Consider the following 57,671-nt stretch of genomic DNA (forward strand, 5'->3'; position numbering starts at 1 on the left):
CAAGATGCTTGAAGTTCCTTTTTACGGATTAATGGCAATTCTTCGCGTGTGGTAAATGGAGGATTGCCGAGGTTGCGTCCCATTTCTCCAAGAGTTAGGCAAGCATATGTGATAGGTGTGCCAGCTTTCGCATATTGCGCCAATGTGCCGGAAACTCCGAATGCTTCGTCATCAGGATGTGGGAACACAACAAGTATTTGACGTTCAGGTTGTAACATATTCAAAACTCCTTTTAATTTGGAAATTAATATGCGAATGGTGTTTCGCTGATTTCAAGCGCAATAGCTAATTTACCATCATAGCCATGGCCGCCCATAAGCAAACGATTTTGATCATCGAGCTCAAAATGCGTAATTCCTTGGGCATACACCCAGCCGCCATTCGATAGTTTTAAACCCACACGATGGGGTACATCAGGCGTCACTTTACCAAGTTCATAACGAATTAGTACATTGCGGATAAATGTGCCCGCATTGAATACTTTTTCATCGAAGTGAGAGGCATAAGCCCCATTCGTTGTTTCTAAGTGTATATAGACATCTTTATTCGCAAAGGAATTCAGAAGGTCCTGAAGTTTTTGTAGATTGACTGTTTCCATCTGATTATATGCTCCTCTCAAAAAGAGGCCTCATCGCTACATATAGCGATAAACTGCCACTGATTTAAGTACTACTATAGTATAGAGAAAAAAAGGATGAAATGCGATTCACACGCACTGTCTACTCTTTCAGTAAATGTTTATAAATGAACAAAATGTGGGAATACTATAGGGTAGGGGGTGAGTTTATGCACTTTACAACACCAGTTTTAGAGGAAGAAACAAAAATAACAAATGCTTGGATGACAGCTATGCTGCCATTTTCTTTTATGACCAAAAAGGAGATAGCGCTATCTGAGGAATTGCTCGGCAATGGCTACAGCTTCTTTAATCTCAATGATAAGAAGCAGCAATCCGAATTTTACGGTGACATCGAGTTATCAAGTATTGCCCTTAAGCAAAATTTTTTATCCTACATAGAGCGGAGGCTGTTTCCGAAAAATATACGAGATGATGGTTTTCAGCGTTTCTCTAAGGAAATTTCAAAGACAGGTAGCCTCCAAATTCACGACAGACACTATCTTTTTACTATACTTAGCATTGATATTACCCTATGTCCATTTGGAATTGGCTTTGTATCGATTCGTGTGAAGTTAGAGGATGTTAATTTATTTTCAGATGCACTTGATTTCATGCATCACTTTCGCATTCTAGAGCCTAAAACAAATAACCAATTAGGGATGGAAGTCCAATATGATGGGGAACCATTTACTTGTATACACGATTTTATCATGAAGCATCTTTGCCCTGAAATTCAAAAATATACGGTTCATGATGACCGTCGGGACGGTTACTTTGGTAGTCTTCCTTACTTTGAAGATGAGCGAATGCTTGTCACGAATTATATTGAGTTGGATGAAGACCACTTGCCAATTGAACAACTCTATAGAGCCAGTCAATTGGATGGGTACACGGAAGAATCTGTTCCCTTTATCTCTGCAGCCAATACAGAGCATATGGAGGAGTACCTAAAAACGCGTGTGAACACGCGCTATATGCCTAAGTTATGTGACATAACAACAGAGCATGTCCAAACAACGATTGTCTATCGTGATACGACAGAGGCTTTTAGAGAAAAAGCAAGAGTTCGATTTATGGGCGTTCACTATTACACCATCTTACTTCACTACTTTTACAAATTAACACTACTCGAACTCTCCTTCCGATATTGTGAGCTCGCTTGGAAAAAGGATGAAATTTATGTAGAGAAATTAATGCAGTTGATTACCATGTTTTCTTCTAAATATTACTTCCAAGAGGTCAGCAGCCGTTCATCAAGTCGTGAAATGTCGAAGCGCTTGAGAGAGATTTTTAAAATCGATGAGCTTTTCAGTGAGGTCTCTAAAACGCTTGATGCCCTTTATGTGAACCAGCAAAAAGCGGCAGACAAAAGGCAAAACTACTTGTTATTCGTATTGACGATGTTTACGGTTGTCTCAGGTATATACGGGATGAACCTGATTATTGAAGAATGGGACGGAAATTATAACTGGTCGGAAATATTCCATTACAATATTTATGAATGGATTTGTCTGATAACAGCTGTTGGTGGGATTTTAATGACTTTCTTTTTATTAGTAAGTACTTTCTACAACTATATAAGAAAAAGATTGCAGTTTTGGCTGAAATATTAAGCATAAAGACATTTTGTCCCAACATAGAGTAAATTAAAAAGCTTCCACCCATTTTGGAGTGGAAGCTTATTTATTGAAGAATACTACAGTTCTGTCACCGTAATTTCGGGTGCGCCATATACATTCTTCGCACCATGCATCACAGGGCCGACATATTGATTTAATTTCCAGCCATGTGTAATTGCTGCAGCAACGAATTCTTTTGATTTAATAACCGCTTCTTTGACATCAAGACCATTTGCAAGATTAGCAGTAATGGCAGCAGCGAAAGTGCATCCAGCACCATGATTGTATGTTGTCTCAATTTTAGGCGTTTCTAATAAAAAGTGTTTTTCGCCGTCATAATACAAATCAAATGCTTTGTTTGGATCAATAGAGCGGCCGCCTTTAATGACGACATGCTTAGCGCCAATAGCATGGATTTTCTCAGCAGCTGCTTTCATTTCGTCAATACTTTTTGGTGTTTTCATGCCAGCTAATTGACCAGCTTCGAATAGATTAGGTGTGGTAACTAAAGCAATCGGCAGCAAATGTGAAATCATCGCATCTACATTTCCTGGATTTAATACTTCATCTTCCCCTTTACATACCATTACAGGATCAATAACCACATTTTTAAGCTGAGCCTCTTTAATCGCATCGCCGGCAGTAAGAATGACTTCTTCGGTTGATAACATGCCGGTTTTAACTGCATCTATTCCAGTAGAAAAGGCAGTTTTTAACTGAGCTTTTAGAACATCAATAGGTAATGTATAAACACCATGTGACCAATTTTCATCAGGATCCATAGTAGCAATGACTGTTACAGCAGCCATACCGTAAGTGCCATATTCTTGGAAAGTCTTCAAGTCAGCTTCCAAACCAGCTCCGCCAGAAGCATCAGATCCGGCAATCGTTAATGTTTTCTTTAGTGACATGTTAAACACTCCTTCATAACATGATAGGACATAGTGTAGGTTGTCCAATAATAAATGCCTCATAAATAATTTCTTTTCCTATCTATTATAGCTGTTAAACTGGCCAGTAAAAATAGCCAGAATGTAGAGGAATGAAAGGGTCAGAAACGCTGCTAAAAGGAGCCATTTAAAAATGATTTTCAGGAACCCTTAAATTTCGACAAAACGTCTACTAACCGCTAAAATAACAATAGTAGTATGCTAGATGGTAGAAAAAGAGTATAAAAGGAGGAAGTTTATGCCAAGAAACAACAAAAAGTTAACTCAATTGTTTAATAAGTATTATCGAGATAATGAACAGGCTGCGACTGTGGTGGAGGGAACCTCGATGCGACGACGCAGCTTTAGAAATATAGTAGTACTGGCTCTATTAAAAAATAAATATATGTGGGCCAGCCTTTTAGTTTTATTAGTTATTTTGCTTGTACCTTTTGCTGCTTGGAAAATGATTCAGGGAAGTACTTACCAAGAGCAGAAGGGCTCTTTAGTCGAGCGCATCCAAAATTTGAATGAATTAACAACAGCAGAGGCATTTACAAAAGTTATCATTGAAAAAGAGAACAATGAGTTATTCGGGAAAGAAATCGGTATTGATTTGCCAGGTACAAAGAGAGAGTTATTAGTAGTTGTTCCAGGTGGGGTTAAAGCTGGTGTCGATTTCGAGGATGTTTCAGAAAAAAATGTGAAGCTTGACCAAAAGAACAAGGAAGCAACGATTACCTTGCCTGCCCCAAAGATTCTTGGTGAACCAGAAGTAGATTTTGATAATGTGCAAGTATTCTCCAGCGAAGGTCTTTTTCGTAACAAACCAGATATGAAAGAAGCCTTTGGTTTAACGGCTGAAGCGAAAAGGGAAATGATCAAAGAAGCCAAAACACAGGGATTGTTGAGTAGAGCAAAAAGTAATGCCAAAAACTCTGTTGCAGATATGTTTGCTTTAGTTGGCTATGATGTGACCGTAAAATTTAAGGAGTGATACGATGCCAAAAAGAATCTTTGACAACGATTGGCAAGAAATCGTCGGCGCAGAGTTTGATAAGCCTTACTATCAAAAGCTGCGCGATTTCTTAAAAGAAGAATATGCCACACATACCGTATACCCACCAATGGAGGATATATGGAATGCGTTCCGTTATACACCCTATCATAAAGTGAAGGTAGTTATGCTGGGGCAGGATCCTTATCACGGTCCGAATCAAGCACAAGGTTTAAGCTTTTCAGTAAAAGATGGTGTGCGAAAGCCGCCAAGCCTGCAAAATATGCTGAAAGAATTACACGAGGATCTTGGATTTGGTATACCAAAGGATGGGTCACTGATTAAATGGGCAAAGCAAGGTGTGCTCTTGTTGAACACTGTACTGACTGTACGAGCGCATGAAGCCCATTCGCATAAAAATCAAGGATGGGAACAGTTTACAGACACCGTCATAGAAAAACTGTCAGAACGGCAAGAGCCGATTGTGTTTGTCCTTTGGGGAAAACCGGCACAGCAAAAGGAAAGATTAATTGATACTTCTCGCCATGCCATTATTAAATCACCCCATCCAAGTCCTTTAAGCGCTCACCGAGGTTTTTTTGGCAGCCGCCCGTATTCTAAAATCAATAATCAGCTTTTATCGTGGGGCGAAGAGCCGATTGACTTTAATCTGACAGATAGTGAGTAGAGACACCCTTCATCTCCACTTCGAAACATGGTAAAGTAATAGTAAAAGAAGTAGCAGTGGATAAGAGAGGGGTACACAATGATTTCTTATGATGCGGTCATCCGCGAACTAGAAAAACATATTCATCAAGCGGGCCAAAGAAGTAGTGAAGCTAAGATGCGTGAAGAATTGTCCGCTATTCGAGCTTTATGCGACCTAGCGCTGCAAAGTGACAAATCACCGACACCTCATACCGTTATGCCAAAGATGATAGGGGAGACTGTACAAGACTTGTCCCATTCATCCGTTTCTTCCATGCCTAAATCGCTCACAGCCAATAAGCTGGAAGAAGATGATGCGAACGGTGATTCACTATTTGATTTTTAGAAGGGATTGTCATATAAAATGAGTTTTTATATTTTAATTGGTGCTATACTCGCATTCTTAGCAGTAGCATTCGGAGCATTTGGCGCTCATGCGTTAAAAGATGTTTTGACAGACCATTATGCGACAGTGTATGAAACAGCCGTACAATACCAAATGTTTCATGCAGTAGGTCTTATTTTGATAGGGATTTTAATGAGTAAAAGTTTATTTGGTCCCATTCCCTTGCTATCACGTGCAGGCATGATTATGCTGATCGGTACGATTGTATTCTCTGGTAGCCTGTATGTACTGGCAATTACTCAAATTAAAGTGCTTGGTGCAATTACACCAATTGGAGGCGTCTTATTTTTAATTGCTTGGGTATTGGTTATGATTGCTGCAGTAAAGTTCGGTAAATAGTAATAGTCAATAATAAAAATGCCAAGTTTGTTTAATACTTGGCATTTTTGTGTGTGTTCAATCAGTTCGTTTTTTAAGGAGTTTGGTCAAAATACTGTAACGGTTCATCGAATTCCGCATAATCAAAGTAAATCATCGGCATGAGATAACGATGATTTGTTTTGATATCGCGTAAAATAACATGATCTCGTCCGGCCGCTTCAATTACCCCTCTGATAATGACCACATTTTGTCCTTGAGCTGTTGCATGCTCAAATGAAAAGTGGAAAGTTCCCGGCTTACTTCTGTTTAAACGCATAATATTTTCGATGTATGACTGCTCTCTGCCCAAGTGCAGACCCCCAGTTGCTGGTCCCTGGCTAGGAGTTGTTTGTACGGTGCCTGTTGGAATAGTCACACCGCCTGCTGGGTAAGTCTGTTGTTGATAGTTCGGTGTCCAATAATATTGAACCATTTCATCTTCCCTTCTTCTATTTATACTTGCGGGCAGTCAGCTTCTGTAGGCGCATAGAAACAATGCGATTTATATCGCCCGGTGTTCCATTGTCCATACCATTGCGCAGGGCAGTCGCCAGTTGGCTTAAAGAACCATAGTCCTCGGGTTGCTGGGTGAAAACGTTCTCCGTTAATGGTTCTTTGGGCTAAACGACGATCTTGCTCTCTTGCACGTTGATAAAAGTAGCTCTTCGTTGTAGCTTCAAAGCCACCCGGACTCTGAAAAACCATTTGTTGAAGATTTCTCACATCGCGGAAATCTAAACAATCTGCAAGGACTCGATTGACGCCCACGTTTCCGACCATTAACATTCCTAGTTCCCCTTCGCCTTCAGCTTCTGCCCGCATAAGTCGTGCTAAAAGGTCAAGTTCTTTTGATGTACTTTTGATGACAGGCATAACATAACCTCCTCTTCTTTATATATGCGAAGAAGATAAAATAAGAACCACCATAAACGTATAATTTGAATAGAAGAGGGGAAATAATGTAAAACGGGAGATTAGGTGTGTGGATCCTGCTTTAGTCTTTTTTTTTCTTTATTCATTATTATCCTGCGCCTCTCTGTTAATTTCCAAGCCTGTTGGGAGACGGCTTTCCTGCTACTGATAGGTAAAAATGCTCCAGAGAATGTTATATAGAAAGAGAAGTGTTGAGCCATGCAATTTGTCTTTGATTTAGAGGGAACAATCTGTTTTGAAGATCAGCCTGTGCCAGATTCAATTACGTACAGTTTAGAATGCTTGGTCCAAAAAGGACATGAGGTTATTTTTTCTTCGAGCCGTCCTATTCGCGATATGTTACCATTGTTGGCCAAAAGATTTCACGGCAACAAAATGATAGGACGAAATGGGGCCATTCTCTGCCATAATGGAAACGTAAAGCCGAATGTTGTATTTGATGAAGAAACATTAGAGAGTATACGGTTATTGATGAAAGAATATAAAGTAACTTATTTCATAGAAGGCGAGTGGGATTATTCATATACCGGTCCAGCTGACCATCCGATTGCTGAAACAATCGATCCTAATGGCCTTGGGGTTAATAAACCCTTAGATAAGCTTGAACATGTTGTAAAGATTACGATTGTCACGTCATTTAATATGGCGATTCTGCGTAAAAAACTAGATGAATTAAATGTGATTATCCATACACATTACCAACTAGGTATGCTTGATATCACACCATGTGGCATTCAAAAGTGGAAAGCATTAAAAAAGCTGGGCATTGAGAAAGGGGCATACATTACCTTTGGAGATGATGAATATGATATTCCAGTTTTTGAGCATGCGAAGCACAGTGTCATGGTAGGTGATCATCCGCTGTTAGCGCTATATGCGGATGAATGCATATCAAAGAATCAGCTAATTGAGGAGCAAATTGTAGAAAAGCTTGAAGAATTGGATCAGCGATTTGCCTACTAAAAAAGACCAGCCATCTCATAATATGAGAGCTGGTCTTTTCGTATTAATCTTTAATCGCTAAAAATTTCTCTAATTTTTCGTTGTCCATAATATTGCCGACGAAGAATTCACCGAAATCAGCGTAGCGTGCTGATACTTCATCAAAACGCATTTCATAAATCAATTTTTTGAATTCCAATACATCATGCGCAAATAATGTAACGCCCCATTCGTGGTCATCGAAACCAATAGAACCAGAAATGATTTGTTTTACTTTTCCTGCATAGCTGCGGCCGATTAGTCCGTGGGAGTGCATTAATTTACGACGTTCATCCATTTCTAACATATACCAGTTAGCGCCTTTTTGGCGGCGTTTGTCCATTGGGTAGAAACAGATATGTTCCCAGCGAGGCAATTCAGGATATAGGCGTGCACGCACATGCGGGTTTTGATATGGATCTTCTGCAGGACCATCATCTTTAGGCTTGCCTGCTAAATAGTTGGAAAGCTCCACTACTGAAACATAGGAATAAGTAGGGATTGTGAAATCAGCAATCGCAAGTTTATTGAATTCATTTTCAAGTTCTTGCAATTCTTCCATTGTTTCACGCAATGTCATAATCACGAAATCAGCTTTTTGTCCTACGATTGAGTAGAATGCATGGCTGCCTGTTTTGTTTACGTCCGCTTCGTTCAGCTTATCAAGATATTGAATAAATTCATCAACAGCTGCTTTGCGTTCTTCTTTCGAAACTAATTTCCATGATGTCCAGTCCATTGCACGAAAATCATGCAATACGTACCAGCCGTCAAGTGTTTGTGCTGCTTCAATCATTGTAAGAAACACTCCTTTAAACTCTAAAATCAATACTCCCTCATTTTAACAGAAATAAAGCGAAACTTCACTTAGTGAAAGCTCTTCAAGCTACAGATATACTCTTTTATGAACGTTTTGAGGCGAGAGTCAGGAGAGAGTTTCTTTCACCTTTGATTCATGTATTATTCGTGAGATAATGAAACAATAATACTAACCATGCAGGAGAAGAGAACATGAAAGATTATTTACATCAAAAAGTTTGGCGTTTTATAGATCAATCCATGAGTGGTGTTGACCGTTCTCCATTAGAATCTTTTGCTGCTGATGATACATTATGCCAGTTAGTAGGGCAGGGACAATCTCCTGCTAGTGTGCGAACATGGGTGCATAACGATTCGGTAGTGCTCGGGATTCAAGACCATCGTCTACCTAATATAAAAGAGGGCATAGACTTATTAAGTAGTCGAGGCTACGCGCCAATCGTACGGAATTCAGGTGGCTTGGCTGTTGTGTTAGATCCTGGAGTCCTAAACATTTCGTTAATTTTATCAGAGCAGGAAGAACGGATTGATATTAATACAGGCTATGAAATTATGGTAGAACTCATCAAAAGTCTCTTTCCACAAGTAGCTGACCAAATAGAAGCGTATGAAATCGTCGGCTCTTATTGTCCAGGCTCTTATGATTTAAGCATTAATGGAAAGAAATTTGCAGGCATCTCGCAACGAAGAATGCGCCAAGGAATCGCGGTGCAAATCTATCTGTGCGTAGAAGGAAGCGGTGTAGAGAGAGCTGCATTGATCAAAGATTTTTATCAAGTCAGCTTGCGGGGGGAACAAACAAAATTCCATTACCCTGACATCAAGCCAGAGGTCATGGCTTCACTAAGTGAATTATTAGGCGAAGAGATTACAGTACAGCAAACGGTCATTGAATTGCAAAATTTATTAGCATTACTAAGTGATCAATTAGTCATCGGTCAATTTCAGGAAGAGGAAATTGAATTATATTCATTTTATCTAAAGAGAGTTTTCGAACGAAATCAATCAATGCTACCGATAGATGAGTAGAATACTGTCGATTTCCCGGGAAATAGGTTAAAAACTAGATATCATAAAGAGGCTTGGTCAGAACAAATTTAATAAAATATTTAAATAGCGTGAAGTGGGGGACGGCGCCTCCTACAAAATGCGCCGTCTGAAACGGAGCAAAAAGAATAACCGAACAAATGTGACAGTGAAAGTCACATCATTGTTCGGTTTTTTCTTTAAACTATTTCTTGATATTATTCTTCAATTCCAACGGTTGGTACATCTTCTTTTTTCACAAGATTACCGTTGCGTTCCATCGTAAAGACAGGTGCGATATGTTCATCCTCTGTCCCAAGTGTCATAAGGCGTCTTGCACGATTCATTACTTGCATGAATTGCTCATAGTCTTTTTTCATGTTGCGGTGTTCTTTTTCTAAACGTAAGACTTCTTTCTCTAATTGTGACGCTTTATCATTTGCAATATTTGCTAGGTGGCGCCATCTTGTCACCTCTTCATCATGAAAATCGCTCTGTTGCAAACGCATTAGATACGCAATGACTAAATCAATTGACATGGCAGATAGAGGGATGGACCTTGTTGTTTCACTATGTTTATCGTTAGGCAATAAGTAGAGACCAGCTGTTCTTCTTCGTACGGTAGTACCGTAGACTCGCATTCTTTCCTTGCGTTCTTTCTTTGCTGAAGATAGTTCTTTCTCATAGTTTTTGCGTACTACTGCATTCCAGCGGAAGCCACAAGCTGCAGCCGTACGGTTAAGTGCATCACCAGCTTCTTCAAAGGCCGTCAGCTGTGTGCTCCCTTCTTTTACGTGGCGTAAAACGGCTTCTGCCAATAGTTCGTCGTTTTCTGGTAACCAAGCATCTTGTCTCGTTTTCATTGTTTAAAACCTCCTATTTGTTTCATAGGATTAGCGTAGACAGTTTTACTATTTTTTATTCAATAACTTCTAATAGGTTTAAAAGAAAATGTCTTGAATGAGAGATAGAAAATACGATACACTATAATTAATATGAACTAAAAGAGCGTTATGACTTGAAAGCGGGAGAGTCCACCTGTAGCGGAAATGCAGTATAGTAAGTATAAAAATTAGTTCATTTTTAGAATGATACTAACTTGAAATTGAGATATAGAAAGGGTTGGAGACAAAATGGCAAACGAATTTCGTGTTTGCGATGAGTGTCAAGCCGTTAATTTAAAAACATTAATACCTAAGTTAAAGACGGTAGATCCAGATGCAGTGATTGATATCAAATGTCAATCTTATTGTGGGCCGGGTCTTCGAAAAACATTCACAATCGTAAATAATCGTCCATGTGCAGCACATACAGAAGAAGAATTGATTCCCAAAGTAGTAGCTAAATTAAAGTCTCAAAAGAAGCTGCCAGAAAGTTATCAAGAATAAATATGTACAATTACTATTCCACCTTTCAATAAGGTGGTTTTTTCGTATATAATGGTGAAATATAGTGCATAATAGGACACTTTGGAGAAAAAGGGAGGTTCCGAATTGGATTATGCGACAAAAAAATTAGCGGAAGAAAAGGTGTTTAAAGATCCGGTACATCGCTATATCCATGTGCGAGATCAAGTGATTTGGGATTTGATCGGCACGAGGGAATTTCAGCGTTTACGACGGATTAAACAGCTCGGTACGACGTATTTAGTGTTTCATGGTGCAGAACATAGTCGTTTTAGCCATTCTTTGGGGGTATACGAAATTGTCCGCCGAATGGTAGACGATATCTTCATAGACATGCCAGAGTGGGATGAAAGCGAACGTCTCGTGGTTCTTTGTGCTGCATTATTGCATGATCTTGGCCACGGCCCTTTTTCACATTCCTTTGAACATGTTTTTGATTTAGACCATGAGGAATTCACACGAGCTATTATTTTAGGAGATACAGAGGTAAACCATGTATTGACACGCGTTTCACCTGAATTTCCGCAAAAAGTTTCAGACGTCATTGCCAAAACATATGAGAATAAACAAGTTGTCAGTATGATTTCCAGCCAAATTGATGCGGATCGCATGGATTATCTGCAGCGAGATGCTTACTTTACAGGTGTCAGCTATGGTCACTTTGATATGGAACGAATCCTGCGTGTCATGAGACCAAAAGAAGAGCAGGTCGTCATCAAATCAAGTGGGATGCATGCGGTAGAAGACTATATTATGAGTCGCTATCAAATGTATTGGCAGGTTTATTTCCACCCAGTTTCCCGCAGCGCAGAAGTAATCTTAACGAAGATTCTTCATCGTGCAAAAGACTTGAGCCAGGGAAACTATCAATTCAAGCAAGAACCTACACATTTTATGGCGTTTTTCCAAAACAATATCGAACTAGAAGATTATATTGCACTTGATGAAAATATTTTGCTTACTTATTTTCAAATGTGGATGCAAGAAAGCGATCCGATATTAAGCGATTTAAGCCGCCGTTTTATTAATAGAAAGTTATTTAAATATATAGAATTTGATCCTGCAAATGAATATGAAAAATTAAGTGATCTAAAAGAGTTATTTTATCAAGCGGGCATTGACCCTAAATATTATTTAGTTCACGATTCTATCTCAGATTTACCATACGATTTTTACCGGCCAGGAGAAGAAGAAGAGCGTGTACCCATCCAGTTGTTAATGCCGAATGGTAAAACGCGTGAACTATCAAGATGCTCTGAAATTGTTGAAGCTATTTCAGGAAAACGAAGATCTGATCATAAGTTATATTTTCCGGAAGAAGTACTGCTGCAGGATGGTACTCAAAAAACGCTAAAAAAACAAATATTAAAAGTACTGAGAGGTTAAGCTTCTCGAAAGGAGAAAAACGTGCTAGAAGAACATGCAAAAGTCGTACAATTTGTATCTTTAGCTGGAAGTGTTACGGGGCGAAAAAAGCTGCAGAAGATGGTTTATATCGCAAAAAAAATGAAGTTTCCTTTCAATGAGAAATACCAATTTCATATTTATGGCCCCTATTCGGAGGAGCTTACATTGCGCGTAGAAGAGCTATGCACGATGGGTTTTTTAACGGAAGAAATGGAAGATAAGGGGTCCTATGTGCAGTACACATATCAAGTGACTGATAAAGGAACAAACTTTTCGAAGCATATGTGCGAGGAACAGCAGCATTTAAATGAAGTCGTAGAGGTACTAAACAGTAAAAGTGCCCGCTTTTTAGAGCTTGTTTCTACGCTATTGTTTTTTGATGAACTTCCGAAAGAAGAACGGATTCAAAAAGTGCATGTGGTAAAAGGAAAATTGAAATTTACAGAGACAGAAATGAATGAAGCATTTTCACTTATTGAGGCATTAGAGGAAATCAAATTGAATGCAAATTAATTATGGAATGTGGACAAGGAATCTTGTTCACGTTTTTTTATAGCAAAGAAAAAAGACAAGGGGAAACTTTTAGTCTTAGAAATAGTATAAGTAGAATGGTTCCGTTCCAACCGGGTCTTTCCGCTTAAGCTTATGCCGCAGGAGTCAACGGCTTCCGCTGCATAAATGTTATAAATTTTTTGATGCAATATTTTAATGAAGTGGGCATTCGACTCGCAGATTCGATACACCCACTTCAATTAGCACATTCAATGAAATCTCATTCAATGTCTGTCTGTTTTAAATGCTTATTAGACTTCGCTTTTACGGACGCCGCCTACTGCGTAGTGTTCTTTTTTCATCTCTTCAATAATAATGGAGATATTTTCTTTAGGCGCATTCACACTTTCAGATACTGCGTCTGTGACTGATTTGACAAGCTGGTGTTTTTGTTCGTCTGTACGTCCTTCAAGCATTTTAATCGTTACGATAGGCATAAGAAGTCTCCTTGTGTAAAATGTAGTGTATAGTGGTAATCATAACGTATACGGAGGAATTATGAAATGGCAAATGAACAGCAACCGAAAAAAATGGAATTTACCATAATTAAAAACAATCCTACCGATGGCCACAAAGGGTTTGGAATTGGTTCCATCACACTTGAGAATGTCTCTCCAGTCATCATCGATGTGAATGAAAAAACAGCTGAAGTAGATATTGGTGCAATGCATGCAAGAAGTGCAGTCGAAAAGGGTATCAAATTTACAACAGACCGTAAAGATTCTGAAGGTGGCAAACCGTACTGGCTTGTATGGGTAACGATTGAACAAAAAGAGAACGGGCCATATTATGCTGGTGTGACTGCATGCGAAATGGTAGTCAATCGCGAAAAACGCAGAGGCTACAAAATACTGGCAGAGCATGTCAACAAAATGGATAAATCCATGAAAAGAAATATTATGATTGATGAAATGGATACGACGTCAAAACAGGTCCTTGGTGAGTTTTTGAAAAACTTTAATGAAGAGATGTGGAAAAATAGCAGTCCTTCATTACATGCTGATTTAGGCTTTGAATGATCCAATTTTTGTCGAACATGCGCTTTTTTCTGGCACTTTCTAATTACGTGGTTGAAAGTGTTCTGGAAAGGAAGTACACTAGAATTAAAGCTTGCAAATGTAAGCTAGGACATATGCTGTGCGAGAAGTTGTATGGTTCTCATTAGCCATCCCAAGGGCGAAAGGATAAATGCAGTCATCTTGAAGCAGAAAACTTCCACCCCAAAGGTTAACGGACACCTTTGGAATGGAAGTTTTTTTTAGTTTGTTATTCAAATAAAGAGAATGGGAACAGACTCCATGTTTCATCCGTTTCTTTTGTCAATTCATTAACGATAGAAGGATCTGTGCATTTTTTCTTGGGCATATCTTTTTTCTTGAGATATACTAATCGCTGTCTGCCACATGCTTTTGTAGCAATGCCCCCAGTTTCAACATCTATGATAGCGGATTGAACACCTTTTGGTGCGATAAAAGGTTCGCTGGGAGTATCTTTCAGTGCCCCTTCCATAAAGTCAATCCAGATATGCTTTGTAGCTCTTGCATCTTCTTCACTTGAGAGCTGTTTTCCCTGGTCGTATCCGTTCCATACACCGGCTGTTAATGATGGCGTAAAGCCGATCATCATTTGGTCTGTCAGGGTTGTACCCGATTTTGCAGCATAAGGTCTTGTTTGTCTGTTGCGCAGACTTACACCTGTAGCAGGGGTATAGTCGTTAAACACAGGGTCAAACATGCCTGTCATCAACTGAGTTAAAATGAAATTCTCATCTTTTTTTAGCACTCTTTTTTCTTCACGTTTTTCTTCAACTTCATAAATTAATTTGCCTTCGCCATCCTTGATAGAGAGCACGGTAATTGGTGATCTCTTAACTCCGCCTGCAGCGAGTGTATTATATGCGGATGTAATATCCTTCAGCGTCACTTCTGTTGTACCAAGTGCCACAGAAGGTGTATTTTGTAGGGTTTCACCAATGCCAAAGCGATTGAGCATTTGCTTAAATTTACGATGACCTACTTCCTCATAGGTTTTTACGGCAAAAATATTGTCAGAGATGGCCAATGCTTGTGCAAGCGAAATAGGGTGATTGGCAAATTTGCCATTTACATTTTTAGGTTCATACTCTGAACGTCCACCGTCATAGGTGAAAATGGTTTTTTCTGCATCCATAAATGTGATTGGCGAAAAATCATTTTCTAATGCAGTCGCATATAAAAACGGTTTAATAGCAGAACCAGGTTGCCTTTTTGCTTGGGTCACACGATTATATGAACTCTCTGTATAATGAGTGCCTCCTACTAATGAAGTCACATATCCTGTTTTAGGATCCATGCTGACAAATCCAACTTGAAGACCAGAACTTGGCATATTTTTCTCTACAGCTTCCTCTGCAGCTTTTTGGTGGAGCGGATTTAAAGTCGTTTGGATAGTCCAACCGCCTTCTGCAATGTTTCGACCATTTTTCTCCAAAATCTTTTTAGCCTCCGCCCAAACTGTATCGACAAAGTAAGGAGCATTCATTTTATCGCTATCCCACTCGTCATATTTAAATGTTAGGTTTTCATTTTGTGCGCGTTCTTTTGCTTCTTCTGTAATCATCTCTTTATTTCTCATCAACGACAAGATCAGCTGCTGTCTATTATGATTATTTTCTTCACTTGCCAGAGGCGAGTAAATGCTCGGCCCTTTCGGTATTGCTACCAGGGATGCAGCCTCAGGAAGTGTAAGCTCTTTTGCTGGTTTGGCGAAATAATAGCGGCTGGCAGCTTCAATTCCATACATACCATGACCAAAATAAACTGTATTTAAATATCCTTCTAGAATCTGATCTTTATCATAGAAAGTTTCTAATCGATACGTATAGAGGGCCTCATTCATTTTACGAAGCCATGTTTTATCGTGTGAAAGATATAAATTGCGGGCATACTGTTGAGTAATCGTACTAGCACCTTGCACTTTTTTCATTGCTTTCACATCTTGTACTATGGCGCCTGCAATCCGTGTATAGTCAAAACCATTGTGCTTATAAAAATTTTGGTCTTCAGTAGCAATCAAGGCTTTTGTTACAAAAGGCGAAATATCATCTAACCCTACCCAGTAACGACGTTGTCCGGCAAATTTATCTCCAATTTGTTCCCCGCTAGTATCTAAAAAAACGGTTGCCTTAGGAACAGTTAAAGATGGAGCCCCTGTAATTTGAGCGTAAACACGGAGTGAGACCAGAGCAGTAATGACGCTTGAGGCACACACGACCATCAATATGACTAACTGCCGTAGTCGCAGCTTCTTTTTTCGTTGCTTATGATATTCAGCTCGGTTCATCCTATCGCTTCCTTTCCTATCGTTGAAACTAGTATGTGAAGAGATTGCACAAACTAAACGGAAAGAATAGCGCTAAATTTGATGAAAAACGAATAAAAAGCAGGACAGATCTTACAAATCTGAATACAAAAAAAGTGCCAATGGCTATTTGTCCATTGGCACAGGAGTTTTAGGGATTTGATTATAGTGAACGATTTGATTGTTCCCTTTCGTTGTTGCAAGTCGAAAGGCATCGTGTGTGGATTGGGCAATTTCGTAAATCGTCTTGCCGTTCTCAGGATAGTTAGCAATACCGACACTAACAGAGATAGAAGCACTGCTTCCGTCTTCTAAATCTACTGACATCTTGGAGATGGATTTACTTATATCATAGGCATATTGCAAACTGGATGCGGGCGGCAGATCTTTGCAAATTAAATAAAATTCTTCTCCACTAATCCGAATAGAGGTAGAACCAGGATGTTCTCTATTAAATTCTTTTAGCAATTCGCCAATTTTCCTTAAAAATTGGTCGCCCACCATAACGCCATGTTTCATATTAATCTTGCTAAATTGGTCTATGTCAATCAATAGCAGGGCAAACGGAATTTCGCTTTGAATGTAACGATCTATAATGCACTTACATTTTCGGATATTTGGCAAGCCTGTTAAAAAATCAGTTTCTACCATTTTTTCGATTGTATGGATTTTATTAAACTGATTATTTAAGAGACGAATTACAAACGCAGTTATATAAAGTGCTGGAATCGAGATAATGAATAATAGCACAGCGCTTATTAACCAATTTTCTGCATTGAGCGCAATGCTAGAGGCGTAAAAAAGAATGGAAAGCAATAGATAATAATGCAGATTGCGAAATTTAATCGGTTTCCACCAAGCTAGTAAGGCGAGAATAAGTCCTACTATGATGGTCAAAATTCCAGAATGGATGGAAATTTCCGAGAGACCGGAAATATATATGCGCGTTATGCCAATTAATGTTGCCGCAATACCCATAGAAATAGGGCCGCCAAGCCATCCGGATAACAACAAAAGCACATTGCGCAAATCGCCGTTTATTAGATATTCGCTCTTAAAATGGGTGGATGCTTTCATTAAAAGCAAACCTGTAATAGAAGCGGCAAAACCAACAATCCATGGATGGAATTCCTTATAGATGCCAGTAGATTGCTCAAGTAACTGATAGGCAAGGTAAAAGGAAATGACAAAAGTAAATAATAGCGAAAAATAAACTGCGTATTCAAGAAACACGTAATATCACCGCCTAAAGTCTTCTATCTATTATACCATTTACCTAGATAGCGAGAAGAAAAATTTTTTCAATCTGCATAAAGAAATGTTAAAATGTATTTTTATTCTGAAATAGATTTGCTTTGGGCACATTGAGGATAGGATGGTTAAACTGACAGAAAGGGGTTCAATCGCAAGTTGTACCTTGAAATGAACTCCTCTCCTATCCTATAATAAAAAGGTTATATTAAGTAGAAAATGGAGGCATCACTTATGCCAGATGCTCTTTCAATACCGGTACAATTAAAAATAACTTCAACAATCACACAACAAGGTGAAAAGCCTGAGCAGATTGAGTTTTGGTCTGAGGGTACCCTTATGGAAAAACGCGGACAAATCTATTTGCAATACACCGAAGTGCAAGAGGACTCACATATACGGACAACATTGCGGTTTGGTGATAAGGATGCAATGATTATTCGCAATGGTGATGTTAAGATGCGCATGCCATTTGTCGTGGGAGAATCACAAAGGGGCCATTATCAAAGCCAATTTGGACAACTACCGTTATTTACTCAGGTGAAGGAAATGAAATACCATCCATCGGAAACTACGCACAGCGGCCGGTTTTATCTACAGTACGAATTAATTATCGGTTCCGAACATGCGGGCAATTTTATATTAGAACTACAGTACACGGAGGGAAATAAATGAACGCAGTAGAACAAGTGCAACAAGCCATTAAAGATGCGCTAAAAGCAGCTATTCAAAAAGCAGGCATCATTGAAGATACGAGTTCTTTGAATATTCACCTTGAAACACCGAAAAGCAAAGAGAATGGTGACTATGCTACGAATGTGGCGATGCAGCTAACTAAGCTGGCTAAAAAGCCACCTCGTGCGATAGCAGAAGCGATTCTTGAAAACCTTGAAACAGAACAAACAAATATTGAAAACATCGAGATTGCTGGCCCTGGTTTTATGAACATCACATTGCGCAAAGATTACTTAGCAGATGTTGTGAAGATGGTCTTAGATCAAGGCGTTAATTATGGCCGTACAAACACAGGCAAAGGTGAAAAGGTCCAAGTTGAATTTGTTTCTGCAAACCCAACTGGCGATCTTCACCTAGGACATGCGCGTGGTGCTTCAGTCGGCGATTCTTTATGCAATGTTTTAGACTTTGCTGGTTATGATGTTTCTCGTGAATACTATATTAATGATGCCGGTAACCAAATCAATAAATTAGCGAACTCCCTTGAGGCAAGATATCGCGAATCGCTTGGTTTGCCATTCAATATGCCTGAAGATGGATATCATGGGAAAGACATCATTGAAATCGCTAAAGAGCTTTCAGCAGAATATGGCCCTGAAATCCTTGATAAGTCAGATGAAGAACGTTTTGAGTTTTTCCGTGAGCATGGATTAAAACATGAATTCGGCAAGCTACAAAAAGATTTGCACGATTTCCGTGTGGATTTCGATGTTTGGTTCTCTGAAACATCACTCTACAAAGACGGAAAAGTGGAAACAGCTCTTCAAAAACTAAGAGATAATGGACATGTTTTCGAACAAGACGGTGCCATTTGGTTCCGCTCTACTACATTTGGCGATGATAAAGATCGTGTATTAGTAAAATCAGATGGTTCTTACACTTATCTAACACCAGATATTTCTTATCACGAAGATAAATTGCGTCGTGGCTTTGACCAATTGATCAATATCTGGGGTGCAGACCATCATGGTTATATTCCACGTATGAAAGCTGCGATTGAAGCACTTGGCTATGACCGCGACCGATTAGAAGTGGAAGTCATTCAAATGGTTAACCTAATGCGTAACGGCGAGAAAGTGAAAATGTCTAAACGTACGGGGAATGCAGTTACACTTCGTGAGTTGGTAGAAGAAGTTGGCCTAGATGCAGTACGCTATAACTTTGCTATGCGTGCAGGTGACTCTCATTTAGATTTTGATTTGGATTTGGCTGTTAAACAATCAAACGAAAACCCTGTATATTACGCACAATATGCTCATGCGCGTATTAGCTCAATCTTGCGCCAAAGCGCAGAAAAAGGGTTTGTACCATCAATCGAACACCTTGACGCTTTGTCTACAGAAAAAGATATTGAGCTGTTGAAAAAAGTAGGCGATTTCCCGCAAATTGTAGCTGACGCTGCTCGTGTACGTGCACCGCACCGTATCGCCAACTATATTCAAGAACTTGCCGCAACTTTCCATCGCTTCTACAATGCTGAAAAAGTGTTAGATGAAGAAAATAAAGACCGTTCAGAAGCACGCCTTGCACTTATCACAGCAGTTCGCACAACGATCGCGAACGCGCTAAAATTGATTGGCGTTTCTGCACCGGAAAAAATGTAATAATTATAACTCTTAAAAAGCGGAGCCAACAACACCATATTGTTGCTCTGCTTTTTTGTTGATAAACAACTTCACCTAGCTTGGAAATTACCTGACTAGAATAATCTATTAAATATCTCTTCCTAATTTACAAAATATTAGATATAATAAAAAGAAATAAAATACATAGTTTAATCGGTCCCGAATAGAGAGCTATTTGGGTTAAAAGGGAAATCGGTAAAAGCCGATGCGGTCCCGCCACTGTAAGTGTGAGCAATTCGAGAATGCCACTGAAGGAAACTTTGGGAAGGTGCGATGCGCGATGATCACGAGCCAGGATACCTGCCGATTATAGAACACCGTTTATATCGACGAGGATTGATAGGTGCCATTATGATCTTTTTTATAATGCTGCAATCACCAAACCTCTCGTTGTGAACGAGAGTTTTTTATTTTGGAGAAAAGGTTAAAGACCTTTTTCTCCAACCAACAGTAATCTTACACACCAGGGGGAGTAAAAAATGAAGAAACTATGGCAGCTTGGTTTTATGCTTGTGATGGCATTTACATTGCTTGTAGGCTGTGGCCAATCCGACTCTAAAAAGCCAGAAGCAGAAAACAAAACCACGCAATCAGAAAACAAAACAGCTACATATCCAATGACAGTAACAGATGATACAGACAATAAAGTCGAATTTAAGCAGGAACCAACGAAGATTGTGTCTTTAATGCCGAGTAATACTGAGATTCTTTTTGCTTTAGGATTAGATGATCACGTAATCGGCGTGACAGATAATGATACGTATCCAGAAGCTGCTACTAAAAAAGATAAAGTAGGCGGCATGGAGCTTAATATTGAAAAAATTATCAGCTTAAAACCGGATGCCGTTTTTGCGCATGGCATGATTGCCGAATCTGCAAAGAGCGGTATACAGCAACTTCGAGATGCAGATATTCCTGTATTTGTCGTTAAAAATGCCAGCAACTTTGAGGAAACATATGACTCGATTAAAACAATCGGCAAAATTACAAATAGAAGTGCAAAAGCAGATCAAATTGTAGAAGATATGAAAGCGAAAGTAAAAGATGTACAGGCTAAAGTAGCAGATGTAAAAAAACGCAATGTATTCGTTGAAAACTCTGATGAGCCTGAGATTTATACAGCTGGTAAAGATACATTCATGCAAGAAATCTTAAACCTAGCGAATGTTAAAAATGTGGCAGATGATCAATCAGGTTGGTTTAAAATCGACCCTGAGGAAATTATTAAGCGTGACCCAGATGTATACTTAATCACATATAATTATGTACCGAATATCGTAGAGAAAGTAAAAAAACGCCAAGGGTTTAAAGATTTAAAGGCTATTAAAAACGACCGAGTAGTACAAGTTGATCCGGACAAGACTAGCCGTCCAGGACCTCGCCTTGCTGAAGGGCTTGAGGAAGTGGCGAAAGCTGTTTATCCAGAGGTATTTAAATAAGTGAAAAAAATAGTAGTTGGATATCTCGTAACTCTTGCTATTCTTCTTTTGAGCATGGCTTTGGGGATATCAGCCGGCGCTGTTAAAGTGCCAATCAGTACGTTATGGGACAATAATGCAGATGAAGTAGCATCGAATATATTATGGTCTATTCGAATGCCTCGTGTGATTTTAGCAGGACTCGTTGGAGCATCATTAGCTATTTCAGGTGCCGCTTTCCAAGGGTTGCTTAAGAATCCGCTTGCTGATCCATATACGTTAGGAGTGTCATCAGGTGCCTCAGTGGGCGCCGTGATGACGCTCTTTTTCAGTCTTTCAGCACCTGTATTGGGCATGTTTACGTTGCCCGCATTCAGCATGATAGGTGCATTATTGACAATGTTTTTGGTTTTAGGATTTGCGAAGCTTGTAGACAAAGCGATGAAAATGGAAACGCTGATATTAACAGGCATAATCATTAGTTCATTTCTCAGCTCTATCATCTCTTTGATGATCGCGCTCACTGGTGAGGAGCTTCGACAAATCATTAGCTGGCTAATGGGCAGTGTGTCGATGCGCGGCTGGCCATATGTTAAGATGATTTTACCGTTCGTCATAGTGGGCACAATTCTATTATGGCTGAACCGACGAGAATTGAATGCCATGCTATTTGGCGAAGAACGAGCGAAATATTTAGGCGTCAATGTTAGAAGAAGTAAATTAACGCTACTGATTGGTGGATCGATGTTAACGGGAGCAGCTGTTTCTGTATCAGGCACCATCGGATTTGTGGGGCTAGTAGTACCGCATATGACACGCTTGCTTTTTGGCGCGAATCATCAGCATCTTTTGCCACTTTCACTGATGAACGGGGCATCACTGCTCATACTTTGTGATTTAGTTGCAAGAACAATTATTGCGCCGACAGAACTGCCTATCGGTGTGATTACGGCATTGCTTGGTGCGCCGGTATTCGCCTATATCTTCTTTAGGCAACGAAAAGGATAGGGGGGTACAGAATGCTAAACGTAAAAGATCTTACAGGAGGATATGATGAGAAACATCCAATTGTAAAAGGTATAAATTTTAGTGTGGAAAAAGGCCAATTCTTAGGGGTACTTGGCCCAAATGGCAGTGGCAAATCTACGCTACTTAAAGCTATTAGCGGTACGCTCCCATTCAATCAGGGAAATGTTCAGATTGAAGGGAAGAGTCGAGAGGAGTATACGGCAAAAGAGCTTGCCCGCAAAATGGCTGTGCTGCCACAACTACATACACAGGCTTTTTCGCATTCTGTTCGAGAGACAGTTTCGATTGGTCGTTACCCTTATCAGCATAGGTGGCTTTCCACATGGACGGATGAGGATGAATCAGCGATTAAAAAGGCGATGGAGTCCACAGGCATTCTCTCATACGAAAAACAGTTGCTTGAAAATCTTTCAGGTGGTGAGCAACAGCGTACATATGTGGCACAAGCACTGGCACAGAGTGCTGATTTATTGTTGCTGGATGAGCCAACTAACCATTTGGATATCGAACACCAGCGAAAACTACTTGATATGATTCGCCTTGAAGTGGTCCAAAATGGATTAACAGTTCTGTCCATCTTCCATGATATCAATCTGGCAGCGCTCTACTGTGATCGCCTGCTCTTGCTAAATAAAGGAAAAATTTATGCGTTGGGTGAGCCGCATGAGGTGCTAAAAGAACACTTTATAAAAGACGTCTATCACACGACTATATCGACCTATCCACATCCTATTTTGCCCAAACCCCAAATGACATTAATGCCTGAAATAGGGGAGAGGGAGGAAAGTATTCCGATAAAAGCAGAAGATATAAAAATACGTGATGAGTATGTCGAGTTAAATACATCTTCACCCTTGAAGGCTTTCTCCTCTGCCGTCCATAATGCAGGCGTCGGCTGGTATCAGTATTTCGTTAACCGGACGGTTGATGCAGAGTATATGTGCGATGATGCGCATGATGAATTAAAAGAATACTTAATGGAGAAAGGATTTTCTCCTACAAATACAGTCGCCATGATGACTGCAGTGCCAGCTAAAAATGCAGTAGTACGGCAATTCACTTCCGACGAGGCCGATATTGTTGTGGCAGTTACTGCTGGGGTGGGTAATGCAATCGATATTGCGAGCGCTTACAAAAGAGAAGATGTATTTCATGTAGGGACTATTAATATATGGGTGTTTATCAATGGCACATTGACAGATGAATCGTTCATGCAGGGGATGATTGCTATAACGGAAGCGAAAACAAAGGCGATGTATACAGAACAAATTAAAGATGTTGTTTCTGGCACCATTGCAACAGGCACCTCAACAGATAGTGTGCTAATCGCCGCAACGCAAAATGGTCCTTTTTATGAATATGCAGGAAGTGCAACCGCAGTAGGCAAGCTCATCGGTCGCGGTGTTTATGAAACCCTTTGTACTGCACTGCAAGACTATAAAAAAGCGAAGGAGCAAGACTAAATGCTGGCACATTTAATCGCTTGTACGCTAGGGATCTTTCTTGACCGTCTTATTGGAGATCCTAAAAGAATGCCGCACCCTGTAAAATGGATCGGCAGTTTGATCGGATGGCTAACAAAACGATTGAATAAGGGTGGATTCCGCAAAACGAAGGGTGCGTTGCTAGTCATTTTGGTCGTAGGAGCAACGACTGTATCCGCTTATGCAGTGGTTGTGATTGCCTATCAAGTGGGCATTGTTTTTGGCATCTTGGTAGAAGGTTTACTCATTACATTTGGGCTTGCCCAAAAGAGCTTGAAACAAGCAGCGATGGAAGTCTATGAACCTCTTACTGCTGGCAATTTAGTACAAGCACGTGTGAAGCTTTCGTGGATTGTTGGGCGAGATACAGAGAAACTTTCGGAAAGCGAAGTCACACGAGGTGTGGTAGAGACAGTTTCTGAAAATACGAGCGATGGCGTGACGGCTCCATTATTTTGGGCTTTTCTATTCGGTGCAGCTGGCATCTGGATGTACAAAGCTGTAAATACGCTTGATTCAATGGTTGCGTACAAAAATAAGGAATTCAATGAGTTTGGTTTTGTAGCAGCTCATACAGACGATGTCTTCAACTATATCCCAAGCCGTTTGACAGGATTACTGATCCTTTTAACGATGCAAAATGAGACGAAGCATTCACTTTCTGAACGAATGAGGGGATGGTTGACTGATGCCAAGAAGCATCCAAGCCCTAATAGTGGTTATTTAGAAGCAGCGACTGCTTATCAGCTTGGTGTACAACTGGGTGGAACTAATTATTATAAAGGTGTTGTCTCCAAAAGAGCCACAATGGGGCAGAAGGAAGTAGAGTTAGCTCCGAGACATATTCAGCTAGCCGTAAATCAAATGTATTCTGTCACAGCTTATTTTTGGTTACTCGGTATTATGATAGGAGGAGTTATGATTGTCATTGCCTAACCATGGAGCGAATCCGCAATTGTTATACAGTGAATTAGCAATTCCGCTTCCAGAACAAATCATAGATTACAGTGAAAATGTAAATCCATTAGGGCCGCCCCTCTCAGTAGTAGAAAACTGGCAAGGCTATATACACTTACTTTCTAGCTATCCAGAACCGCACGGCGAACCATTTCTATCTGCTATTGCAGCATATCACGGCATTCCGAAGAGCCGCGTATTGCTTGGGAATGGTGCGGCCGAGATTTTTTCATTGCTTGCTGGACACTTTCAAAGAAAATGTGCGATGATTGTTCATCCAACCTTTTCGGAATACGAGGCAACTTTAAGAGCAAATGGGACAGAAATCATTCATCTCTCAGTAGAAGAGATCGAAAATTGGAAGCTGCCAATAGACCATATTATAGAAAATATGAAGCGTGCCGATCTGTTGTACCTTTGCACACCAAATAATCCTACCGGTGTACTGCCACCAAGGAATGAACTGGTGCACCTTTTAGAGGAAGGTCAAAAAATGGGCTGCACAGTAATATTGGATGAAGCCTTCATCGATTGGATTGGGGAGGAAGCATCCATGATTTCGTACATAGAGGATTTTTCAAATCTAATCATTGTGCGCTCGATGACCAAAATGTACGCAATTCCAGGAATCCGGCTAGGCTATATGGTAAGCTCTCCTGCATTGATTGAAGCATTGCGCGAAAAAGTACCGCATTGGCATATTAATGGCATCGCTGCCCATATAGGAGCAAAATGTATCGACGAAACGCATTATAGAGAAAAATCCATAGAATATGCTAAAAAGTCGAAAGCAAAATTTGTAGATTTCCTGCAAAAATTAGGATGCAAAACAACAAAGAGCGTGACTAATTATGTTTGTTTTAAGCTTCCTCATCCAGATTTGTCTCAAAGATTTTTTCACGAAATGCTGAACAGCGGCATTGTCCTGCGGCATACTGAAAACTTTAAAGGATTGGATGGTAAATGGTTTCGAGTAGGAATGAAGAATGAACAGGCAATGGCAGTTCTTCAAGAGGAGATGGAAGCATGGATCAAGCAAAACTCTCATTTATAACAGGCGGTGTTCGAAGCGGCAAAAGTGCGTATGCGGAGCAGCGATTAGTAGAGTTAGCAAAGGAAGTGCGAGCAAATCGCTTGGTCTACTTAGCAACGGGTGTAGCCTTCGATGAAGAAATGACAAACCGGATAGAGCGGCATAAACATGACCGGATAATGCAAGAGCATCAATGGGTAACCATTGAACAACCCACGAATTTCAAAAAGGTATTGGTTCAGGTGAAGCAAGGAGATGCTATTCTTTGGGATTGCGTCACAACTTGGCTATCGAATGAATTCTATGAACAGAGTGAATCAGGCGTTTTTGCTTGGAAGCAAGAAGGCAAACTCAAACAGCGGATGGACGAGATGAAAAGCACTATTTTACAAATTCGCGCTATGGGAATACCTCTCGCCATCGTTTCCAACGAAATGTTAGATGAACCTCTTTCCGCAAATCCTGAGGTACATCTATATCAGCAGACAATTGGCAGGCTCCACCAGTGGTTTGTCAAGAATGCTTCAGAAGCAATTGAAATTGATTACGGCTTTATACATAAATGGAAGTAGGGAGCGAATTAGAATGACAAATGGTCTGCTGCTTGCACTTCAATTTTTTTCAATTTTGCCTATTCATAAAGAAATTCCAATGACGAAAAAGACCGTCACGGCCATGTTTGTCGTTTTTCCTTGGCTGGGCGCATTGATAGGCTTTGTGTTGTCTAGTGTCTATTATTTATTGCATACATACACAGACATTAGTTCATTACTTTTAAGTTTTATTTTGATTAGCGGTTATGTCATTTGTTCAGGTGGACTTCATTTGGATGGATATGTAGACACAAGCGATGCCTATTTTTCTTACAGAGATAAGAAAAAACGATTAGAGATTTTGGATGATCCTCGGACAGGTGCTTTTGGCGCTATATCATTGGTATTTCTAATTCTAGCTAAAATCTTCTTTTTGACAGAATTGCTCGCGAAGCCGTCTTTTCATTGGATATGGCTAATTGCTGTTCCTTTCTTATCACGATTGTGTATGTCAATTTATTTTATTTGTACACGTACATCTAAAGAGAAGGGATTGGCTCACTTTTTTAAACAGCACTTACATATGAAATATTGGTTAATTGGAACTGTATGTTCGATGATTGTAGGAGGAGCTTTATTTATATGGCTTAGTGGAACATGGGCTATACTTTTTCTGCTATTCATGATTGTGTTGGCTGCTATGATCTATAGATGGTGGTCACTTCAGCAGTTTAGCGGGAGTTCAGGAGATTTGCTTGGAGCTCTTATCGAAGGGATGGAGGCGGTTTTATGGATAGTCCTGTTGTTGTGCATCTAATACGCCATGCCAAAACAAAAAGCAACGACGAAAAGCGGTATCTAGGCTGGAAAGATGAGCCCATTTTGAAAAGAGAAGAGCTGCCAGTAGTAAATAGGGAATATCCCGTTGTTTTCGGAAGCGATTTAGTGCGCTGCAAGCAAACGGCTGAAGCTTATTTTCCGGGTGCGGTTTATGTAGAAGACGAGGGGCTTAGGGAATTGAACTTTGGTCAGTTTGAAGGGAAAACCTATGAAGAATTAAAGGAAGACCAGCACTATCAAAAGTGGTTGGATGATTCGAATCAAGTAGCACCGCTGGAGGGCGAAACATTAGAAATCATGACTAATCGCTGTCGGATAGCTTTTAAAAAATTGCCACAAGGCTTATCAGTGTACCCGCTCGTAGTGCACGGTGGTACGATTCGCGTTTTGCTGACGGAATTTGCACCGCACGAAAGCCAGTTTTGGGATTGGGTAGTCACGCATAATGATATATATACATTGGAGTGGGAGTCGAGAAGGGCTTTTGAGGAGGGAGAAAGATGCACGTTTTTATCGGTGGTGCCTATAACGGCAAACATGAGTATGTGAGAAATTGGCTCATTGAACAGCATGAAAATGATGTAGCGTGGTATGAAGGTGTCCTGCCAAAAGAGCCCAAAAACAAAACTATTGTCATTTCTCATTTAGAAAAAATTCTCCAATCAGATGAGGAAAAAGATGAATTAATACTCGCGAAAAAGATAGCAAAACAGTTACAATTATGGGAGAAAGAACATCAGGTGATCGTCATTGCAACTGAAATGGGGCGAGGAATTGTTCCTCTTAGCCGGCATGATCGAATATTAAGGGATGCGTGCGGTAGGCTTTATCAGGAGCTATTTAAGAGTAGTGAACATGTCACACGCATCTGGTATGGCTTGAGCGAAAATATTAAGTAAGAAAGAAGGGGATTTCAATGAATTTATACACACGTACAGGTGACAAGGGGAAAACAAGCATTATTGGCCGAAGAGTGGATAAGGATGATTTGCGAGTAGAAGCATATGGCACAATTGATGAATTGAATTCATTTATCGGCAAGGCAATGACTGAGCTAGATCAAGAGAAATTCCAAGATATCCTAGAAGATTTGCAAAATATACAAAATGAATTGTTCGATTGTGGCGGTGATTTAGCGAATGTGATGAAAGAGCGCCATTATAAAATGACAGATGAGCCGATCGAAGTTATGGAAAAACGAATTGATGTACTAATGGATGAGCCGCCTTTACTTGAACGCTTTATCCTACCGGGAGGCTCTCCTGGCGCAGCTACTTTGCATATTGCCCGCACTATTGCAAGACGTGCAGAACGTTTGACTGTCACACTTTTCAAAAATTCCGAGGAAAACGATGTGCCGTTAGTTGTTGGACGATACCTCAATCGTTTATCCGATTATTTATTTGCTGCTGCCCGTGTAGCCAATTGTAGAATAAATGTTGCTGATATTGAATATATCCGTGGGGCGAAAGTATTTAAAAATGGCGGCCGTAAAGAGAAGGATTAATCCGCATGAAATATCGTAGACTTACATTTACAGCGATGATTGCTGCATTAAGTGCAATTGGCGCAATGATTAAAATACCTGTTGGCATCGGTTCGGCAGCGCTTGATTCAGCCCCTGCATTTTTGGGTGCTGCATTATTGCCTGCCCCGATTGCAGGTGCGGCAGCGGCGATTGGACATATGGTCTCTGCAGAGCTTAGTGGATTTCCGATGACGCTTCCATTCCACGCGCTGATCGCCATCGAAATGTTTGCAGTAGTCTATGGTTTTGCTAAACTTCATCAACGAAATCATCATCTACTAAAATGGCTGTTCGCTGTCATCGTAAACGGTATTTTAGCGCCGTTGCCGTTTTACTTTCTCATTTCACCGCAAACATACTATGCTATTACCCCCGGCATATTCATCGCTACCGTTATAAATGCCGTTATTGCAGGATTATGCTTACCGGCAATAACAAAAGTAACCGGAAAAGTGGGAGACACGTGTCGATGAGAAATGCTATACAACTACCAAATGGACTCATTGTTACAACGGATAATGCAGGAGCAATTGGGCAAAAAAAGAAAGATACAGTACATGTGCCAGATGAAATGGTCAGTTATTTTTCGGCTCGCGTGACGCTTTTAGAGCAATGGGCTGCAGGCGCTGAACCACATTCCATTCTTATGCATAACTTTAGCGGCGACGAAGCATGGGTGCGCTACTTAAAAGGGGTTCATCAAGTATTCGATGAGATAGAATGTTCTTCTCCACCTATAAGCGGAAGTACTGAGTCCAACATTGAAACGCTACAATCAGGCTTAGCGATTACCATGTTAGGAGAGCAAATCTATCAATCAAAAGCTCCAGAAACGCTCAAATGGTTTACATACGGCAAACCGCTTGTAGGAGAAAACCTACTGGCTGAAAAAGAAAAGGTTGCTTCGTTGAAATCTATTTACAAAGCTAGGCAAGGGAATATAATTGCATCTGTATGGCCGGTGGGCTCGAAAGGAATAGCAGGAGAAATCAAACGCATTTTTGGTAGCAAACCTTTTACTTGCGCATGGGAACCTCACGCTTCAGCAGGTCCATCAACTGTTGTTCTAATTGGGGTGGAGCCTAAAAAAATACATACTGCCCAATCGCTGTTCGGTGAATTACTCTTGCCGATTAGCTGGAAAGACAGTCCATAATATTACGCCGAGAAATCATCCTTTAGATTTCTCGGCGTTTTTTTAGAGAAAAATTGATTGGGCGAGAGAAAATAAATATGATAGAATACTTAGACAAGTTGAAATATACTTTCGCTTTCTAGAAAAAAGTTTACGGAAGGAGAAAATCATTTTCACAGAAATTCTAAGAGAATCCTAGAAATGTGATTGACTGAATGCTCATTCATATTTTACAATAGACAAAACAGAGTATTTTCAGAATTCTCTTGAGATAAAACAAAGGGGAGTAACAACATAAGGGGGGAATAACATGAATCCATTGTTGATCGTCAATTGGATCTTGTTTTTAGGGGTAGTCGCTTATGCTTTAGGATTGTTTACGTATTTAGTAAAAACGCGTTATCAGTTCATTAAAATGGGGAAGAAAACCGAATTTGATAACAATGTTAAAGCACGGTTAGAAAAAATTTGGGTGTATGTTTTTGGCCAAAAGAAACTAATGAAAGACAAGAAGAGCGGTGCCATTCATGTCATGTTCTTCTATGGCTTCCTACTAGTTCAGTTTGGCGCTATTGATTTTATATGGAAAGGGTTAAAGCCGGGTTCCCATCTACCATTTGGACCGCTATACCCTTACTTTACATTTTTCCAAGAAATCGTCACCTTAGTGATTTTGGTGGCTGTTGTCTGGGCGTTCTACCGTCGTTATGTGGAAAAGCTAGTACGTTTGAAACGAGGATTTAAGTCAGGCCTTGTATTGCTATTTATCGGTGGCTTAATGGTATCCGTTCTTGTGGGAAATGGCATGGGCATGATCTGGCATGGCGAATCTGCAACATGGTCTGAGCCAGTCGCATCGTTGATTGCTACTGCATTTGCATTCTTGCCAACAACGGCAGCTATTACTGTATTCTTCGTTATGTGGTGGGTCCACCTATTATTCTTGTTGACTTTCTTAGTCTATGTGCCGCAATCCAAACACGCGCACTTAATCGCAGGACCAGCCAATGTATATTTCAATCCTTTGACACCGCCAGGGAAATTAACTCCGATTGATTTTAATGCGCTTGAAGATGAAGAGGGTGAATCAGAAGATGAGATGCCTTCATTTGGCGTAGGGAAAATAGAAGATTTTACACAGCTCCAATTAATTGATTTATACGCATGTGTTGAGTGCGGGCGCTGTACAAATATGTGCCCAGCAACAGGGACAGGCAAGATGCTATCACCGATGGATTTGATGACAAAGTTACGTGATCATCTTACATTTACAGGCGCTGTACAAACACATCAACAACCTTGGGTACCAAAGATGTTCTTTGGCCATACAAAAGGTAATCAACTAGCAATGGCTGCAGGAGCAGAAGGCGCTGTAATTGAAGATGTATACAGCCCGTCGTTGATTGGTGATGTCATTACGGAAGAGGAAATTTGGGCATGTACTACCTGCCGAAACTGTGAAGACCAATGTCCTGTTATGAATGAGCATGTTGAAAAGATTATTGACTTGCGACGTTATTTAACTATGACAGAAGGTCGCGTAAACCCTGATGCACAGCGCGCGATGACGAACATCGAACGCCAAGGCAATCCGTGGGGTATCAACCGTAAAGAGAAGGAAAATTGGAGAGATGCTCGTCCTGATCTTCACATTCCTACAGTAAAAGAAGCAACAAAAGCTGGAGAAGAATTCGAGTTCTTATTCTGGGTTGGCTCAATGGGGTCATTCGATAACCGCTCACAAAAAATTGCGTTGTCCTTCGCGCATTTGATGAACAAAGCAGGTGTGAAATTCGCTATCTTGGGCAACAAAGAGAAGAATTCAGGCGATACACCGCGCCGCTTAGGAAATGAATTTTTATTCCAAGAGCTGGCTGAAGCAAATATCAAAGAATTTGAAAAAGCGGGCATCACAAAAATCGTCACAATCGATCCGCATGCATACAATATTTTTAAGAATGAATATAGTGATTTTGGTTGGAATGGTGAAGTACTCCACCATACAGAAATGTTATATGAGCTGGTGATGAGTGGAAAAATTAAACCGCAACACGCAGTGAATGAAACCATTACATTCCATGATTCCTGCTACCTTGGCAGATACAATGATGTGTATGATGCGCCGCGTGAAATTTTAAAAGCAATCCCTGGTGTGAAGTTAGTGGAAATGGAACGAAACCGCGATACAGCCATGTGCTGTGGAGCTGGTGGCGGACTTATGTGGATGGAAGAGCATGTTGGAAACCGAATCAATGTGGCGCGTACTGAACAAGCGCTAGCAGTTAATCCAACTATCATCTCGTCAGGTTGTCCATATTGTTTAACAATGCTATCAGATGGAACAAAAGCGAAAGAAGTGGAAGAAACGGTTGGCACATATGATATTGCTGAGCTACTTGAAAAATCAGTGTGCGGCGAAATACAAACAGTGCCGGAGCCTTTAGAAGAAACCGTTTAAAACGAGAAAAAAATTAAAGTATTGCATAAATTTTGAAAGTTTTATAAACTTAACTCAAGTAAAAAAGAGAGAGCTAGAGCCCTCTCTTTTTTTCTAAAAGTTAATTGAGCGAGCGTTCAATCAAAATGTAAATACTCATCATTTCAATTTTTATGTAAGCGTAACCAATGACAAAAAGGGGTGTCAAACTTGCAAAAAACAGTGATTATTGACGGAGCACGTACAGCGTTTGGGAAATTCGGGGGAAGTTTAAGTTCTTTGGCAGCAAGCGATCTAGGGGGAGCTGCTATTAAAGAAGCATTAAAACGTTCTAATGTAGATGCAGAGCAAGTAGATGAAGTCATTATGGGAACAGTGTTGCAAGCAGGGCAAGGCCAAATACCTTCGCGCCAAGCTGCTACTAAAGCAGGTATACCTTACACTGTAAAAACTGAAACAATCAATAAAGTATGTGCATCTGGTATGCGCAGTGTGACGCTTGCAGATCAATTAATACGGCTTGGAGAGGAAAACGTAATCGTAGCAGGCGGGATGGAGTCGATGTCTCAAGCGCCATATTATTTGCCAAAAGCACGATTCGGCTACCGTATGGGAGACGGAGCCATTGTGGATGGCATGGTTTATGACGGCCTTTCATGTGCGTTCTCACCAAATCATGTACATATGGGTACGTATGGCGACGAGACGGCAGAAAAATTTGGACTTACAAGAGAAGCACAAGATAATTGGTCACTGCGTAGCCACCAAAATGCTATTGCGGCAATAGAAGGCGGTAAACTCGGTGAAGAAATTGTTGCTGTTAGCATTCCACAACGAAAAGGCGAGCCAGTCGTTGTCGACCAAGATGAAGCGCCAAGAAAAGATACATCCATCGAGGTGCTTGGCAAATTGAGACCTGCTTTCACTAAAGATAGCGGAACGGTTACTGCAGGTAATGCTCCTGGCATTAACGACGGTGCATGTGCAGTTGTGGTAACGAGCGAGCAGTATGCAGAGGAAAATGGCTTAAAACCGTTAGCAACTATTTTAGGTCACGCAGAGGTTGGAGTAGAACCAAACGATTTCCCGCAGACACCAGGATTAGTTATTAACAAGCTACTTGAAAAGACAGGTAAATCATTAGAAGAAATTGACCTTTTTGAAATCAATGAAGCATTTGCGGCTGTTGCACTTGCTAGCAGTAAAATTGCTAATTTGGATGAAGAAAAAGTCAATGTTAACGGCGGCGCTGTAGCATTAGGCCACCCAATCGGTGCATCAGGAACGCGTGTTATTTTAACTCTTGCGTATGAATTACGTCGTCGCGGTGGTGGTATTGGTATCGCAGCTATCTGTTCGGGCGGTGGCCAAGGAGACGCGATTATGATCGAAGTACCGACAACGGAGGGATACTAAGATGGCAATACAAAAAGTAATGGTCATTGGCGCTGGCCAAATGGGATCAGGCATTGCCCAAGTTTGTGCTCAAGCAGGTTTAGAAGTACTGCTAAATGACATTAGCGAAGAGTCGTATGAAAGAGGCATAGGCACAATTACGCGAAACCTGTCACGCAATGTAGAAAAAGGACGTATGGACGAAAGTGAAAAAGCGGCTGTCTTGCAACGGTTTACTAAATCATTGTCACTTCAGGATGCAAAAGAAGTTGATTTGGTGATTGAAGCAGCTGTTGAAAACATGGATACCAAGCAATCTATATTTAAACAACTAGATGTAATAGCACCAGAACATGCCATTCTTGCTTCTAACACATCTTCACTGCCTATTACTGAAATAGCAGCAGTGACAAATAGACCAGCACAAGTAATCGGCATGCACTTTATGAATCCAGTGCCTGTCATGAAGCTAGTCGAAATTATTCGCGGGCTTGCTACTTCTGATGAAGTATATAACTCAATTGAAGAGTTAACAAAAAAACTTCAAAAAGTACCTGTAGAAGTGAATGATTTCCCAGGATTCGTGGCAAATCGTGTACTTATGCCAATGATCAATGAAGCCATCTTCACACTTTATGAAGGGGTTGCAACAAAAGAAGCAATCGATGAAGTGATGAAGCTTGGTATGAACCATCCAATGGGACCACTGACGCTAGCTGATTTTATCGGGCTAGATACATGCCTATATATCATGGAAACACTATACGAAGGATTCGGCGATAGCAAATATCGCCCATGCCCACTGCTTAGAAAATACGTCAAAGCAGGCTGGCTTGGCAAGAAATCTGGAAGAGGGTTCTACGAATATAGTTAGTAGAAAACTGTAATTAAAGGAAAATTTAAAAGAATACAAAGGGAATTCAAGAGCAGAATCCTGCTAGTAATCATGAGAGTACTAAAAGTATAGTTGCAGAGAATTTGATAATAAATATTTGATGTTAAAACTTTGTAGAAGTGCGGGTGGCGGAGACTCCTTGGGGATTAGCGAGTCAGGTAAGACCCCACAGGAAGCGGAGCTGACGATGAGGCTTACCACTCGCCCCAGGAACGCACAGCTGCCCGCACTTCGCCCTCATCTCAACTATTATGATTTGGGAAACTATATGGAAGTGGAATTAACGGAGACTCCTTGGGGATTAGCGGGACAGATAAGACCCCGCAGTAAGCGATGCGAGCGAGGAGGCTTATCGCCCGCCCCCAGGAAAGCGGAGTTAATTCCACTTTGATTCAAATCAGAGTAGTAGTAGAAAAATAGATATCTGTTTTTGAATGCATTTTAAATAAATGATGTAAAAGGGAGAGACATCATGAATCTACAATTCACGGAAGAACAAATGATGATGCAAAAGATGGTTCGTGATTTTGCAAGAGAAGTAATTGCACCGCAAGTTGATCAACTGGAAAAAGGGGAATTTCCACGCGATATCCTAGCGCAAATGGGAGAGCTAGGGCTTATGGGCATTACCGCACCTGCAGCATATGGCGGTTCAGAAATGGATTTTACATCCTATATCATTGCCATCCATGAACTATCTAAAGTAAGTGCAGTCATCGGGGTGATTTTGTCTGTGCATACATCGGTCGGAACAAATCCGATACTCTATTTTGGCACAGAAGAACAAAAGAAACGCTATGTGCCAAAGCTGGCTAGCGGGGAGTATCTGGGTGCATTTTGCTTAACAGAGCCATCAGCCGGATCAGACGCAGGATCTCTTAAAACAAAAGCAGTAAAGCATGGGGATTACTACGAATTGAACGGCTCAAAGGTCTTTATTACAAATGGCGGCGAAGCGGATGTGTATATCGTGTTCGCCTCAACAGATCCAACACAGGGAACAAAGGGTATATCAGCGTTTATCGTCGACAAAGACACGCCAGGCCTTGTTATAGGGAAAAATGAAAAGAAAATGGGCCTTCATGGTTCTAAGACAGTTCAGCTAACATTTGAGCAAATGCGAGTTCCTAAAGAAAATTTGCTGGGTGAAGAAGGTGAAGGGTTCAAAATCGCTATGGCTAACTTAGATGTCGGAAGAATTGGTATCGCGGCACAGAGCTTAGGGATTGCTGAAGCGGCGCTGGAGGAATCTGTTCGCTATGCAAATGAGCGTATCCAATTTGGCAAACCGATTGCAGCCAATCAAGGCGTTTCGTTTAAATTGGCGGATATGGGCACCGCTGTAGAAGCGGCGAGATTGTTAGTATATCGAGCAGCCCATTTACGTTCGCTAGGGAAGCCGTGTAGAACAGAAGCATCAATGGCTAAATTATTTGCATCAAAAACAGCTGTCGAAGTGACAACAGAGGCTATTCAAGTTTTTGGTGGTTATGGTTATACGGAAGATTATCCTGTTGAACGATATTTCCGCGATGCGAAAGTGACTGAGATTTATGAAGGCACTAGTGAGATTCAACGGATGGTTATATCAAGGAGCTTAGAATAGGTCATTAGGTTTCACGGTAAAAAGATAGAAAGTAAATATCAAACAAAGGGGATTTGACAATGAATTTTACACTATCAGAAGAACATGAAATGATACGCAAAATGGTTAGAGATTTTGCAGAAAATGAAGTAGCGCCAAGTGCTGCTGAACGCGATGAAAATGAAACATTTGACCGCGCTATTTTTGATCAAATGGCGGAACTTGGTTTGACAGGTATACCTTGGCCAGAAGAATACGGCGGTATCGGCTCTGATTATTTAGCATATGTCATTGCTGTAGAAGAGCTTTCAAGAGTATGTGCATCAACAGGTGTAACATTATCTGCACACACATCACTTGCTGGGTGGCCCGTTTATAAATTTGGGACAGAAGAACAAAAGCAAAAATATCTTCGTCCAATGGCTGAAGGGAAGAAAATCGGTGCTTATGGCCTTACAGAACCTGGTTCGGGATCTGATGCAGGCGGCATGAAAACAACTGCAAAGTTGGATGGTGACCACTACATATTAAATGGCTCAAAGATCTTTATTACTAATGGCGGCATCGCTGATATTTACGTAGTATTCGCAGTGACAGATCCAGAAGCAAAAAATGGCACGTCAGCATTTATCGTAGAAGCTGATTATGAAGGTTTCTCTGTTGGGAAGAAAGAAAAGAAAATGGGCATTCGTTCATCACCAACAACTGAAATCATCTTTGATAACTGCCGTGTGCCAAAGGAGAATATGCTTGGTGCAGAAGGCGACGGTTTCAAAATTGCAATGAAAACTTTAGATGGCGGACGAAACGGCATTGCAGCGCAAGCAGTAGGTATTGCACAAGGTGCGCTTGATGCAGCAACACTGTATGCCAAAGAACGCGTGCAATTCGGTAAGCCAATCTCTGCAAACCAAGGGGTATCATTTAAATTAGCAGATATGGCGACTGCAACAGAAGCTTCTCGCCTGTTAACGTACCAAGCGGCGTGGCTTGAATCCAATAACCTGCCATATGGCAAACAATCGGCAATGGCAAAATTAATGGCTGGCGATACAGCGATGAAAGTAACCACAGAAGCGGTGCAGGTATTCGGCGGATATGGCTATACGAAGGATTATCCTGTAGAGCGTTTTATGCGTGATGCAAAAATCACTCAAATTTATGAGGGAACTCAAGAAATCCAACGCCTTGTAATCTCTCGTATGCTTTTGAAATAATGTATGGAAAATGAACAAAAAAAACGGATTCATACCTCGATTAAGGATGAAGTCTTAATTGAAAAGAGGCGCACAGAAATGATTCAGGGCGCTGTTCGCCTCTTTAAAGAAAAAGGCTTCCATCGGACTACTACGAGGGAAATCGCCAAATCAGCCGGCTTTAGTATCGGAACGCTTTATGAATATATCCGCACAAAAGAAGATATTCTTTACCTTGTTTGCGACCGTATTTATCTTGAGGTTCAGCGTCAATTGGGACCTTTCCAGCAGCGAGAAGCGAGCATTGAGGGATTGATTGAAGCGATTACGCAGTATTACATGCTTGTGGATTCAATGCAAGATGAAATGCTCGTGATGTACCAAGAGTCAAAGTCCTTGCCAAAAGATGCGCTTGATTATGTATTAGCGAAAGAAATCGAAATGGCTGGCATTTTTGAAAATTTACTGTTAGGATGCGTAGAACTTGATCAAATGAAGTTTTCGCCAAAGGAAATTAAACTATTGGCACATCAAATTGTTATCCAAGGTCAGGCATGGGCATTTAGAAGATGGGTATGGCGCAAAGATTATAAAATAGAAGATTATATCAAAATGCAAACAAACATATTATTAAACGGTATGTTGAGCTAAGTGGAACGGCGCAAGGATGGAATACACAAACAGCAATGTGGGTGGATCACTAGCCTTGCCTTTTCTTTTTAATAAGGGATTGAGAGAAGTTTTGTTCAATAAGGGGGATTTATAAAAATGGTAAAAGCTGAAATCTACAAACCGAAGAATCATGTACGATTCGTCACAGCCTCTAGCCTTTTTGACGGGCATGATGCATCTATCAATATCATGAGACGCATTTTGCAATCTAGCGGAGTGGAAGTCATTCATCTTGGGCATAATCGCTCTGTTGAAGAGGTAGTAAACGCTGCTATTCAAGAGGATGCACAAGGGATCGCTATTTCCTCTTATCAAGGCGGCCATATGGAATACTTCAAATATATGTATGATCTGTTGAATGAAAAGAAAGCCCCGCATATCGGTATTTTTGGCGGTGGGGGTGGCGTTATCCTACCGAAAGAAATCAAAGAGTTGCATGATTATGGCGTAAAAGGTCTATTTTCACCCGAGGACGGTATGAATTTGGGTCTGCAAGGCATGATTAATCAAATGATTGAAAGAAGTGATTTTTCTACAGTCAAAAAAGACCTTCTTGATCAATTAGACGTACTTTCAACTGAGAAGCCTGAGTTGCTGGCACAGCTGATTACAGCAGCAGAAGAAGGGGATAATGAAGAAACAGCCACGCTTTTGGAACGTGCAAGAAAGCTATCTAAACATACGCCGGTTCTTGGGATAACAGGTACAGGTGGTGCAGGAAAAAGTTCATTGACGGATGAGTTGATCCGCCGGTTCTTGCATGAATTCCCTGATAAAAAGATCGCTATCGTTTCAATTGACCCAACGAAGCAAAAAACAGGTGGTGCTTTGCTTGGAGACCGTATCCGCATGAATGCTATTTTTAATAATCGGGTTTACATGCGAAGCCTAGCAACACGAGATTCTCATACGGAGTTATCTTCAGCTTTAGGAGATGTACTGGATATTGTCAAAGTCGCTGGCTTCGACCTCATCATTGTAGAAACAAGTGGTATTGGACAAGGGGATGCAGCGATTACTGAAGTGTCCGACTTATCTATGTATGTGATGACAAGTGAGTTTGGTGCTCCTACACAGCTAGAAAAAATCGATATGATTGATTTCGCCGATTTAATCGTCATTAATAAATTTGAAAGAAAAGGGTCTGAAGATGCGCTTCGCCAAGTTCAAAAGCAATATCAGCGCAGCCATGAATTGTGGGATGAAAATCTTGATCATATGCCTGTCTATGGAACGATTGCGAGCCAATTTAATGACAAGGGAACCAACTCATTATTTGCAGCATTAATTCGCACCATTAACGAAAAATGTGGCTATGATTGGCAAACATCTTATGAGCAATTCGTTAAAACGCAAAAACAAAATGTCATCATTCCAAATGACCGCCGCTACTATTTGCGTGAAATCTCCGATACGGTGAGGAGTTATCATAAAAAGGCAGCACAGCAAGCAGATCTAGCGAGAAAACTATATCAATTAGAAGGCACGCTAAAGCTTGTACAAGAAAAGCATGGCGAAGAAGCACTTGTAGAGTCTTTGAATCAACTAATGGAAGGTGTTAAAGATCAGCTTACTGCAGAATCTAAGCAAATACTGAAAAATTGGCATACGCTGAAAGAAAGCTATAGCGGCGATGAATTAGTAACAAAAGTGCGCGACAAAGAAATCCGTACTTTGCTGACAACTACGAGTTTGTCAGGTCTCAGAATTCCTAAAGTTGCATTGCCGAAGTTCGAAGATTATGGCGAGATTTTGCGCTTTGTTTATGCTGAAAATGTGCCGGGTGCATTCCCGTATACTGCAGGTGTTTTTCCGTTTAAACGCGAAGGAGAGGATCCAAAACGCCAGTTTGCTGGTGAAGGAACACCGGAACGAACAAATCGCCGCTTCCATTATCTATCGAAAGATGACGATGCAAAACGCTTATCTACAGCATTTGATTCCGTGACATTGTACGGGGAAGATCCAGATGAACGGCCGGATATCTACGGTAAAGTAGGGGAATCAGGTGTCAGCATTTGTACGCTAGATGATATGAAAAAGCTATATGACGGGTTCAATTTATGTGCGCCTTCAACCTCTGTATCAATGACAATAAACGGTCCTGCGCCTATTATATTGGCTATGTTTATGAATACTGCGATTGACCAACAAGTACGTTTGAGAGAGAGCGAGCTTGGCCGGACATTGACTGTGGAAGAGTTTGCGGAAACAAGAGCCAATACGTTGAATGTCGTTCGCGGTACTGTACAGGCGGACATTTTAAAAGAAGACCAAGGTCAAAATACGTGCATCTTCTCGACAGAATTTGCACTTCGGATGATGGGGGATATCCAGCAGTATTTCATTAATGAAAAAGTGCGGAATTATTACTCTGTTTCGATTTCTGGATACCACATTGCTGAAGCGGGCGCTAATCCAATTTCACAGCTTGCATTCACATTAGCGAATGGCTTTACCTATGTTGAATATTATTTAAGCCGTGGCATGAACATCGATGACTTTGCGCCAAACCTATCCTTCTTCTTCTCAAATGGCCTTGATCCTGAGTATAGTGTAATCGGTCGGGTAGCGAGAAGAATTTGGGCTGTTACGATGCGAAATTTATATGGTGCTAATGAACGTAGTCAAAAATTAAAATATCATATCCAAACATCGGGAAGAAGTCTTCATGCACAAGAAATAGACTTTAACGATATCCGGACTACTTTGCAAGCGTTGATGGCATTGCATGACAATTGCAATTCATTGCATACAAATGCGTATGATGAGGCCATCACAACGCCAACTGAAGAGTCGGTGAGACGCGCAATGGCCATTCAAATGATCATCACAAAAGAACATGGTCTCACTAAGAATGAAAATCCTCTGCAAGGAGCATTTATTATCGAAGAATTGACACAGCTAGTGGAAGAGGCAGTGCTTGAGGAATTCGACAGAATGAATGACCGCGGAGGTGTATTAGGGGCAATGGAGACTCAATACCAACGTGGTAAGATCCAGGAAGAGTCTATGCACTATGAATCGCTGAAACACTCAGGGCAACTGCCGATTATTGGTGTGAATACGTATTTAAATCCTAATCCTCCTTCACAGGAGTCCATTAACTCGATGGAAATCGCACGAGCTTCTAAAGAGGAAAAAGAGACACAAATTGAGAATTTGCGGGTCTTTAAGGAACTCCACAAGGATGAAGTGGATGCAGCACTTAGCAAGCTGAAAGAAACAGCAAAAAATGGCGGCAATATTTTTGGTGAATTAATGGAAACAGTTAAGGTTGCTAGTCTTGGCCAAATTACAAATGCTCTATATGAAGTTGGCGGCCAATATAGAAGAAATATGTAGCTGAAACATTCCTTCCATTATTCTCAATTGAATTCTTGCTCTTTAGGCTTTACGAATCATAAAATCAGGAGTATGCTTTATTCAAACAACGTTTATTTGTTCATATGAGGAAGTGTCTAATCCTATGATTAGGCCTTCTTCTTTTTGACTTATATTGGATGGGATTATTGTTGAAGGAGTGAGAATGCAGTGAAAATCGCGATTCATTTCATAGTAATACTATTGTGCTTGATTTTGACTTATTTTACCTATGATAAGCAACTTGGCGCGGTCTCATTCCTGCTCTTAGCGATCTACCTTTTTGCATATGGCTATTACCGCTTACGCTTAGAAAAGAAGAAGAATTGATTCGTGCAACAATGAATATAAGATAATGTAGGGATTTGTTGCGACGTGAAAGAAGCAAAAGTTGACTCAAAGTTATTGATAGTTATGGCTGCCCATACAAATCAGTCAGGTATTGGTTGTGGATTAAGTATCTGGCATAGTACAATACTGTTGAACTCTTGAACGATCCAAATTTGGTTCCTTAGGCGTAACAGCAGTAATAAGAAGTTCAAAATGGATATGATGTTTAGGACAAGAAAGGACGTGCATGATTTGAACCTTCGTGAATTAAATGAAGAACAATTAACAGAAGAATCATTAATTAATTTAGCATATGCAATTTTGGAGGAAAAGCACCAACCACTTTCATTTACTGAAATAATGCAAGCGATTGTTGACCTAGGTGCACGCTCAGAGGCAGAAATGAAAGCTGCTTCTGCTCAATTTTATACAGATATGAATATCGATGGCCGTTTTATTGCTTTGGGCGAAAATCGCTGGGGTGTTCGTGAATGGTATGCAATTGATCAAGTAGAAGAAGAAACAGCTCCAACTGTAAGAGTGCGCAAGAAAAAAGCAAAAGTCGTTGAAGAAGATGATTTAGATGACGACGCGGAAGAAATTGAGTTTGAAGAAGACTTTGATGAATTCCTAGATGAAGATGAAGCTGAAGAAGAAGCAGTAGAGGAAGAAACATTTGATGCTGGTGATCTCGAAGATATCGATGAAGAAGAGTTAGAAGAAGATATCGATATGGATGACGAAGAGTTTGAACTAGATGAAGATGAAGATGACGATGATGAAGATGAATTGGAAGAAAAAGAAAGAGACTAACTTCTTGACTTCTTTTGAGTTATCATTTAACCTTTTACTTGGGCTCCTTAAAAAAGGAGATTGACCGTGAAACTTCACGCTCCCCCTGCAAATTATTTGCGGGAGGAGCGTTTTTTGTTTTTTAAAAAACCTATCTTCAGCACTAACTAGGAGGAATTTTCATTGACCAAATATATTTTTGTAACCGGCGGCGTAGTTTCATCTTTAGGTAAAGGGATCACAGCAGCATCACTTGGACGTTTGTTGAAAAACCGTGGAATGAATGTAACAATTCAAAAATTTGATCCATACATCAATATCGACCCAGGAACTATGAGCCCATACCAACATGGTGAAGTGTTCGTTACAGATGATGGCGCAGAGACTGATTTAGACTTAGGCCACTACGAGCGTTTTATTGATATTAACTTAGGTAAACATTCAACAGTGACATCTGGTAAAGTTTACTCAACAGTATTGAAAAAAGAACGCCGCGGAGATTACAACGGTGGTACGGTACAAGTAATTCCGCATATCACAAATGAAATTAAAGACCGCATCCAACGTGCGGGCCGCGAAACAAGTGCAGACATCGTCATCACAGAAGTCGGCGGAACAGTAGGCGATATCGAATCATTGCCATTCCTTGAAGCAATTCGCCAAATGAAAAGCAATCTTGGAAATGAAAATGTCCTTTATTTACACTGTACACTTATTCCTTATATTGGCGCAGCAGGCGAGCTAAAAACGAAACCAACTCAGCACTCAGTGAAAGAGCTACGTTCATTAGGTATTCAACCAAACATTTTGGTGGTACGTTCAGATCGCCCAGTGCCAACAGAAATGAAAGAAAAACTAGCGCTATTCTGCGATGTAAAACCGCATGAAGTTATTGAATGCGTGGATGCAGAAAGCCTTTATGATATCCCGTTAAATCTGCAAGCTCAACACATTGATGACATTGTGTTAGAACACTTTGGCATTGAAGCGCCACAAGCAGATATGGCTGATTGGAAAGCTTTAGTTGATAAAGTAAAAAGCCTTAAAAAGACAACAAAAATTGCACTTGTCGGAAAATACGTTGAGTTGCAAGATGCTTATATCTCTGTAGTAGAAGCATTGAAACATGCTGGATACGCACATGATACAGATATAGAAGTGAATGCTATCAATGCAGAAGACGTAACAGAAGAAAATGTAAAAGAATTATTACATGACGCTGACGGTATTTTAGTACCAGGTGGCTTTGGCGATCGTGGAGTAGAAGGTAAAATTTTAGCTATCCAATATGCCCGTGAAAACGATGTGCCGTTCTTGGGTATTTGCTTAGGTATGCAGCTTGCATCAGTTGAATTTGCACGCAATGTACTTGGACTTAAAGGTGCACATTCAGCTGAATTGGATGCAGAAACAAAATATCCAATCATTGCATTACTACCTGACCAAATCGATGTAGAAGATTTAGGTGGCACACTTCGCCTTGGCCTATATCCATGTAAATTAAAAGAAGGATCTCGTGCAGGTGAAATCTATAATGATGAACTAGTATATGAACGTCATCGCCATCGTTATGAATTCAACAATGAATTCCGTGAAGCGATGGAAGCAGAAGGACTAGTTTTCTCAGGAACTTCTCCTGACGATCGTTTAGTAGAAATTGTTGAATTGCCGGAGAAAAAATTCTTTGTTGCATGTCAATTCCATCCAGAATTCATTTCACGTCCTAACCGTCCACAACCGTTATTCCGCGAGTTTGTTGGCGCTTCTGTGAAATAAATAAACAAAAGTAAAACCAGGCTGATACATTAGCCTGGTTTTTTCTTTGTTGTTTAGTTAAAATAATTTAAATATCTCCTAAGGGATGGCTTAGAATTATAGCCCATCCACCATTTCATCATAAGACATCTTGATCGCCTCATAGATAAACAGAGCTGTTAGCGTATGTGGTAAGACAATACGCTCGCCCAAATCATTCGGTAACAATCCTTTTTTAATATCCATAGAAATATACGTATAAGCTAGGTCGGCCATTTTTCCGGCATTTTCAACTTTCTCACTTGCCACAACTGCAAAAGGGATAAATGCATCGTATAAAGTTTGAGCTAACTTTAATGCATTTGGATCATGTGCGGTTCGAGCAAAGATACATACACGGTCAATATCCGTAATATTCGCTTCAGGAGTAAAAGGGCGCAATTGTTGGAAAGGTTCTGCAGCTTGCATGGCATTGATTTCTACAGCCTTTAGCTCATCAAAGCATGCAAAATAGACAAACCCTTCTCCAATTCCAGCTTGTGCAAGCAGACGGGCAGTTTCCTCGATTGCTTCTTCTTGGTCTGTAGCCACTCGCTTTAACAAGCCGCCGATTTGGGTAGATAACATTTTTAACATTCCATTCACCTCACCTTCATTATAAATGGGTATAATCCAATTGCAAAATAGAGCCCTGAAATGGTTCTCATATTGTGATATTATTTAATTTTTTTGTGTGAAAGAGAGTTAATTTAATAAAAACTTATCTAATAATGCAGGAAAATAAAAATAATGGGCGAATAGAGTATAATAAGGGGACAATAAAGTTTAAAATTGCAATATATACAAGTGCTAAAAAATGGAAAGATATTTTATCAACAGTTACTAATATATGAGTTCTACATTTCATTTAGCTCCTTGTTTAGCGAACTCCTAGTATTCTTATCGAGTTTGCTATTTTTGATGTGGGAGGAATGAACCGAGAGATTTGTATTCAGTACGCTGCTGAATGCAAACGTCTTGAATGATTTTAAATTTCCAATAAAGTGCAGAAAAGTAAAAGAAACAGAAATGGTTAAAAGATTTTAATTGTAATTAATCAAAATCATCAATATATCAACCATCGAAGGAGAGGTGAATTCTGCTATAAGGACAGGCAAAAACGACAGATAGGATATAAAAACTGCACGCTAGACTAGCATGAAAACACACATATATTAAGCTGTAGTTAATTGTTAATGGTATGGGGACTTATTCGCTATAGTAGGTTTTATTTCTGTATAGATTGGGATTGGTCGTTGTAAAGAAAAGGCGATTCTGAAAGTACTTACAGGATAAATATACTGGCGGTTAAGAGTTTATGAAGCAGGGTATGTCTAGCATAGATAAATATATTTGCCTGTATTTTTGTAGCAGAAAGGTATATGAAAAAAATATTGATTGTCGACGACCAGCAAGGCATCAGAATGCTTCTCAGCGAGGTTTTTAAAAATGAGGGGTTTGAAACACTTCTTGCATCCAATGGAGCAGAAGCGGTACAAATATTTGAAAATAACATGCTAGACTGCGTGTTATTAGATATGAAAATTCCAGATATGCACGGTCTGGAAATATTAAAAAAGATAAAAGAAGCTTATGCAGATTTGCCTGTGATTATGATGACAGGAGACAGCGACAAAGAAGTGATGAATGAAGCTGAAAATTGCGGAGCAGATTACTTTTTCGCAAAACCATTTAATATTTTAGAAGTAAGAGATACTGTGATAAAAATAGTTGTGTAATAAGTATTGTCGGTAGTCAATGCTTATTCTTTTTGTTATGATAAGAAGGGAAATACTCAATATAACATAACACCATGTTACATTACATCCTAAAGGAGGATTTACTAATGGCTTTGGTTTCAATGAAAGAAATGTTAATTACAGCAAAAGAAAATAGCTATGCTGTAGGTCAATTCAATATTAATAATCTTGAATGGACACAAGCAATTCTACAAGCGGCAGAAGAAGAAAAATCACCAGTTATTTTAGGCGTATCTGAAGGTGCGGGGAAATATATGGGTGGATTTATCGCCGTTGTTCAAATGGTTAAAGGCCTAATGGAAAGCTATAACACAACTGTGCCAGTGGCAATTCATTTAGATCATGGTTCAAGTTTTGAAAAATGTAAAGAGGCGATTGATGCAGGCTTTACATCTGTCATGATTGATGCATCTCACCATCCATTTGAAGAAAACATTGAAATCACTTCAAAAGTAGTTGAGTATGCGCATGCACACGGTGTTTCTGTAGAAGCAGAACTTGGTACAGTAGGCGGCGACGAAGATGGCGTAATCGGCGGCATTAACTATGCTGACCCAGAGGAATGCCGCAAGATGGTAGAAGCGACAGCAATAGACTGTTTAGCACCTGCATTGGGCTCTGTTCACGGTCCGTACAAAGGCGAGCCAAACTTGGGCTTTAAAGAAATGGAAGAAATCTCAAAACTGGCAGATCTTCCACTTGTACTTCACGGAGGAACAGGTATCCCAACAAAAGACATTCAACGTTCTATTTCTTTGGGTACTGCAAAAATTAACGTGAATACTGAAAACCAAATTGCTGCTACAAAAGCGATTCGCGAATTTTTGGACAAGGATAAAGAACAATATGATCCACGTAAATTCTTAGGTCCTGCTCGCGAGGCAATTAAAGCCACTGTTATCGGAAAAATGCGCGAGTTCGGTAGCTCTCAAAAAGCATAAGCATATAGTTTAAATAGAGAGGAATGGGAGAAGGAACCGGTTTGAATCCGGGACTTCTCCATTTTTCCATCATTAGGAGGAAATAGAAGTGAAATTTTTTATTGATACAGCCAATTTTGATGAAATTAAGGAAGCACACGCATGGGGGATTCTTTCAGGTGTAACAACTAACCCTTCACTAGTAGCAAAAGAGAAAAACATCTCATTCCATGATCGTTTGAAGGAGATTGCAGATTTAGTAGATGGATCTATTAGTGGGGAAGTTATTGCCTTAGATGCAGAGGGCATGATCAAAGAAGGTCATGAATTAGCTCAAATCGCGCCGAATATTACGGTTAAATTGCCATTCACGCCTGCAGGTTTGACTGCGTGTGCTGCGCTAACGGCAGAAGGAATTAAAACGAATGTGACGTTAATCTTTAATGCAAACCAAGCTTTAATGGCTGCACGTGCTGGTGCTACGTATGTATCTCCGTTCTTAGGCCGTTTAGATGATATTGGTCAAGATGGTACCGAACTAGTAAGAGAAATTGCAGAGATTTTTGCTATCCACGAGATACCAACACAAATTATCGCTGCTTCTATTCGTCACCCACGACACATTACAGAAGCTGCTCTAGCAGGTGCACACATCGCCACTACACCATATAAAGTGTTGAAACAATTATTCCATCATCCTTTGACAGATAAAGGGATCGAAGGCTTCATGAAAGACTGGGCAAACAAAGATAAATAATTAAGGAGAATGAGATGGACGTGTATAAAATTGCGGGTGAAAAACCTCTAAAGGGCACGATTAAAGTCAGCGGCGCAAAAAATAGTGCAGTAGCCTTAATCCCTGCTTCCATTTTGGCCAATTCTCCAGTAACAATCGAAGGATTGCCAGAAATTTTAGATGTTTGGACGCTAAAGACTTTGCTTGAGGAAATTGGCGGAAATGTAGAATTTGATGATGGTCGTATGGTTATAGATCCACGTTCTATGGTGGATATGCCGATGCCTAATGGCAATGTCAAAAAATTGCGCGCATCGTATTACCTAATGGGAGCTATGCTAGGCCGCTTCAAAAAAGCAGTTATCGGCTTGCCTGGCGGATGCCATCTTGGCCCTCGTCCTATTGACCAGCATATTAAAGGTTTTGAAGCCTTGGGTGCGCAAGTGACTAATGAACATGGAGCTATCTATTTGCGTGCAGAAGAATTGCGTGGAGCAAAAATTTACTTAGATGTCAGCAGTGTCGGTGCAACGATTAATATTATGCTGGCAGCAGTGCTTGCAACAGGCAAAACGATTATTGAGAATGCAGCAAAAGAGCCAGAAATTATTGATGTTGCCACATTGCTCACAAATATGGGCGCCAAAATCAAAGGGGCCGGGACTAACGTAATTCGAATTGAAGGCGTCGAAGAATTGCATGGCACGAACCATACTATTATTCCTGACCGCATTGAAGCGGGTACCTATATGATTATGGCGGCTGCTATTGGAGATGGCGTGACTATCGATAATGTTATTCCACTCCATTTAGAAGCAGTCACGGCAAAACTACGTGAAATGGGCGTAGAAGTCATGGAAGAAGAAGAACGAATTTTTATTCCTAAGCCTAAAAGCTTAAAACCTGTGGATATTAAAACGCTTGTATATCCAGGGTTCCCGACTGACTTGCAACAACCATTCACTGTGCTATTAACACAAGCAAACGGTTCCTCTATCGTTACAGATACCATTTATTCCGCTCGCTTTAAGCATATAGATGAAATTAGCAGAATGGGTGCAGTTGCCAAAGTAGAAGGGCGTTCGGCCATTTTAACAGGTCCTACGAAGCTAGAAGCTGCTACAGTTACTGCAACAGATTTGAGAGCGGGAGCAGCACTTATTATCGCGGGCTTGTTAGCAAAAGGAAATACCGAAGTCCATGATATTTTCCATATTGAGCGCGGTTATAGCGATATTATTGCTAAGCTACAGGATTTAGGAGCAGATATCCAACGAGAGTCAATCGAAACAGAATCTGCAAACCAAGCGGCAAAGCGTTTTAACTAAAAATAATCAGGCACAACAAAAACTGTGTGCTATAATAGATTTAGTGTGAAAACGAATCAGTCATCAAGATGGAAATGGGAGGAACAGTAAAAAATGAAACGCAGTTTATCTATGGAAGTAGTTCGTGTGACAGAAGCAGCAGCAATCGCATCAGCAAGATGGATGGGCCGTGGCTTAAAGATGGAAGCAGATGATGCGGCAACAACAGCTATGCGCCAAGTATTTGATTCCATTCCAATGGACGCGGTAGTAGTGATTGGCGAAGGTGAGATGGACGAAGCGCCTATGCTATACATCGGAGAGAAACTCGGTTCAGATCCAGCTGGTCCTCAAGTGGATATTGCAGTCGATCCGCTAGAAGGCACAAACATTGTTGCACAAGGAAGTGGGAATGCACTCACAGTTCTTGCGATTGCCGACCGAGGCAACTTGCTTCATGCGCCGGATATGTATATGGATAAAATCGCAGTTGGACCAGAAGCTGCAGGTAAGATTGATATCGATGCACCTGTAATCGATAATCTTAAAGCGGTAGCAAAAGCGAAAAATAAGAACATCGAGGACGTAGTGGCAACACTATTAAATCGTGATCGTCACCAACCAATCGTTGACCAAATCCGTGCTGCAGGTGCTCGTATCAAATTCATCACGGATGGCGATGTAGCAGCAGCAATCAACACAGCATTTGACGAAACAGGCGTAGATATTCTGTTCGGCACAGGTGGAGCTCCAGAAGGCGTTATTGCAGCAGTTGCACTAAAATGCCTAGGCGGGGAGCTTCAAGGAAAGCTTATTCCATCTAACGAAGAAGAAGTAGAACGCTGCCGCAAAATGGGTATCGCCGTTAACACTGTGTTAAAGATGGAAGATTTGGTTAAAGGCGATGATGCTATTTTCGCAGCAACTGGCGTAACAGATGGCGAACTTTTGAAAGGCGTCCAATTCAAAGGTGGGCACTGTACGACAGAGTCGGTTGTAATGCGTGCAAAATCTGGAACTGTTCGTTTTGTTGAAGGTAGACATAGTTTAACAAAAAAACCAAAACTATTTATGCAAGATTAAACTTCTATTTTACTTGGCCCGGCATTTGCCGGGTCTCTTCTCGCTAAAATTCCATTCCCAATGACAAAGTAGTGAAGCTTCACTCAGGTGCTTTCTTTACAATGAGTGTTAGTTCGGTTCCACTGGTTCTGCATCAACTCGAAATGTCTTGATGCAGAACCTGTGAACTCGATTGGTTTAATTAAGCCTATGACGGATTGGCAAGTTTCGCTGCCCCAATCGGTCTTTTACTGGCAGTTATGGCCCACCTGAATTCTCATTTACACCAAAGTGAAGGTGGGGCTGCCCGTTCGTGCGGGATAACTCTCATCCTCATTTCGTGATTTTTACAATATTAAACAAGAGTGGTGTATTGCCTATGACGACAATGACAATTTCTCAACTTGAAGATATGAAATTAAAAGATCTCTATGCGCTTGCTAGAGAATATAAAATTTCGTATTATGGCAAGTTGACAAAAAAAGAGCTGATTTTTGCAATTTTAAAATCCCGTGCCGAAAGTGAAGGTTATTTCTTTATGGAAGGTGTGCTTGAAATCATCCAACAAGAAGGATTTGGTTTCTTGCGCCCTATCAACTATTCACCAAGCTCTGAGGATATCTATATATCTGCATCCCAAATTCGACGTTTTAGCTTAAGAAATGGCGATAAGGTAACGGGGAAAGTTCGTCCGCCGAAAGAAAATGAACGCTACTACGGACTTTTACATGTTGAAGCTGTCAATGGCGAGGATCCAGAAGTGGCCAAAGAACGTGTATTTTTCCCTGCGCTTACGCCGTTGTATCCTGATAGACACATCAAATTGGAAACAACACCGTCAAAACTATCTACTCGTATTATGGATTTAGTGGCTCCAGTCGGTTTTGGTCAAAGGGGATTAATCGTCGCTCCACCAAAAGCGGGTAAGACATTGCTGATGAAAGAAATCGCAAATGCCATTACGGAGAAGTACCCTGAGTCAGAATTAATTGTGCTATTGATAGATGAACGACCAGAAGAAGTAACAGATATTGAACGTTCAGTAAATGCGGATGTAGTAAGTTCTACATTCGATGAACTGCCAGAAAATCATGTGAAAGTCGCAGAGCTTGTTCTTGAACGTGCTATGCGTCTTGTTGAACATAAACGTGATGTGATTATTTTAATGGATTCTATCACAAGGCTTGCTCGCGCCTATAACCTTGTTATCCCACCAAGTGGTCGTACGTTATCAGGCGGTATTGACCCTGCGGCTTTCCACCGACCAAAACGTTTCTTCGGTGCAGCTCGGAACATTGAAGAAGGCGGTAGTTTGACTATTCTGGCTACAGCTTTAATCGATACCGGCTCGCGTATGGATGAAGTCATTTACGAAGAATTTAAAGGTACAGGGAATTTAGAGCTACATCTAGATCGCAGCCTTGCTGAACGACGTATCTTCCCAGCTATTGATATCCGCCGCTCCGGCACGCGGAAAGAAGAACTTCTTATTCCAAAAGAACAGTTGGATAAGCTGTGGGCAATTCGAAAAACCTTCTCGGACTCTCCAGATTTTGCGGAGCGTTTCTTGAAAAAATTGCGTAATACAAAGACAAATGAAGAGTTCTTTGATACGCTAAATACCGATATGAAAGCTGCACGTAATGGCAAAGGACTAATTTAAATTCCTCGAATTAATTTGTTGCATCTTCTGTCGGGACTTGCTATACTATGGTTATTGCATTTCATACGTGTTGCATATACGGCAAACAAAAACTGGGTCGTGTAAGGCAACAGTTCGATAATACTCTGTTCCAGATGGTTCAGGGCGAGAGGAGATATTACACATGAAACAAGGAATTCATCCAGAATACAAAGAAGCTACTGTATCATGCTCTTGCGGTAATTCTTTCAAAACAGGTTCAGTAAAAGAAAACATCAACGTTGAGTTTTGCAGCGAATGTCACCCATTCTATACTGGCCGTCAAAAATTCGCGTCTGCTGATGGACGTGTGGATCGTTTCAACAAAAAATACGGTCTTAAATAAATCACTGAAAACTTCTAATACCTGCCTTGCGCCTATTGCGCGGCAGGTATTTTTCTTGCGGCATAGGCTATTTTCGTGTAGTATTAAGCACGTTGTTTAATGAAAGTCACACTACAATTTGGTGAGGGCTTTTTTAATTCCTCTCTAATTTTGGTAGGCTTTTCTCTCACTAAAGAGAGTTTTTATCTGTTAAAACGAGAAAAAATAATCATACATATCACAAAATAGAGCGAAAAAAAAGAGCAGAAAAATGTCCTCTTTTTCGATATGATGATGGATATATGTTTTGAAAGGGGTCTACTTCATGTATGTAATGACTCAAAATGGCTGGATTGAAGTAATCTGCGGTAGTATGTTCTCTGGGAAATCAGAAGAGCTGATTCGCCGTGTACGAAGAGCGCAATTTGCAAAACAAAAGATTGTTGTGTTTAAACCTAAAATAGATAATCGCTATAGCGAAGAAGCTGTTGTAAGCCATAATGGCACAACGGTTATCGCTTATCCTATTTCACAATCTACAGACATGTGGGGCTATCTCTCAGATGATGTAGATGTGGTAGCAATTGATGAAGCTCAGTTTTTTGGAGAGGATATTATTGCTACTGTTCAACAACTAGCGAATCATGGATATCGAGTTATTTTAGCTGGGCTTGACCAAGACTTTAAAGGGGTTCCTTTTGGGCCAATGCCACATCTAATGGCGATTGCGGAGCAGGTAACAAAGCTTCAAGCAGTTTGCAGTGTTTGTGGATCACCTGCAAGCCGTACACAGCGGTTAATTAATGGACAACCTGCTAAGGCGGATGATCCAGTTATCTTAGTGGGCGCTGCGGAGGCATATGAGCCTCGCTGTAGACACCACCATGTTGTACCGGCGAGTCAAACACAAGTAAAGTGAAATGCTGTTAAAACTTGATCCGTTCAATCGATAAAGAGATGACAGAAAATGCCCGTCAACGGGTTACGAAGAGTGGCTGCTGGCTGCTCTTTTTTCATTTTCGCTAGAGGGATTATGCTGTAGAAATACAGCACTTCAGTCTTTAGTTTTGTGAAATTTAATGCCACTCAGTATTAAGCCCATTTGCGGGATTAAAATAAATCATGAAATTTTCAAAAAAGTAGCATGCCTTGCTGTTTTTCTTTATACTAATAAATGGAGCACATAAAACAGAATCCTTTTTAGCAGCGTCGACAGGACCCTGCTTTCCTTCATAAAGTGATGGCCAATCATGGGATTTTGTTCAATCTCCGCTGATTGGTACGTAACACTAAAACGGACGCTTTGTGGACAGTTCGCTGAAACGGACTAACCATTGATCCGTAAGGACAATAAACTTACTACAGATACAGAAAGGTATTGGTGAAATATATGTTTGATCGCTTACAAGCTGTAGAAGATCGCTATGAAAAATTAAACGAACTTCTAAGTGACCCGGATGTTGTATCCGATTCGAAAAAGCTAGCGAAATATTCAAAAGAACAATCGGATATTCAGGAAACAGTAGAAGTTTACCGTGAATATAAATCTGCAAAAGAGCAACTGGCTGAAGCACGCGAAATGCTAGAAGATAAATTAGATGCAGAAATGAAAGAAATGGTAAAAGAAGAAGTAAATGAGCTTGAAAGTAATATTGCTGATTATGAAGAACGCCTACGCATCTTATTAATCCCGAAAGATCCGAATGACAGCAAAAACGTTATTGTGGAAATCCGTGGAGCAGCAGGCGGAGACGAAGCAGCATTATTTGCTAATTCACTTTTCCGCATGTACAGCAAATATGCAGAAACGCAAGGCTGGAAAATTGATATCATGAACGCTAACCCAACTGAGCTTGGTGGTTATAAAGAGATTGTCTTTATGATCAACGGACAAGGCGCTTACTCAAAATTCAAATTTGAAAGCGGAGCACACCGTGTACAACGCGTTCCTGAAACAGAATCCCAAGGACGTGTTCATACATCCACTTCAACTGTAGTCGTAATGCCAGAAGCAGAAGAAGTAGAATTAGATCTACAAGATAAAGATATTCGTGTGGATATCTACCATGCATCTGGTGCAGGTGGACAGCACGTCAACAAAACGGCATCTGCTGTTCGTATGACACATATTCCTACAGGGATTGTTGTAGCAATGCAAGATGAACGTTCTCAATTGAAAAACAGAGAGAAAGCAATGAAAGTATTGCGTGCACGCGTCTATGACAAATTGCAGCAAGATGCTCAAAGCGAGTATGATGCAGAACGTAAATCAGCTGTAGGTACAGGTGACCGCTCTGAACGTATCCGTACGTACAATTATCCACAAAACCGTGTGACCGATCACCGCATTGGCTTAACCATCCAAAAACTCGACCAAATTATTGATGGGAAATTAGATGAGTTGATTGATGCTTTGATTTTGGAAGAACAAGCGAAGAAGTTGGATGCGCTAAATGACGCAGCCCTTTAAATACATTTATGAGGCCCTGAATGGGGCTTCTTCTTTTTTGCGGGAACATGGTCGAGAAGAAATTGCTGCAAGACTTCTATTGCAGCATGCATTAAATAAGTCACATACTGAATTATTAATCAGTATGAGGGAGCCTTTAACAGCAGAGCAAAACCAATCGTACTGGCAAATGGTTGAGTCACATGCGAAAGGGACGCCAATCCAATATATCACGGGTTCAGAAGAATTTTACGGACGAACCTTTACAGTCGATCCATCTGTCCTCATACCGAGACCGGAGACAGAGGAATTGGTGGAAGAAGCATTAAAAAGAGCTCATCGAATATTTGAAGACGGGGCAGAGATAAAGCTTGCAGATATTGGGACAGGAAGCGGGGCAATCGCTGTCACGATGAAAAAAGAAATGCCCGTACTAGAGGTGACAGCAACTGATATTTCGTCGCAAGCATTGCAGGTTGCAAAGAATAATGCCAAACGATTGAGTGCAGATGTATGTTTTGTGCAAGGCGATTTAACAGAACCAATCGCACAGCATAAGTGGCAAATTGTTTTATCAAACCCGCCCTATATTGCTTACCAAGAGGCGGAGGATATGTCTGAGGTCGTGCTGGATCATGAACCGCACACCGCACTCTTTGCAGAAGAAAATGGTTTAGCCCTATATAGAAAACTAGCAGAAACATTGCCAAGTATTATGGCAAAACCTAGTTTCATAGGATTGGAAATTGGTTATAAACAAGGTCCAGCTGTCGTCCAATTATTCAAAGATAGCTTTCCTGATGCCAAGGTTGAGCTATTAAAAGATATTAATTCAAACGATCGAATGGTTTTTTGTGAAATTGATGTATAAATAGTAATCTCTTTGCCCATGATAGTTTCATGGAGGGGATACAATATGCTAGAAGATTACTATACAATCAAACAACCTGAAATCGTGTCTTATGAATCTATTAAACAACCAAAAAAACAATCACAAGTGGCGACACTTTTATTATTTATAACATCTTTATTACTTATCCAATTACTGCTTCTTATTTTTCAAAGTGTTGCTACACAACAATATAGCGCGGATTTGGCACAGCCGAGATTCCGCCTTATTGCTAATAGCAACTCGCAAGCAGACCAACTTTATAAAAAGCAGATCTTAGAAAATATAAAACCGATTATAGAAAAAGAGATGGCCAATAGCTCAGGCTCCGTGAACTTATCCACAATTGAAAGTGAAATCAAAAGAACGCTGGCACCAAAGATTGAGTCGGGCGAAATCAATGTCCAAACAACGAATGCTTTATTTCCGCCAAAACGTAATGATTACAAAATGTATGCACAGGATGTCTATAAGGCAGTTGTTGTCACCATCGGCGCAGGGAAAGGCGACAATTGGTGGTGTGGTTTATTTCCAAAGGTTTGCTATAAAGATAAAGAAGTAAAAGAAGAGAAAAAAGAAAAAGAAGAGGAAAAAGAAAAAGAAGAGGAAAAACCAAAGTTTTTCATCGTTGAATGGTTCAAAAAAATATTTTAGGATGAGAGTTAATCACAAAATTGTGCAAACTTGTCCACATTTCAGAGAATGTTATCAACAAATTGTGTATAACTTTCTGAAAAATAAGGTTTATAGGGAGGTAATCGAATGGAAACGCAACGGCTTGTTGTGGATAACAATGTGGAATCTGAAAAAAGTTATACACAAGCTGTGAATTTGTTAGCTGAAGGCGAGATTGTAGCGTTGCCAACAGAGACAGTCTATGGACTTGGAGCTGTCGCTACAAATGAAGCAGCAGTCAAAAAAATATACAGTGCTAAAGGAAGGCCATCTGATAATCCGCTAATTGTTCACATCGGCACGAAGGAAGAGCTTAGTAAATATGTGGATACCATTTCCGAAAAAGCGGTGAAGTGTATGGATGCATTTTGGCCAGGACCATTAACCATGATTTTTAAAGCAAAGCCAAATGTCTTTGCGAAAAGCGTAACAGCAGGCCTAGATACTGTCGGTATTCGGATGCCGAGTCACCCAGTAGCGTTAAAATTATTGCAAGCTTTAGGTATGCCGGTAGCAGCACCAAGCGCAAATCGAAGCGGCAAACCAAGCCCAACGGAAGCTATTCATGTGGAACAAGACTTAGCCGGAAAAATTCCTTTAATCTTAGATGGTGGGGCGACAGGTGTCGGTGTTGAATCAACTGTCCTTGATCTAACAAAGGAAATACCGGTAATCTTGCGTCCGGGTGCGATTACGAAAGAGATGCTAGAAGAAGTGATAGGGCCAGTTGACCAGCCTACGCATATAGAGCAGGAACAAGGCGCCCCGAAAGCACCGGGAATGAAATATACCCATTATGCTCCGAATGCACCCGTATACTTAATTGAAAGAAACAAACAGATTGTCCAAGAGGCGATTCAATATTTGCAAGCGAAGGATTATAAGGTAGCATTGATTGCATTGCCATCCTTCAAAGAGTTATCACCTGATTGGTTCTTTTCAATAGGCAACACACAGGATGAAATGGCGTCACATCTTTTTCATGCCCTGCGCGCTTGTGATTCCACAGATGCACAGATAGTGCTAGCTACTGCTACTTCAACAGAAGGTGTAGGCGCAGCGATTATGAATCGCTTGGAAAAATCAGCAGGTGGCAAATGGTATTCAGATTTTTCGAACGCACTGAAAGATTAAGTAAGAATTAATTATAATCATTTGAAACTAAAAATGAATTGTAGTGGAAAAAACAGAGACTCCTGCGGGATAGCGATACGGACGGGATCTCACAGCGCAGAGATGAGGCTATACACTCGCCCGCGAAAAGCGTAGTTGGTTTCACTACTTTTAAACCAAATGATTAATGATAACTAAGTTTTTTTCGTAGAGAGTTTTCCTCGTGCCTTGAGGTTTTACTGCTCGTTAAATCAGTAAAATAAAAAATGCTTCTTATTATATAGGAAGCATTTTTATTTTGAAAAATTAGTACCCCTTTTTCTCCCATCCTCAATCTGGAATGAAGAAGAACTTCGTTTCATAGGATATAAAAGATTGTGGTAGAGAAGGGAGTGCTGTTTTGGCAGAAACACTTGCGGCTATATTTACAGCAATAGATGTGTTGACAATTTATTTGCTATTGCCAAATGTAAAATATCGCTTTTGGTTATCTCTATGGACAGGTGCCCTTCACATGTTGTTTCCTTTAATCGGTTTCCATGTAGGTGAATGGCTTGCATCCTATATATCGAGCCTAGCCCAAAATATTTCGGGTATATTATTAAGTTTAATTGGTGTACAACTAT

General features: G+C 40.5%; 58 protein-coding genes and 1 riboswitch (2 of these 59 cut by a window edge). Of the genes, 47 read left to right on the plus strand and 11 right to left on the minus strand.

Annotation, left to right across the window (positions count from 1 at the left end):
- Nucleotides 1-218: the start of a bacillithiol biosynthesis deacetylase BshB2 gene (gene bshB2 / locus F0527_RS00630; RefSeq protein ID WP_150283419.1), read on the minus strand. The gene continues 475 nt to the left of window position 1, outside the view; the window shows 218 of its 693 coding nt (coding positions 1-218); the start codon lies at nucleotides 216-218; its stop codon lies beyond the left edge, outside the window.
- Between the two features lie 26 nt (nucleotides 219-244).
- On the minus strand, nucleotides 245-598 hold the full coding sequence (locus tag F0527_RS00635; RefSeq protein ID WP_150283420.1) for a YojF family protein: 354 nt from the start codon (nucleotides 596-598) through the stop codon (nucleotides 245-247).
- A 188-nt stretch (nucleotides 599-786) separates the two neighbouring features.
- Here F0527_RS00635 and F0527_RS00640 point away from each other — a divergent pair, with 188 nt between their 5' ends.
- The gene (locus tag F0527_RS00640; protein WP_150283421.1) at nucleotides 787-2,232 is read left to right on the plus strand and encodes a magnesium transporter CorA family protein; all 1,446 of its coding nucleotides are present in this window, start codon (nucleotides 787-789) and stop codon (nucleotides 2,230-2,232) included.
- 83 nt (nucleotides 2,233-2,315) lie between these two features.
- Here F0527_RS00640 and thiD read toward each other — a convergent pair whose 3' ends face one another.
- On the minus strand, nucleotides 2,316-3,149 hold the full coding sequence (gene thiD, locus F0527_RS00645) for a bifunctional hydroxymethylpyrimidine kinase/phosphomethylpyrimidine kinase (RefSeq protein ID WP_150283422.1): 834 nt from the start codon (nucleotides 3,147-3,149) through the stop codon (nucleotides 2,316-2,318).
- A 277-nt stretch (nucleotides 3,150-3,426) separates the two neighbouring features.
- Here thiD and F0527_RS00650 point away from each other — a divergent pair, with 277 nt between their 5' ends.
- The 4 genes from F0527_RS00650 to F0527_RS00665 all read left to right on the plus strand — a co-directional run bounded on the left by F0527_RS00650 (nucleotide 3,427) and on the right by F0527_RS00665 (nucleotide 5,617).
- Nucleotides 3,427-4,164: a DUF4230 domain-containing protein gene (locus F0527_RS00650; RefSeq protein WP_190323350.1), complete on the plus strand. Its 738-nt coding sequence runs from the start codon at nucleotides 3,427-3,429 to the stop codon at nucleotides 4,162-4,164.
- Nucleotides 4,165-4,168: 4 nt separating this feature from the next.
- Nucleotides 4,169-4,852, plus strand: coding sequence for a uracil-DNA glycosylase (locus F0527_RS00655; protein ID WP_066791648.1), 684 nt, complete (start codon nucleotides 4,169-4,171; stop codon nucleotides 4,850-4,852).
- Nucleotides 4,853-4,930: 78 nt separating this feature from the next.
- On the plus strand, nucleotides 4,931-5,218 hold the full coding sequence (locus tag F0527_RS00660; RefSeq protein ID WP_150283424.1) for a YwdI family protein: 288 nt from the start codon (nucleotides 4,931-4,933) through the stop codon (nucleotides 5,216-5,218).
- 18 nt (nucleotides 5,219-5,236) lie between these two features.
- Nucleotides 5,237-5,617 (plus strand): DUF423 domain-containing protein, encoded by a 381-nt coding sequence (locus tag F0527_RS00665; protein ID WP_150283425.1) that lies wholly within the window; start codon nucleotides 5,237-5,239, stop codon nucleotides 5,615-5,617.
- 73 nt (nucleotides 5,618-5,690) lie between these two features.
- On the opposite strand, the gene gerQ is transcribed toward F0527_RS00665, so the two are convergent.
- Together gerQ and F0527_RS00675 are read right to left on the minus strand one after the other, a co-directional pair.
- Nucleotides 5,691-6,071 carry a spore coat protein GerQ gene (gene gerQ / locus F0527_RS00670; RefSeq protein ID WP_150283426.1) on the minus strand — a complete coding sequence of 127 codons (381 nt, stop codon included), beginning with the start codon at nucleotides 6,069-6,071 and terminating at the stop codon, nucleotides 5,691-5,693.
- A 20-nt stretch (nucleotides 6,072-6,091) separates the two neighbouring features.
- Nucleotides 6,092-6,511: a cell wall hydrolase gene (locus tag F0527_RS00675; RefSeq protein ID WP_066791656.1), complete on the minus strand. Its 420-nt coding sequence runs from the start codon at nucleotides 6,509-6,511 to the stop codon at nucleotides 6,092-6,094.
- A 258-nt stretch (nucleotides 6,512-6,769) separates the two neighbouring features.
- Between F0527_RS00675 and F0527_RS00680 the strand changes: the two genes are divergently transcribed.
- Nucleotides 6,770-7,534: an HAD-IIB family hydrolase gene (locus F0527_RS00680; RefSeq protein ID WP_066791657.1), complete on the plus strand. Its 765-nt coding sequence runs from the start codon at nucleotides 6,770-6,772 to the stop codon at nucleotides 7,532-7,534.
- Nucleotides 7,535-7,577: 43 nt separating this feature from the next.
- Here the strand turns inward: F0527_RS00680 and hemQ are convergent, their stop codons facing one another.
- Nucleotides 7,578-8,348: a hydrogen peroxide-dependent heme synthase gene (gene hemQ, locus F0527_RS00685; protein WP_150283427.1), complete on the minus strand. Its 771-nt coding sequence runs from the start codon at nucleotides 8,346-8,348 to the stop codon at nucleotides 7,578-7,580.
- Nucleotides 8,349-8,563: 215 nt separating this feature from the next.
- On the opposite strand from hemQ, the gene lipL reads away from it, so the two are divergent.
- Nucleotides 8,564-9,400, plus strand: a complete 837-nt coding sequence (gene lipL / locus F0527_RS00690; RefSeq protein ID WP_150283428.1) for an octanoyl-[GcvH]:protein N-octanoyltransferase — start codon at nucleotides 8,564-8,566, stop codon at nucleotides 9,398-9,400.
- Between the two features lie 215 nt (nucleotides 9,401-9,615).
- On the opposite strand, the gene F0527_RS00695 is transcribed toward lipL, so the two are convergent.
- Nucleotides 9,616-10,260, minus strand: coding sequence for an RsfA family transcriptional regulator (locus F0527_RS00695; protein WP_066791663.1), 645 nt, complete (start codon nucleotides 10,258-10,260; stop codon nucleotides 9,616-9,618).
- Between the two features lie 270 nt (nucleotides 10,261-10,530).
- Between F0527_RS00695 and F0527_RS00700 the strand changes: the two genes are divergently transcribed.
- From F0527_RS00700 to F0527_RS00710, 3 genes are all read left to right on the plus strand, one after another.
- Complete coding sequence (locus F0527_RS00700) at nucleotides 10,531-10,785, plus strand: YuzB family protein (RefSeq protein WP_066791665.1); 255 nt, start codon at nucleotides 10,531-10,533, stop codon at nucleotides 10,783-10,785.
- 105 nt (nucleotides 10,786-10,890) lie between these two features.
- Nucleotides 10,891-12,189, plus strand: coding sequence for an HD domain-containing protein (locus tag F0527_RS00705; RefSeq protein WP_147195483.1), 1,299 nt, complete (start codon nucleotides 10,891-10,893; stop codon nucleotides 12,187-12,189).
- Between the two features lie 21 nt (nucleotides 12,190-12,210).
- Nucleotides 12,211-12,723, plus strand: a complete 513-nt coding sequence (locus F0527_RS00710; RefSeq protein WP_066791669.1) for a YwgA family protein — start codon at nucleotides 12,211-12,213, stop codon at nucleotides 12,721-12,723.
- Nucleotides 12,724-13,013: 290 nt separating this feature from the next.
- Here F0527_RS00710 and F0527_RS00715 read toward each other — a convergent pair whose 3' ends face one another.
- Nucleotides 13,014-13,199: a 2-hydroxymuconate tautomerase gene (locus tag F0527_RS00715; protein WP_066791671.1), complete on the minus strand. Its 186-nt coding sequence runs from the start codon at nucleotides 13,197-13,199 to the stop codon at nucleotides 13,014-13,016.
- A 66-nt stretch (nucleotides 13,200-13,265) separates the two neighbouring features.
- Here F0527_RS00715 and F0527_RS00720 point away from each other — a divergent pair, with 66 nt between their 5' ends.
- Nucleotides 13,266-13,781 (plus strand): YwhD family protein, encoded by a 516-nt coding sequence (locus F0527_RS00720; RefSeq protein ID WP_147195479.1) that lies wholly within the window; start codon nucleotides 13,266-13,268, stop codon nucleotides 13,779-13,781.
- A 247-nt stretch (nucleotides 13,782-14,028) separates the two neighbouring features.
- Here F0527_RS00720 and F0527_RS00725 read toward each other — a convergent pair whose 3' ends face one another.
- Together F0527_RS00725 and F0527_RS00730 are read right to left on the minus strand one after the other, a co-directional pair.
- Nucleotides 14,029-16,083: a transglycosylase domain-containing protein gene (locus F0527_RS00725; RefSeq protein WP_150283429.1), complete on the minus strand. Its 2,055-nt coding sequence runs from the start codon at nucleotides 16,081-16,083 to the stop codon at nucleotides 14,029-14,031.
- A gap of 144 nt (nucleotides 16,084-16,227) precedes the next feature.
- On the minus strand, nucleotides 16,228-17,334 hold the full coding sequence (locus tag F0527_RS00730; protein WP_150283430.1) for a GGDEF domain-containing protein: 1,107 nt from the start codon (nucleotides 17,332-17,334) through the stop codon (nucleotides 16,228-16,230).
- A 252-nt stretch (nucleotides 17,335-17,586) separates the two neighbouring features.
- Between F0527_RS00730 and F0527_RS00735 the strand changes: the two genes are divergently transcribed.
- The 23 genes from F0527_RS00735 (at nucleotide 17,587) to F0527_RS00845 (ending at nucleotide 44,110) form a co-directional block, all read left to right on the plus strand.
- Nucleotides 17,587-18,027, plus strand: coding sequence for a YwiB family protein (locus F0527_RS00735; RefSeq protein WP_066791681.1), 441 nt, complete (start codon nucleotides 17,587-17,589; stop codon nucleotides 18,025-18,027).
- A complete protein-coding gene (gene argS / locus F0527_RS00740) occupies nucleotides 18,024-19,691 on the plus strand; it encodes an arginine--tRNA ligase (protein ID WP_150283431.1) in 1,668 nt (555 codons plus the stop codon). Before F0527_RS00735 ends, argS begins: the two co-directional genes overlap by 4 nt.
- 158 nt (nucleotides 19,692-19,849) lie before the next feature.
- A riboswitch (cobalamin riboswitch) is annotated at nucleotides 19,850-20,034 on the plus strand.
- A gap of 157 nt (nucleotides 20,035-20,191) precedes the next feature.
- The gene (locus F0527_RS00745) at nucleotides 20,192-21,151 is read left to right on the plus strand and encodes an ABC transporter substrate-binding protein (protein ID WP_150283432.1); all 960 of its coding nucleotides are present in this window, start codon (nucleotides 20,192-20,194) and stop codon (nucleotides 21,149-21,151) included.
- A complete protein-coding gene (locus F0527_RS00750) occupies nucleotides 21,152-22,138 on the plus strand; it encodes a FecCD family ABC transporter permease (protein WP_190323351.1) in 987 nt (328 codons plus the stop codon).
- Nucleotides 22,139-22,149: 11 nt separating this feature from the next.
- Nucleotides 22,150-23,622, plus strand: coding sequence for an adenosylcobinamide amidohydrolase (locus tag F0527_RS00755; RefSeq protein WP_150283433.1), 1,473 nt, complete (start codon nucleotides 22,150-22,152; stop codon nucleotides 23,620-23,622).
- On the plus strand, nucleotides 23,623-24,579 hold the full coding sequence (gene cbiB, locus F0527_RS00760) for an adenosylcobinamide-phosphate synthase CbiB (RefSeq protein WP_150283434.1): 957 nt from the start codon (nucleotides 23,623-23,625) through the stop codon (nucleotides 24,577-24,579).
- Nucleotides 24,566-25,654: a pyridoxal phosphate-dependent aminotransferase gene (locus tag F0527_RS00765; protein WP_150283435.1), complete on the plus strand. Its 1,089-nt coding sequence runs from the start codon at nucleotides 24,566-24,568 to the stop codon at nucleotides 25,652-25,654. Before cbiB ends, F0527_RS00765 begins: the two co-directional genes overlap by 14 nt.
- Nucleotides 25,627-26,205 carry a bifunctional adenosylcobinamide kinase/adenosylcobinamide-phosphate guanylyltransferase gene (locus F0527_RS00770; protein ID WP_150283436.1) on the plus strand — a complete coding sequence of 193 codons (579 nt, stop codon included), beginning with the start codon at nucleotides 25,627-25,629 and terminating at the stop codon, nucleotides 26,203-26,205. The genes F0527_RS00765 and F0527_RS00770 overlap by 28 nt, the downstream gene beginning before the upstream one ends.
- A 13-nt stretch (nucleotides 26,206-26,218) precedes the next feature.
- The gene (gene cobS, locus F0527_RS00775; RefSeq protein ID WP_190323352.1) at nucleotides 26,219-26,983 is read left to right on the plus strand and encodes an adenosylcobinamide-GDP ribazoletransferase; all 765 of its coding nucleotides are present in this window, start codon (nucleotides 26,219-26,221) and stop codon (nucleotides 26,981-26,983) included.
- Nucleotides 26,956-27,555 (plus strand): histidine phosphatase family protein, encoded by a 600-nt coding sequence (locus tag F0527_RS00780; protein ID WP_150283438.1) that lies wholly within the window; start codon nucleotides 26,956-26,958, stop codon nucleotides 27,553-27,555. Before cobS ends, F0527_RS00780 begins: the two co-directional genes overlap by 28 nt.
- Nucleotides 27,507-27,905 carry a bifunctional adenosylcobinamide kinase/adenosylcobinamide-phosphate guanylyltransferase gene (locus F0527_RS00785; RefSeq protein ID WP_150283439.1) on the plus strand — a complete coding sequence of 133 codons (399 nt, stop codon included), beginning with the start codon at nucleotides 27,507-27,509 and terminating at the stop codon, nucleotides 27,903-27,905. The genes F0527_RS00780 and F0527_RS00785 overlap by 49 nt, the downstream gene beginning before the upstream one ends.
- Before the next feature lie 17 nt (nucleotides 27,906-27,922).
- Entirely contained in the window at nucleotides 27,923-28,513 is a 591-nt protein-coding gene (locus tag F0527_RS00790) for a cob(I)yrinic acid a,c-diamide adenosyltransferase (protein WP_066791697.1), read from the plus strand.
- Between the two features lie 5 nt (nucleotides 28,514-28,518).
- On the plus strand, nucleotides 28,519-29,007 hold the full coding sequence (locus tag F0527_RS00795) for an ECF transporter S component (RefSeq protein WP_150283440.1): 489 nt from the start codon (nucleotides 28,519-28,521) through the stop codon (nucleotides 29,005-29,007).
- A complete protein-coding gene (locus F0527_RS00800) occupies nucleotides 29,004-29,690 on the plus strand; it encodes a hypothetical protein (RefSeq protein WP_150283441.1) in 687 nt (228 codons plus the stop codon). Before F0527_RS00795 ends, F0527_RS00800 begins: the two co-directional genes overlap by 4 nt.
- Before the next feature lie 289 nt (nucleotides 29,691-29,979).
- Complete coding sequence (locus F0527_RS00805; protein ID WP_150283442.1) at nucleotides 29,980-32,127, plus strand: (Fe-S)-binding protein; 2,148 nt, start codon at nucleotides 29,980-29,982, stop codon at nucleotides 32,125-32,127.
- A 189-nt stretch (nucleotides 32,128-32,316) separates the two neighbouring features.
- Nucleotides 32,317-33,522, plus strand: a complete 1,206-nt coding sequence (locus tag F0527_RS00810) for an acetyl-CoA C-acetyltransferase (protein WP_150283443.1) — start codon at nucleotides 32,317-32,319, stop codon at nucleotides 33,520-33,522.
- Between the two features lies 1 nt (nucleotide 33,523).
- Nucleotides 33,524-34,375 carry a 3-hydroxybutyryl-CoA dehydrogenase gene (locus F0527_RS00815; protein WP_150283444.1) on the plus strand — a complete coding sequence of 284 codons (852 nt, stop codon included), beginning with the start codon at nucleotides 33,524-33,526 and terminating at the stop codon, nucleotides 34,373-34,375.
- 493 nt (nucleotides 34,376-34,868) lie between these two features.
- Nucleotides 34,869-36,002, plus strand: a complete 1,134-nt coding sequence (locus F0527_RS00820; protein ID WP_150283445.1) for an acyl-CoA dehydrogenase — start codon at nucleotides 34,869-34,871, stop codon at nucleotides 36,000-36,002.
- Between the two features lie 59 nt (nucleotides 36,003-36,061).
- Nucleotides 36,062-37,198 (plus strand): acyl-CoA dehydrogenase, encoded by a 1,137-nt coding sequence (locus F0527_RS00825; RefSeq protein ID WP_150283446.1) that lies wholly within the window; start codon nucleotides 36,062-36,064, stop codon nucleotides 37,196-37,198.
- Nucleotides 37,199-37,201: 3 nt separating this feature from the next.
- Complete coding sequence (locus F0527_RS00830; protein ID WP_150283447.1) at nucleotides 37,202-37,828, plus strand: TetR/AcrR family transcriptional regulator; 627 nt, start codon at nucleotides 37,202-37,204, stop codon at nucleotides 37,826-37,828.
- A gap of 117 nt (nucleotides 37,829-37,945) precedes the next feature.
- Nucleotides 37,946-41,194 carry a fused isobutyryl-CoA mutase/GTPase IcmF gene (icmF, locus tag F0527_RS00835; protein WP_150283448.1) on the plus strand — a complete coding sequence of 1,083 codons (3,249 nt, stop codon included), beginning with the start codon at nucleotides 37,946-37,948 and terminating at the stop codon, nucleotides 41,192-41,194.
- A gap of 561 nt (nucleotides 41,195-41,755) precedes the next feature.
- A complete protein-coding gene (rpoE, locus tag F0527_RS00840) occupies nucleotides 41,756-42,355 on the plus strand; it encodes a DNA-directed RNA polymerase subunit delta (protein WP_223823501.1) in 600 nt (199 codons plus the stop codon).
- Between the two features lie 162 nt (nucleotides 42,356-42,517).
- Complete coding sequence (locus tag F0527_RS00845) at nucleotides 42,518-44,110, plus strand: CTP synthase (RefSeq protein WP_150283449.1); 1,593 nt, start codon at nucleotides 42,518-42,520, stop codon at nucleotides 44,108-44,110.
- Between the two features lie 96 nt (nucleotides 44,111-44,206).
- On the opposite strand, the gene F0527_RS00850 is transcribed toward F0527_RS00845, so the two are convergent.
- A complete protein-coding gene (locus F0527_RS00850; RefSeq protein WP_150283450.1) occupies nucleotides 44,207-44,725 on the minus strand; it encodes a DUF2529 family protein in 519 nt (172 codons plus the stop codon).
- Between the two features lie 785 nt (nucleotides 44,726-45,510).
- Between F0527_RS00850 and F0527_RS00855 the strand changes: the two genes are divergently transcribed.
- From F0527_RS00855 to F0527_RS00915, 13 genes are all read left to right on the plus strand, one after another.
- A complete protein-coding gene (locus F0527_RS00855) occupies nucleotides 45,511-45,867 on the plus strand; it encodes a response regulator (RefSeq protein WP_150283451.1) in 357 nt (118 codons plus the stop codon).
- A gap of 107 nt (nucleotides 45,868-45,974) precedes the next feature.
- A complete protein-coding gene (locus tag F0527_RS00860) occupies nucleotides 45,975-46,829 on the plus strand; it encodes a class II fructose-bisphosphate aldolase (RefSeq protein ID WP_066791722.1) in 855 nt (284 codons plus the stop codon).
- Between the two features lie 88 nt (nucleotides 46,830-46,917).
- Complete coding sequence (gene fsa, locus F0527_RS00865) at nucleotides 46,918-47,565, plus strand: fructose-6-phosphate aldolase (protein WP_150283452.1); 648 nt, start codon at nucleotides 46,918-46,920, stop codon at nucleotides 47,563-47,565.
- A gap of 14 nt (nucleotides 47,566-47,579) precedes the next feature.
- Complete coding sequence (locus F0527_RS00870) at nucleotides 47,580-48,872, plus strand: UDP-N-acetylglucosamine 1-carboxyvinyltransferase (protein ID WP_150283453.1); 1,293 nt, start codon at nucleotides 47,580-47,582, stop codon at nucleotides 48,870-48,872.
- Nucleotides 48,873-48,965: 93 nt separating this feature from the next.
- The gene (glpX, locus tag F0527_RS00875; protein WP_066791728.1) at nucleotides 48,966-49,934 is read left to right on the plus strand and encodes a class II fructose-bisphosphatase; all 969 of its coding nucleotides are present in this window, start codon (nucleotides 48,966-48,968) and stop codon (nucleotides 49,932-49,934) included.
- Between the two features lie 358 nt (nucleotides 49,935-50,292).
- Nucleotides 50,293-51,576 (plus strand): transcription termination factor Rho, encoded by a 1,284-nt coding sequence (gene rho / locus F0527_RS00880; RefSeq protein ID WP_066791729.1) that lies wholly within the window; start codon nucleotides 50,293-50,295, stop codon nucleotides 51,574-51,576.
- A 163-nt stretch (nucleotides 51,577-51,739) separates the two neighbouring features.
- Nucleotides 51,740-51,940: a 50S ribosomal protein L31 gene (rpmE, locus tag F0527_RS00885; protein WP_066791730.1), complete on the plus strand. Its 201-nt coding sequence runs from the start codon at nucleotides 51,740-51,742 to the stop codon at nucleotides 51,938-51,940.
- 304 nt (nucleotides 51,941-52,244) lie between these two features.
- Nucleotides 52,245-52,838, plus strand: coding sequence for a thymidine kinase (locus tag F0527_RS00890; protein ID WP_150283454.1), 594 nt, complete (start codon nucleotides 52,245-52,247; stop codon nucleotides 52,836-52,838).
- 471 nt (nucleotides 52,839-53,309) lie between these two features.
- The gene (prfA, locus tag F0527_RS00895; protein WP_147195427.1) at nucleotides 53,310-54,389 is read left to right on the plus strand and encodes a peptide chain release factor 1; all 1,080 of its coding nucleotides are present in this window, start codon (nucleotides 53,310-53,312) and stop codon (nucleotides 54,387-54,389) included.
- On the plus strand, nucleotides 54,373-55,239 hold the full coding sequence (gene prmC / locus F0527_RS00900) for a peptide chain release factor N(5)-glutamine methyltransferase (RefSeq protein ID WP_150283455.1): 867 nt from the start codon (nucleotides 54,373-54,375) through the stop codon (nucleotides 55,237-55,239). The genes prfA and prmC overlap by 17 nt, the downstream gene beginning before the upstream one ends.
- A 45-nt stretch (nucleotides 55,240-55,284) precedes the next feature.
- The gene (locus tag F0527_RS00905) at nucleotides 55,285-55,911 is read left to right on the plus strand and encodes a stage II sporulation protein R (protein ID WP_190323353.1); all 627 of its coding nucleotides are present in this window, start codon (nucleotides 55,285-55,287) and stop codon (nucleotides 55,909-55,911) included.
- A gap of 108 nt (nucleotides 55,912-56,019) precedes the next feature.
- Complete coding sequence (locus F0527_RS00910; RefSeq protein ID WP_150283457.1) at nucleotides 56,020-57,066, plus strand: L-threonylcarbamoyladenylate synthase; 1,047 nt, start codon at nucleotides 56,020-56,022, stop codon at nucleotides 57,064-57,066.
- Between the two features lie 379 nt (nucleotides 57,067-57,445).
- A protein-coding gene (locus tag F0527_RS00915) for a manganese efflux pump (RefSeq protein ID WP_150283458.1) crosses the window boundary here: on the plus strand, nucleotides 57,446-57,671 show its beginning. The gene runs 272 nt beyond the window's last position; 226 of the gene's 498 nt are visible here — the first part of the coding sequence; its start codon is at nucleotides 57,446-57,448; its stop codon lies beyond the right edge, outside the window.

Origin of the sequence: Rummeliibacillus sp. TYF-LIM-RU47 (genome assembly GCF_008638315.1) — a bacterium.
GTDB classification, from domain to species: Bacteria; Bacillota; Bacilli; order Bacillales_A; family Planococcaceae; genus Rummeliibacillus; species Rummeliibacillus stabekisii.

Bases quoted from the DNA above. Each gene is read 5' to 3' on its own strand.
- F0527_RS00650 (WP_190323350.1), top strand. From the start codon at position 3,427: ATGCCAAGAAACAACAAAAAGTTAACTCAATTGTTTAATAAGTATTAT.
- F0527_RS00680 (WP_066791657.1), top strand. From the start codon at position 6,770: ATGCAATTTGTCTTTGATTTAGAGGGAACAATCTGTTTTGAAGATCAG.
- cobS (WP_190323352.1), top strand. From the start codon at position 26,219: ATGACAAATGGTCTGCTGCTTGCACTTCAATTTTTTTCAATTTTGCCT.
- F0527_RS00830 (WP_150283447.1), top strand. From the start codon at position 37,202: ATGGAAAATGAACAAAAAAAACGGATTCATACCTCGATTAAGGATGAA.
- F0527_RS00715 (WP_066791671.1), bottom strand. From the start codon at position 13,199: ATGCCTATCGTAACGATTAAAATGCTTGAAGGACGTACAGACGAACAA.
- cbiB (WP_150283434.1), top strand. From the start codon at position 23,623: ATGCTGGCACATTTAATCGCTTGTACGCTAGGGATCTTTCTTGACCGT.
- lipL (WP_150283428.1), top strand. From the start codon at position 8,564: ATGAAAGATTATTTACATCAAAAAGTTTGGCGTTTTATAGATCAATCC.
- rho (WP_066791729.1), top strand. From the start codon at position 50,293: ATGACGACAATGACAATTTCTCAACTTGAAGATATGAAATTAAAAGAT.
- F0527_RS00695 (WP_066791663.1), bottom strand. From the start codon at position 10,260: ATGAAAACGAGACAAGATGCTTGGTTACCAGAAAACGACGAACTATTG.
- F0527_RS00870 (WP_150283453.1), top strand. From the start codon at position 47,580: ATGGACGTGTATAAAATTGCGGGTGAAAAACCTCTAAAGGGCACGATT.
- F0527_RS00755 (WP_150283433.1), top strand. From the start codon at position 22,150: ATGCTAAACGTAAAAGATCTTACAGGAGGATATGATGAGAAACATCCA.
- F0527_RS00700 (WP_066791665.1), top strand. From the start codon at position 10,531: ATGGCAAACGAATTTCGTGTTTGCGATGAGTGTCAAGCCGTTAATTTA.
- icmF (WP_150283448.1), top strand. From the start codon at position 37,946: ATGGTAAAAGCTGAAATCTACAAACCGAAGAATCATGTACGATTCGTC.
- F0527_RS00720 (WP_147195479.1), top strand. From the start codon at position 13,266: ATGGCAAATGAACAGCAACCGAAAAAAATGGAATTTACCATAATTAAA.
- F0527_RS00785 (WP_150283439.1), top strand. From the start codon at position 27,507: ATGCACGTTTTTATCGGTGGTGCCTATAACGGCAAACATGAGTATGTG.
- F0527_RS00655 (WP_066791648.1), top strand. From the start codon at position 4,169: ATGCCAAAAAGAATCTTTGACAACGATTGGCAAGAAATCGTCGGCGCA.
- F0527_RS00860 (WP_066791722.1), top strand. From the start codon at position 45,975: ATGGCTTTGGTTTCAATGAAAGAAATGTTAATTACAGCAAAAGAAAAT.
- F0527_RS00640 (WP_150283421.1), top strand. From the start codon at position 787: ATGCACTTTACAACACCAGTTTTAGAGGAAGAAACAAAAATAACAAAT.
- thiD (WP_150283422.1), bottom strand. From the start codon at position 3,149: ATGTCACTAAAGAAAACATTAACGATTGCCGGATCTGATGCTTCTGGC.
- F0527_RS00745 (WP_150283432.1), top strand. From the start codon at position 20,192: ATGAAGAAACTATGGCAGCTTGGTTTTATGCTTGTGATGGCATTTACA.
- F0527_RS00815 (WP_150283444.1), top strand. From the start codon at position 33,524: ATGGCAATACAAAAAGTAATGGTCATTGGCGCTGGCCAAATGGGATCA.
- rpoE (WP_223823501.1), top strand. From the start codon at position 41,756: ATGGATATGATGTTTAGGACAAGAAAGGACGTGCATGATTTGAACCTT.
- F0527_RS00910 (WP_150283457.1), top strand. From the start codon at position 56,020: ATGGAAACGCAACGGCTTGTTGTGGATAACAATGTGGAATCTGAAAAA.
- F0527_RS00635 (WP_150283420.1), bottom strand. From the start codon at position 598: ATGGAAACAGTCAATCTACAAAAACTTCAGGACCTTCTGAATTCCTTT.
- glpX (WP_066791728.1), top strand. From the start codon at position 48,966: ATGAAACGCAGTTTATCTATGGAAGTAGTTCGTGTGACAGAAGCAGCA.
- F0527_RS00800 (WP_150283441.1), top strand. From the start codon at position 29,004: ATGAGAAATGCTATACAACTACCAAATGGACTCATTGTTACAACGGAT.
- F0527_RS00850 (WP_150283450.1), bottom strand. From the start codon at position 44,725: ATGTTAAAAATGTTATCTACCCAAATCGGCGGCTTGTTAAAGCGAGTG.
- hemQ (WP_150283427.1), bottom strand. From the start codon at position 8,348: ATGATTGAAGCAGCACAAACACTTGACGGCTGGTACGTATTGCATGAT.
- F0527_RS00805 (WP_150283442.1), top strand. From the start codon at position 29,980: ATGAATCCATTGTTGATCGTCAATTGGATCTTGTTTTTAGGGGTAGTC.
- prfA (WP_147195427.1), top strand. From the start codon at position 53,310: ATGTTTGATCGCTTACAAGCTGTAGAAGATCGCTATGAAAAATTAAAC.
- F0527_RS00780 (WP_150283438.1), top strand. From the start codon at position 26,956: ATGGATAGTCCTGTTGTTGTGCATCTAATACGCCATGCCAAAACAAAA.
- F0527_RS00905 (WP_190323353.1), top strand. From the start codon at position 55,285: ATGCTAGAAGATTACTATACAATCAAACAACCTGAAATCGTGTCTTAT.
- F0527_RS00855 (WP_150283451.1), top strand. From the start codon at position 45,511: ATGAAAAAAATATTGATTGTCGACGACCAGCAAGGCATCAGAATGCTT.
- F0527_RS00735 (WP_066791681.1), top strand. From the start codon at position 17,587: ATGCCAGATGCTCTTTCAATACCGGTACAATTAAAAATAACTTCAACA.
- F0527_RS00795 (WP_150283440.1), top strand. From the start codon at position 28,519: ATGAAATATCGTAGACTTACATTTACAGCGATGATTGCTGCATTAAGT.
- F0527_RS00660 (WP_150283424.1), top strand. From the start codon at position 4,931: ATGATTTCTTATGATGCGGTCATCCGCGAACTAGAAAAACATATTCAT.
- gerQ (WP_150283426.1), bottom strand. From the start codon at position 6,071: ATGGTTCAATATTATTGGACACCGAACTATCAACAACAGACTTACCCA.
- F0527_RS00675 (WP_066791656.1), bottom strand. From the start codon at position 6,511: ATGCCTGTCATCAAAAGTACATCAAAAGAACTTGACCTTTTAGCACGA.
- F0527_RS00790 (WP_066791697.1), top strand. From the start codon at position 27,923: ATGAATTTATACACACGTACAGGTGACAAGGGGAAAACAAGCATTATT.
- F0527_RS00825 (WP_150283446.1), top strand. From the start codon at position 36,062: ATGAATTTTACACTATCAGAAGAACATGAAATGATACGCAAAATGGTT.
- F0527_RS00820 (WP_150283445.1), top strand. From the start codon at position 34,869: ATGAATCTACAATTCACGGAAGAACAAATGATGATGCAAAAGATGGTT.
- rpmE (WP_066791730.1), top strand. From the start codon at position 51,740: ATGAAACAAGGAATTCATCCAGAATACAAAGAAGCTACTGTATCATGC.
- argS (WP_150283431.1), top strand. From the start codon at position 18,024: ATGAACGCAGTAGAACAAGTGCAACAAGCCATTAAAGATGCGCTAAAA.
- F0527_RS00665 (WP_150283425.1), top strand. From the start codon at position 5,237: ATGAGTTTTTATATTTTAATTGGTGCTATACTCGCATTCTTAGCAGTA.
- prmC (WP_150283455.1), top strand. From the start codon at position 54,373: ATGACGCAGCCCTTTAAATACATTTATGAGGCCCTGAATGGGGCTTCT.
- F0527_RS00770 (WP_150283436.1), top strand. From the start codon at position 25,627: ATGGATCAAGCAAAACTCTCATTTATAACAGGCGGTGTTCGAAGCGGC.
- F0527_RS00890 (WP_150283454.1), top strand. From the start codon at position 52,245: ATGTATGTAATGACTCAAAATGGCTGGATTGAAGTAATCTGCGGTAGT.
- F0527_RS00725 (WP_150283429.1), bottom strand. From the start codon at position 16,083: ATGAACCGAGCTGAATATCATAAGCAACGAAAAAAGAAGCTGCGACTA.